Here is a 57,671-nt window from a genome sequence, read left to right as displayed (position 1 = left end):
CTCGCGGTCTTCGGGTGTCATATCAACCAGTACTGGGCGTTCCTGCACCTGCCCGGCAAGCTCCCGCAACTGTCCGCCCTGGCCGCGCACGGCGTCGACCTCTTCATCGTCATCTCCGGCTTCTGCCTGGCCCTGCCGATGACCCGGCACCGCCCGGCCGTCGATGCGATCCCCTTCTGGAAGCGCCGCGCGCTGCGGATCCTGCCGGCGTACTACGTCGCGCTGCTTGCGGCCTTCGCGCTCGCCGCCCTGCCGCCCACCTGGCCGCTGCTGGCGCAGTCACCCGCGGGCGGTGGTGACCTCGCGGCGTACGCCCTCTTCGTCCAAGCCTGGATCCCGAGCACGACCGGTGCGATCAACGGCTCGCTGTGGAGCGTGTCGTTGGAGGTGCACCTGTATCTGCTCTTTCCGCTGTTGGTGGCCTGGTGGCGGCGGTGGGGACTGTGGTCGCTGCTCGCGGCGAGTTTCCTACTGAGCGTGGCGTGGTCGGCCCTCGGTCCGTTGGCGCCGGGGACGGCGCTGGGCTACTCCTTCACGCTGCCGGATCGGCTCAGCCAGTTCGTTGCCGGGATGTGCTGCGCGTGGGTCTTCACCCACCGGCGGACCCTCCAGCGGCGCTGGCTGGTCGCGTTGCTGGCCGTCGGTCTGGTCATGGCCGCCGCTGTCGACACCGCACACATCCACCTGGGAGCGTCCGTGGTGTGGGCGATCCCTTGTGCCGCAGCGGTTCTACTCTTCACCGGCCCCGTCGGGGACTGGTTCGCGCACACGCCCATGGACGGCTTCGGACTGCGCTCCTACAGCTTCTACCTGGTCCATCAGCCCGTGATCCAACTGGCAGCGCCTCTGGTGGCCCTGCTGCCGTCCGCCTGGCCCGTCTACTGGCTGGTCGGCGGCGCCGTGGTGTTGCTGGTCACCACGCTGGTGGCCCGCGTGCTGTATCGCTGGGTTGAACTCCCGTCGCACCGACTCAGCCGCAAGGCCCGCACCGGTAGGGCCGGCGTGGAACCCGTGGGAGGATGACCGCCGTGACTGCGACGTTGATGGACGGCAAGGCGACGCTGAAGACGATCAAGGGCGAGTTGACACAGCGGGTGGCGGCGCTGCGCGAGAAAGGCATCGTGCCGGGCCTCGGCACCGTTCTCGTGGGAGATGACCCGGGCTCGCACTGGTACGTCGGGGCCAAGCACCGCGACTGCGCCCAGGTGGGCATCACCTCCATCCGTCGCGACCTGCCCGCCACAGCGACACAGGCCGAGGTCGAAGCCGTCATCGACGAGCTCAACGCCGACCCCGCATGCACCGGGTTCCTGGTCCAACAGCCCACGGGGCTGGACGAATTCGCGTTGCTGTCCCGGGTGGCTCCGGACAAGGACGTCGACGGGTTGCATCCGTACAACCTCGGCAAGCTGGTGCTGGGGGAGAGCGGTCCGTTGCCGTGCACGCCGATGGGCGTCATCGAGTTGCTGCGCCGGTACGACGTGCCGATCGCCGGTGCCGACGTCGCCGTGGTCGGGCGGGGACTGACCGTCGGTCGCCCGCTGGGGCTCCTGCTGACCCGGCGCTCGGAGAACGCGACCGTCACGTTGTGCCACACCGGCACGAGGGATCTGGCCCGGCACGTGCGCGAGGCCGACATCGTCGTCGCGGCCGCCGGTGTCCCCGGTCTGATCACCGCCGACATGGTCAAGCCGGGCGCAGCCCTGCTGGATGTCGGCGTGTCCCGGGTGGAGGGCAAGGTGGCCGGTGACATTGCGCCGGACGCGATCGAGGTGGCGGGCTACTTCTCACCCAATCCCGGCGGAGTCGGGCCGATGACCCGTGCACAACTGCTGGTCAACGTCGTCGAAGCGGCAGAACGAGCGCTGGGGTGAGCGCAGCCCGGCTGGGTTCGGCGTGGTGGGCGCTGGCCGTCCTGTGCGCCGCCGGGCTGGTGATGATCGTCACCGACTCGGTCCGTCTGGGCGGTTATGTCATCGGGTCGGCGCTGCTGGCTGCGGCGATCGTGCGCGCGGTCGTCCCGTCGGCGAAGACGCCCGGGCTGACCATCCGGCACCGGGTGATCGACGTCTGCCTGTACGCCGGCCTGGGCCTGGCGACGATCGTCATCTTCAGCGTCGTGGTGCTGTAGGGCCCACACCCACACGCAGCGAGAGGCGCCGGTCCGTGCGGACCGGCGCCTCTCGACGTACAGGATGGATCAGATCAGGCCGAGACCCTTGACCGCGTCGCGCTCCTCGGCCAGTTCGGCGACGGAGGCATCGATCTTGCCGCGGGAGAATTCGTTGATCTCCAGGCCCTGGACGATCTCCCACTCGCCGTCCTTGACGGTCACGGGGAAGGAGGAGATCAAGCCCTCGGCCACGCCGTACGAGCCATCGGACTTGACGGCCATGGAGACCCAGTCGTCGTCCGGCGTGCCCTGGGCCCAGGTGCGGGCGTGGTCAACGGTCGCCGAGGCCGCCGACGCGGCCGACGATGCGCCACGGGCGTCGATGATGGCCGCACCGCGCTTGGCGACGGTCGGGATGTAGGTGTTCTCCAGCCAGTCCTGGTCGTTGATCAGGTCGGCGGCGATCTGACCGCCCACCTCGGCGTGGAACAGGTCGGGGTACTGGGTGGCGGAGTGGTTGCCCCAGATCGTCATCTTCTTGATGTCGGTCACGGGCGCGCCGGTCTTGGCCGCCAGCTGGCTGATCGCCCGGTTGTGGTCCAGGCGGGTCAACGCCGAGAAGCGCGAGGCCGGGATGTCGGGGGCGTTGCTCTGCGCGATCAGGGCGTTGGTGTTGGCCGGGTTGCCGGTCACCACGACGCGGATGTCGTCGGCAGCAACGTCGTTCAGCGCCTTGCCCTGCGGGGCGAAGATGCCACCGTTGGCTTCGAGCAGGTCGCCGCGCTCCATGCCCGGGCCACGCGGCCGGGCGCCGACCAGCAGCGCGAAGTTCACACCGTCGAAGACCTTGGCCGGGTCATCGCCGATCTGGACACCGGCCAGCGTCGGGAAGGCGCAGTCGTCCAGCTCCATGACGACCCCTTCCAGGGCCTTCAGGGCGGGGGTGATCTCCAGCAGGCGCAATTCGACGGGAGTGTCCGGACCGAACAGCGAGCCGCTGGCGATGCGGAACAGGAGGCTGTAGCCGATCTGACCGGCTGCACCGGTCACGGCCACCTTGACAGGCGTGCTCATGGAAATCCCCTAGGGCGAAACGATGCTTACATCGCGACGCTAGCAGGGCTGTTGCCACCCCGAGCGGCTGGGCTCAGCTGGGCGCCAGATAGCCCGAGGCGGCGGCCGGGTTGTCCAGCGACCAGCACAGGACGAGCGGGCACGTGGAGGCTGTGCCCCCGAGCGGTGTGTACCGCACGTCCATGGTTGCGCAGAACGAGGCGATCCGTTTGCCGGATGTCGCGGTGACGGTTCCAGAGATGGTGCCGCCGACAAGCAGCCCGCCGCTGGTCGTTGCGCCAGTGAGGGTTTCGGTGCTGCCATCGCTGTAGGTCACCGCGTAGCTCACCGAGGGGTCCGTGGCGTTGGCTACCGAGAAGAACAGGCTGAGCAGCCCGCAGCCGGCGTTCACCACACGCATGCCGAAGCTGTAGTTGCTGCCGGTGAGGCTCCAGGTGGACCGTGCGCCAAAGACGGAATACCCGACCAGGCACTGACACGGGTTGGTTGGTCCGCTGGCGGCCTGGGCCGGCGTGACCGCACCCACCAACAGCACGGGTGTCGTCCACGCGGCACCCTTGGCCAGGGTGCGCCGGCTGATGCCGGTCGACCCCGATGCGGATCGTGGTTCGTCCTGTTGCGTCATGATCGGACCCCCTCCAGTCCCTCGGCCACCCCTCCGGCCACCCCTGGCTCCCTTCAACTGACCTTATCTGCCTTCCCGCGGGAATGGCCAGGTTGGCGAGCTGGGTGCCCTGGGAGGAACCTCGCGGTCGTTGCCGTTAGCCTGGTAGGGACGGTGTACCCACCAGGTAGGAGCGGCTTACATATGTCCGGATCGGACAAGATCAAGGTCAAGAACCCAGTCGTCGAACTCGACGGTGACGAGATGACGCGCATCATCTGGCAGTTCATCAAGGACCGACTGATCCACCCCTACCTGGACATCGACCTCAAGTATTACGACCTGGGGATTGAGTCGCGGGACGCCACCGACGACCAGATCACCATCGACTCCGCCAATGCGATCAAGAAGTACGGCGTCGGCGTCAAGTGCGCGACGATCACCCCGGACGAGGCCCGGGTGGAGGAGTTCGGCCTGAAGGAGATGTGGAAGAGCCCGAACGGGACCATCCGCAACATCCTCGGCGGCGTCATCTTCCGCGAGCCGATCATCATCTCCAACATTCCGCGCCTGGTCCCGGGCTGGACCAAGCCGATCATCATCGGCCGGCACGCGCACGGCGACCAGTACAAAGCGCAGAACTTCAAGGTGCCCGGCGCCGGCACGGTGACCATCACCTACAAGCCCGCCGACGGTGGCCCGGAGCAGAGCTACGAGGTCGCGCAGTACGGCGACGACGGTGGTGTCGCGATGGGTATGTACAACTTCAACGACTCGATCACCGACTTCGCGCGCGCTTCCTTCAACTACGGTCTGCAGCGCAAGGTCCCGGTCTACCTGTCGACCAAGAACACCATCCTCAAGGCCTACGACGGCCAGTTCAAGGACATCTTCCAGAAGGTGTTCGACGAGGAGTTCAAGGCGCAGTACGACGAGCTGGGCCTGACCTACGAACACCGCCTGATCGACGACATGGTGGCTTCGGCGCTGAAGTGGTCCGGCGGCTACCTGTGGGCGTGCAAGAACTATGACGGCGACGTCGAATCCGACATCGTGGCACAGGGATTCGGCTCTCTTGGCCTGATGACCTCGGTGCTGATGACCCCCGACGGCAAGACCGTGGAGGCCGAGGCCGCGCACGGCACCGTGACCCGGCACTACCGCCAGCACCAGCAGGGCAAGGCCACCTCCACCAACCCGATCGCCTCGATCTTCGCGTGGACCCAGGGCCTGGCGCACCGCGGCAAACTGGACGAGACGCCCGACGTGACCGCGTTCGCGGAGACCCTCGAGCGGGTCTGCATCGAGACGGTCGAAGAGGGCAAGATGACCAAGGACCTCGCGCTGCTCGTCGGGCCGGACCAGCCGTTCCTGACCACCGAGGAGTTCCTCGCCGCGATCGATGAGAACCTGCAGAAGGCGATGAGCGCCTAACCGCACACAGCTTCATCCAGAGCCAGGGCGAACTGTTCGCCCTGGCTCTGCCAGGTCGGCAGGTCATCTGCAACGTACGTCGACCGGTCGCCGGTCGTGAGCGCGTTGCGGACCGCTTCGGCGAAGTCCGGTCCGTGCGCGACGGTCACTTCTGCCCGGTCCCGGAAGCCCGCGATCGGCGTACTGACGATCGGGCGACCCGCTGCAAGGTACTCGTAGAGCTTGATCGGATCGAGTGAGTCGGTGAACTCATTGACCAGATGCGGCGCAATCGACACCGCCGCATGCTGCAGATAGCCCGGCAGGTCGGCGTAGGGGCGCGGCCCGAGGAGAACGACCCCGGCATCCAGAAGGGCCGAAGTCGACTGGGGCGTCAGCGCGTTCGGGCCGACGAAGGTGACGGTCGCCGAGTCGGCCAGCGCCGTGGCGGTCGCCACGACCAGCGGGATGTCCAGGCGGTCCTCGTGCAGTGTCCCCACGTAGAGCGCGGCACGCTCCGGCAGGTCGGCGGGCCGGTCACGCGGCGTACGCCAATGAGAAGGGTCAACACCGTTGGTGATCAAGGAGATCGGGCTGTCGCCGGTCTTGGTGGCCAGGATGCCGGGGGAGCAGACGGTCACCTGCGCCGAGTGGTTCAGCAGGTAGTCCTCGTCGGCGACCAGACGCGCGTGCTCGGCCGGCGTGCGTTGCGCCGCCAACCAGTCGTCGGTGATGTCGTAGAGAGTCGGCCACCCGGTCCGTTGCGCCACGGCCGCGCCGCGGGGGTCGTTGACCCACAGCACCGGACGGTCGAAACCCAGTCGGGCTGCGGCTCGCCCGACCTGCCCGGCCCAGCGCGCGTCGTACCCACGATCGAGTCGCCGCGGCAGGAATTTCGTGGCGCTCCAGCGCCACACCCGCTCGGCGAAGGTCGACTCGGCGGGCGAGAGATTCGCCAACCTCGCACCCATCCGGGGTCGCCGGTGGCGGGTCAGATCGTGCAGCGCATCGTGGTCCGGCTCCACGACGAGCAGCCGAAGGTGTGGATCTCGTTGCAGCGCAGTGGTGGCGAAGTGCTGGTTGCGTCGCCAGACGTCGTCCCACGGTTCGAGGGAGATGAGCACGACGTCACTCATCGCAGCACCCGCTCGTAGAGAGCAACGTGCCGGCGCGCGCACTCCTCGACAGTGAACCGGCTCAGATAGTCGGCACGCAGCGCTTCGCCCAGGTCGGCTCGACGGCGGCTGTCCTCGGCCAGATCGGCCAGAATGGTTGCCGCAGCCACCGAATCGCCCGGAGGGAAAAGGGTTTCGGGACTGACCGCGCCAGCCGTCTCCAGGTGACCGGCACGATTGGTGGCGACGACGGGGGTGCCCGCGGCCATTGCCTCCACGACGCTGATCCCGAAGTGCTCGGACGGCGAGGTGGCCAGGAAGATCGAGGCCTGGGCCAGCAGCTCGCGCACGTCGGTGCGGTAGCCAAGGATCTCGATGGCGTGGTCGGGGAGCGCTCGCAGCGCTGCTTCGTCGGCGCCTCCTCCCGCGATCAGCAGCCGCCACCCGCGGTCGGCCAACCCGGATCGAGTGAATGCCTCGATACCGGTGCGGGTGTCCTTCTCCAGTTCGAGACGCTGCGCGATCAGGACGGTCTTGGTGCGTTCGCGATCGGGCGGCGGTGCGGTGACGCCGGGGTGGATCACCGTGCTCGGGGTGTCGATGGCGGCCGCGACGGCGTGGCTGACCGACACCTGCGTGGCGGTGTGGTCCAGCAGCCGGTAGGCCCGCTCCCACCGGGTGCCTGCGCCACGCAGTTCTGCGAAGTGGCGCGTGCTCACCAGGGGGGCTCGCAGCACGGGACAGGCGCCGAGCACACCGCACTCGGCGGCCGTCATGTGTGCGTGGATCAGATCGGGTTTCCATCGGCGCAGACCCGCGGTCTGCCGGGTCACGTCCCGGACCGATGCGGCGGGGGAGTGCTGGATCCCAAAGGTGGACAGCGGTTGCGCCAGCCGCGCTGGATCGCCGCCGATGACGCGCACGTCGACGCCGAGAGCCACCAGCGCCGGTGCCAACGCGAGGATGTGCGCCTCGACCCCGGCGAACCCGTCCGAGCGCACGACATGGGCGATCTTCATCCGGTCGCCGCCGCCGGTTCGTCGGCTCGGGGCTCCGCGTGCAGTTCGGCTAGGAGCGCCAGGTAGCGATCGGCCACGATGTCCCAGTCGTGGGGCGTCGCTGCGGCGCGGGCGGCCCGACTCGCGGCGTCGGGGTCGAGCCGCCGGACGGCGTTGATCGCTGCGACGACGTCCGAGACGGTGCGGTCGATGAGGAATCCGTTGACGCCGGGTTCGATCAGGTCCATCGCCGCTCCCACCCTGGTGTGAATGGCGGGGATCCCACAGGACAGCGCCTCCAAGAGGATCAGGCTGAACGACTCGTAGCTGCTGGGCAGCGCCAGTACGTCGGACGCCCACAGCGTCGGGCGTGAGTCAGGTTGTGCTCCCACGAGAGTGACCCGATCCGCACTTCCCAGCGACCGGCTGAGTCGGCGAGCGTCGTCGATGTCCTCGGGGCGTCCACCCGCCACCAGCAGATGCACCTCGGGCGGGAGCGACGGCAACGCTTCGATGAGCAGTCGCAGGCCCTTGCGGCCGAACTCGTGTCCGGCAAACCCGACCACGAAGGCGTGCGGCGGCAGATCGAACGCCTCGCGCGCGCGGGTCCGTTCCTCGGCTGTCGGGATCCGGTAGAAGCTGGTGTCCACCCCGTTGCCGATGACGGCGGTCCGCAGCCGGGAGCGCGGATAGAGCCGGTGGAAACTGGTCTGCTCGGCGCTGCTCAGGTGGACCACGGCCCGGTGCGCCCGGGAGTAGGAGAACCGCCACCAATCACGGGTTTGGGTGAACACGTGCAGCGGGTTGCGCAGCAGCCGCAGGGTGGCGTGACCGCGCGACTGCATCGCCAGCCGCAGCAGCCCGTGATTGACGTAGATGTCGCCGGCCAGCAGGTCGTTGTGACAGATCGACCAACTCTGCGGATGCCGGCTCAGCACCCGCCGGGCGCGATAGGAGCCGACAGTGGAGAAGTAGATGACCTCCAGCGCATGGTTCAGGTGCCGGGTCCCCGCCCGCTGTGCCCGCAGCGGCCGGAATGAGGTGTCGGCCAGGGTGAACTCGGTGACCGTGACGCCGGCGCGCTGGAACGCGGCCGCGAGGCCGGCAGCGACCGCGCCGACACCGGTGCCTTCACCGATCCGGGGCGCCAGTTGCCGGATCGTGGTCATACGCCGACTTCGGCGGGGCGCCGCTGCGTGGTCGGTGCGGTGTCTTCCGGGTTCTCCCATCGCTGTGCCCCCAGGCAGATACCGATCAGCAGCCACGGTAACGACGCCACGACGGCCAGCCAGAACATGTCCAGTTGGCCCCGCAGCAGGTGGGCGACGAGCACGGCGATAGCCAGGGCGCTGTAGCGGCGGGGCACCTGTGCCAGGACCCAGAGCGCACCGCCGAAGAGCACGAGATAGGCGGCGACGCCGATGATCCCGGCACTGGTGAGCATCTCGGTCAGACCGTTCGGCGGAGCGATGATGCCGGGGAAGTCGGGGCGGTACCACCAGCGCAGACCCTGACCGAACCACGGATTCAACTGCCAGATGTCGATGGAGGTCTTCCACGAGGAGATGCGGATGTTCGCGGAGGAGAAGTCACTCGGATCGGCGAGCTGTTGCTGGGTGGCCCACCAGATGAAGCCCGCAACCGGGATCGCGAGCACCACGATCACCGTCGAGCGCCGTTGCTCCTTCGGGCGCAGCCACAGCAGCACCAGCATCCCGACCATGAGAGCCACGATGCCCTGTCGCGCCTGGGTGAAGAGCAGGGCGATCAACATCAGGCCGAAGGACAGTCGCAGGAGATTGGTCGGGACCCGCAGCCACAGCGGCCGGGCGTAGGCCAGCAGGGCGAGGAAGGCCAGGATCGTCCCGGCGAGGTTCTTGTGCATCGGGAACGGGCCGGCGAGATACACGGCGCTGTAGTCACCGTGGGCGAACTGCCACAGCCCCTGCCCGATCACGCCGAGGGCGATCAGGCCACCGCAGGTCAGCAGGACGTTGCAGGCGGCGTTGGCCCGACCCGAGGCCGCGAGTGTCCACCCGACGATCAGCGCTCCGGCTGCCAGCATCCACTCGTGGCCCCACTCGATGAAGTTCGCCCGGTAGGGGGTCGCGATCAGGGTGATGGTCAACGCGGCCTGGTACCCGACGCACAGCCACAGCAGGGATCGCATGGGTGGGGAGAACGGGCGGGGACCGGACACCAGCGCCGTCAGCGCGCACACCGTGATCGCCAGGTCGGAGATCGCCAGGTCGGTGCCGGCTACCGAAGTCCGCATGACCATCAGGAACGCCGGGCAACACACCAGCGCCAGCAGGCCCGGGTCGGACACCCCGATCAGGAACACCAGCAGGCCCGCCGTCAGACCCAGGACCAGGCCGGGCCGCTGGCCCACGTGCAGGCCAGCGAGTACGGCGACCGCGACGGCCAGCGCGGCCGCCACGAAGGCACCCCCACGGGTCCTTACGAACGTCGTCATCCTGCTCCCTGCGAAAGTGTCGTCTCCTGCGCCATCGGACCGCGCAGATAGCGTTGTGCCCGGGCCAGGTGAGCGGGCCGGCGGGCGGGTTGAAGCGCCCAGCGGCCTGCGGCGCCCACGATGACACCCGCTCGGGTCACTGTCCAACCCAGGGCACCGAAGTGTTTGCGGGAGAACCGTTCGTGTCCGGCGGCGAAGTGGGTTTCGCGCCGGGCCGGGTCACTGCTGGTGGCGGCCGCTTCGTGGGACCCGGACAGGTCGCGGGCAAGCAGATGGCGCCACCCCATCGACCGGGCGCGGTAGGCCCAGTCGGTCTCCTCGGCGTACAGGAAGAAGTCCTCATCGAAGCCGCCGACCTGGGCGATGGCTTCAGCCCGCAGCATCAGGATCGAGCCGATCCCGAACTGGGGTCGCGACCATCGGCCGAGGCCGAGGGCGGCTCGCCAACTCTCGGCCGGAGTCGGGAACGGCCACATCACCCGCGCGGACCGGCCGGCAGGGTCGGTCTGCGGCGCCGCGATGGTCGCCGCGTCCGGCACCGCCCGCAGTTGCTGCTGCATCCGGGCGATCGCGTCGTTGCTGATGGTGGCGTCGGGGTTGAGCAGCAGCACATCGGCGGGGGAGTCGAAGCTTAAAAGCGCGAGGTTCACCCCGGCGCCGAAACCGCCGTTGCGACCCGCGTCCAGGTACGTCGCGCCGCACCGTCGGGCGACGGCACGCACCTGCGGATCGGCGGAGTTGTCGACGACCGTGACCGGGTAGTGCAGGTCGGCGATCGCCGTCTCCAACAGGTCCGCCCGGTGGTAGGCGACCACCACGACCCGGACGGGCGGCGGCTCGGCGAGTGGCTCGTGGGTCGCGGCGCCGTACAACCGACGCAGTTGGGTGGCCACCTGGGTCCACGTCATGGAACCCGCCCGGGTCATCCCCGCGGCGGCCAATCGCTGCCGCCGCGCCTCGTCCGCGCCCAGGGCCGCCAACGCGGCTCCGAGCGCCAAGGCGTCGCCCGCGGGCACGATGACGCCGGCGTCGCCGACCACTTCGGGAAGCGCGCCGGAGTCCGTGGCGACGACGGGGACACCGCACGCCATCGCCTCCACGGCGACCCGGCAGAACTGTTCGATCCAGGAGGGGGTCGCCAGCGACGGCACCGCCAGAACGTCGAGCGAGCGGTAGAAGTCGGCCAGTGCTTCGCCGGATCGTGATCCGGCGAAGGTGACCCGGTCGGACAGTCCGCGCTCGGCGACCAGCTGCCGCAACTGCTGTTCCTGCGGCCCCGATCCGCACAGCGTCAACGACAGCTGCGGATACGGCTCGAGGGCCGCCACCAGCGTGGCGACACCCTTGTGCGGGGCCAGCCGCCCGGCGTACCCGATCCGCACCGTCGACCCCGGCGGTGGTTCGTCGCGGCTGGGAGCGGGGTGGAAAACGGCCGGGTCGAAGCCGAGCGGCACGACCTCGGCCGCACCGGGGAAGCCTTTGCGTCGCATGATCCGCCCGGCCGCCTGGTTGCAGGGGTAGGCCCCTGCGGCGTGCCGCAGGATCGTGCGCTCGAACCAGCGGAACGGGATCGGGTAGCGCTTGGTGATGTTCTGCGCCGAATAGATGACGTACGGCGCGTGGCAGCGACGCAGCCAGCGCAGCAGCAAGAACTCGGCGCTGGCCAGAGCGAACGGCTCTTCGTGCAGGTCGAGCACATCCCAGGCCGACTCACCCAGAGCGCGCCATAGGGGGCGGGGGTCGTAGACGAACAGCGCCGGGTGCGTGCCCCAGGTGCGGACCGCGCTGAGGTCCGCACCTGCGCGGTCGGCGGCCGATACGGTGACGGTCCGACCGCCCTCGTCCCAGCGTTCGGCGCAGACCAGGTGGACCACGTGCCCGGCCGCACGCAACGCCTCGTCCCGGCCCCGCCACGCGGCGACGACGCCACTGTGCGAGAGGCGCAGGATTCGCACGCGAGCTTCCTTGCTGGACTTTGGAGAATGGTGGTGGTTTGGGGTCCAATGAAACGGCCCGGGGACAACTCGAGGAACATTATCGCTGACCTGACTCGCAGAAGGGGTTGACCGATGACTTCGACGCGACGTCTGCGCGTGGCGATGGTCAGCCATAGCGCTCTGCCCAGCGGGGCCGAATTGGGCACGGCCCGTCTGGTCCGATCGCTCGGACCAGAGGTGGACCCGGTTTTCGTCTTCTTCCAACAGGGACCGCTGGTCGACACCCTCACCGCGGAGGGTTTCGAGGTGGTCGTGGTGCCGCTCGCGGCCTCGGTGCACGCCACGGGCCGGCACGACGCGCTGAGCCTGCGGTCGCTGCGTCGTCAGGTCGCGGCTGTCCCCTCGTTCCAGCGCCGGCTGCGCGCTGAATTGAAGCGACTGGATCTCGACCTGGTCCATTCCCACTCATTGAAGAGCCATGTCCTGGTGTCCGCTGCCGTCAAGTCGTTGCACCTGCCGCTGGTCTGGCACTTCCACGACCGGATCGCTGAGGACTATTTGCCGCGGGTGTGGGTGACCGCGTTGCGGGGCGCGGCACGCAGCGTCCCGGACGCCGTGGTCGCCAACTCCGACGCCACGGCCAGCACCCTGCCCGGGTCACCGGTGAGTGTGATTCCTCCCGCGCTGGAACCGTCGGCGCTCAGGCCGGCGCCGCACCGGCCCGATGCGGCCGCGCCGATCGTCGGCATGCTCGGCCGGCTCAGTGACACCAAGGGGCAGCACGTCCTGCTCGCGGCGGCGCCGCAGATCCTGCAGCGGTTCCCGGCTGCACGATTACGGATCGTCGGCGCGCCGATGTTCGGCCAGGACGCCTACGCGGCTGGCCTGCGGGAGCAGGTCGAGCGCCTCGGTTTGGGCGAGCACGTCGAGTTCGTCGGGCACGTCGAAGACCCGTACGCCGAGATGGACACCTGGTCGGTCTTCGTCCACGCATCGCCGGTCCCGGAGCCGTTCGGGCAGGTGATCACCGAGGCGATGGCCCGGCGAGTTCCGGTGGTGGCCACCGAGGGGGGCGGCGTGGCGGACATCGTCCGGCCCTCCCCGCACGAGGCGTACGGCGAGTTGGTGCCGGCCGGAGACCCGGCCGCGCTCGCGGACGCCGTCGTGACGCTGCTGGCCGACCCCACCCGCGCCGACCATCGGGCGCAGCGTGCCTACCGCTACGCCGCCGAGCGGTATGACATCGGGGAGTCGGCACGCCGGACCACTGCCTTGTGGAGCCGCCTGATCCCCGGGCGGGCACCGCGGCCCCGGCTGGCGCTGGCCCACGACTACCTGACGCAGCGCGGCGGCGCCGAGCGGGTCGTGCTCGCGATGTGTGACCTGTTCCCCGAAGCGGGTCTGAAGACGCTCATGTACGAGCCCGCCGCGACCTTTGCCGCGTTCGCCGAGGTCGACGTCGAAACCAGTTGGCTCAATGGTGTCGGCTGGTTGCGGCGGCACTACCGGGCCGCCATGCCGATCCTGGCCCTCGCGGCCTCGACCAGTTCGGTGAGCGGGGACGTCGTCCTGGTGTCCTCCAGCGGATGGGCGCACGGCATGCGGGTCAACGGTCGCAAGGTCGTCTACTGCCACTCTCCGGCGCGGTGGCTGTACAAAACCCGGGAGTACCTCGGCGAGAACTGGTGGCTGACCCCGAAAGGCGCGGCGCTCGCCGCGTTGCGTCCCGGGCTGCGTCGCTGGGACCGACGGGCCGCCCGCACCGCGGACACCTACATCGTCAACTCCTCGGCCGTCGCCCAGGTCGTGCGAGCGACGTACGGCATCGAGCCGTTGATCATTCATCCGCCGGTGACGCTGGATCCGGCCGGACTCCAGGAGCCCATCGGCGGCGTCGACCCGGGCTTCGCCCTGGTGGTCTGCCGCCTCCTGCCCTACAAGAACGTCGACATGGTGGTGCGGGCCTTCGCCGAACGGGGCGATCGGTTGCTCGTGATCGGGGCCGGGCCGCTGAAGCAGCAGATCGAGGCCAACCTGCCAGACAACGTGACCCTGCGCAGCGACGTACCCGAGGCGCAGTTGCGCTGGGCGTATGCGAACGCGCGGTGTTTGGTCGCCGCCAGCTTCGAGGACTTCGGGCTGACCCCGGTGGAGGCGGCCCAGTTCGGGACCCCGACGGTCGCCTTGCGCAGCGGCGGCTACCTGGACACCGTGCAGGACGGCATCAACGGCATCTTCTTCGAAGCACCCGAGGTGCCGGCACTGCTCGATGGCCTGGCCCGGTTCGACTCGTTGAGTTGGGATCGCGACAAGATCGTGCACAGCGCCCAGGCGTTCACCCCCGAGCAGTTCGCCCGGCAGTTAGGACGCGTGCTCGGCCCGGACCTCGTGGCACACTTGCCCGGACCACTGACCATGGAGGCTTGACGCGCGTGACCATCCGCGATTTTCTGCGCATCATGCGCCAACGCTGGCGCTGGCTGCTGGGCACGTTGCTCATCGTGCTCATCGCTGCCGCCGTCAGCACGATGCTGCAGCCGAAGACCTACGAAGCGAGCGCCCGGTTCTATCTCGCGGGTAGCAACGGGCAGGGCACGCCGGTGCAACGGGACGACCTCGCGACGTACGCACAAGTGGTGTCGGCCCCCGCGGTGCAGGAGGTCATCCGCAAGCAGGCCAAGGTCGGACCCACGGCGGCTGTGAACGTCAACGCCACGCTGTCCGATACCGCCAACATCATGACGGGCACCGCCAGCTCCGGAAGTGCGCAGGAGGCGGCCGCGATCGCGAACGCGACGGGGCCGGCGCTCGCGGCTGTGGCGCCACAGTTCTCGCAACTGCTCTCCGGTGCCGGATCGGTGACCAGCACCGCGGTGCAGCCGGCCACGGTGCCCTCGTCGCCAGCGTCTCCCGACATCAAGAGGACGCTGGAACTGGCCTTCGCCGTCGGGTTGCTGCTGGGCGTGGCGATGGCGCTGCTGCGGCACTTCATGGACAACCGGGTGCGCACGGTCGAAGACCTGGAAGCGCTGGTGCAGCGCCCGGTGCTGAGCATCGTGCCGCGCGTCGGCAGCGGTCAGCGGGTCGTGGACACCTCCGACAGCCCGTCCGGTGCCATGGTCGAGGCGATGCGCAGACTGCGCACCAACGTGAAGTTCGTCAACGTCACCAACGACGTGCCGGCGGTGGTGGTCACCTCCGCACGACCCGGCGACGGCAAGACGACCGTTGCGGCCAACCTTGCGTTGGCCATGTCGCGCGATGGTCATCGCACCCTGTTGGTCGATGGCGACCTACGTAAACCGGGCGTGGCGTCCGCGGTCGGCATCGACGGCTCGGTCGGACTCACCAATGTCCTGGTCCATGAACTCGCGCTCAAGGACGTGCTGGTCGAGCCCGAACCCTCGCTGCCGCTGTTCGTCCTGCCCGCCGGTCCGGTGCCGCCAAACGCCAGTGAACTGCTCGGGTCCGCCGCGATGCGCAACCTCTTCCAGGAATTGGTCGCCGAATTCGACTTCGTCGTCTTCGACAGTCCGCCGATGCTGCCGGTGGTCGATGCGTTGGAGCTGGAGAAGCTGGCCGGCAACCTGATCCTGGTGGCGCGCGGCGGACAGGTCTCCCGCCGTGAGTTGCAGGTCACGCTCAAGGCACTGGAGACGGTGGACGCGAACCTGTCCGGGACCGTCCTGAACTACGCCGACAGCTTCAGCGACGACTACGGCTACGGCCACAAGTACGGGTACGGCGAGCAGCCGCCCGCCGCTCGCGGCCAGTCCCGGCGCACCGGCAAACGCGGCTAGCGCCGCGACGCTGCGGCAGCTGTCCAGTGCGCCACCAGCTGGTCGCCCAGCCGTCGGGGGTCCAGGGTGTCCGCCACCCGTGTAGGGAAACCCGGTGACTGGATCTCGCGTTCGGACAGGGCGCTCAGCTGATCGATGAAGGTGGCCGGCGTGCCGTCCCAGACGACCGCGGCGCCATCCTTGACCAGGAGCTGCGCGCACCCCACCTGGGCGCTGAGGAGCACCGGGATGCCGCGGATCGCCGCCTCCGTCGCGGCCATCCCGAAGGGTTCGAACCGGCTGGGCATCGCCAGTACGTCGATCTGGCCCCAGAAGTCGGTCAGGTCCGTCGCCCAGCCGAGCGCGGTGAGCCGGTCAGCCAATCGGTCATCTGCGAATCCAGCACTTTTAGGACCGGCGATGACCAGCCGGGCATCGGGTACGCCGGCCACCGCGGGGATGAGGTCGCGCAGGCCCTTGCGCGGGTCGAGACCGCCGAGGAACCCGATCACCGGGGCACGGCTGGGCACCGGATGAGGTTGCGGCGCAAGGGCATCGACGTCCATCGCCGGGTCGTAGAGGATTGCCCCGCGTGCGGGCGCGCCGTACAACCGCAGATACTCCTCGCGGATGAATTCGCTGCACCACAACACCTGCGCGCCGGACCCGGTGCGCCGCAGGTAGGCGTCTTCCAGCCGTGCAACGATCCGGGCCTGAGCCCGACCCAGCCGGGCCCGCGGGCCGGGCTCGTCGCCCAGGGCGTCGTGGTCGAGGGCGGATCGGGACAGGTAGGACACGTGCCAGGTGTCGGCGAACCCGGTCAGCTGGGGTTGGTAGACGTGCAGAACGTCGTGCGTGCTGCCGGCCAGCGCCCGCCGCACGGTCGGCTCGGCCGCTGCCCACTGCACCGCGTGCAGGCGGGGCGGCACGTAGAGGCGCCGCCAGTCGACCTCTGCTCGTAGGTCCGGGTCCAGGTCGCGCGCGACGACCGTGACCCGCCAGCCGGCCTCGAGCCCGACCTGGACGGCCCACAGCGCCAACGTGCCGATGGCGGAGTTGCGGTCGACGTTGTTGTGCACGATCGCTACGTGCGGGGCACTCACCGGGTCGGCCCGATCAGGAGTCCGGCGGCCACGAGCGTTTCCAGCACCGACGCATCCGGGGGCTGCTGCGGGTCCACGTCCAGTGCGCTGAGGATGACCGCCCCGGCGACTCCCGGCGCCACCGTGATCTGCCCGGAGACCAGATTCGCCAGGTAGACGACCAGGTCCGGTTCACGGCGTACGACGATGCCGGTTGCGGTACCCAACCGGTAGCCGGCGCTCATCGGTGCCGCTCCGGTCGCCGGGCCGCCTTCGACAGCTCGCGGCCGGTTTCCCGGACGCGGCGCCATTGGGCGGCCAGCAGTTCGCGCCGACGCAGCGGTCGCCCCGCCAGGACCTCCAGGTGCTGGCGGTTGACCACGACGGCCCGCCCGATCAGGCGCAGTCGCCCGGCCAGCCCGTCGGCGGCGTACATCCGCGCGTACCACTCGGCGGTCCGAGAGGTCGGCTGGCTGACCGCACGCCACAGTCGATAGCTGCGGCGAGCACGGAACTGCTCGAGGGTTCCTTGGGTGACCGCGAACGCCGGTTCGGCACGGAACTGACCGATCCGAGCGCGGAGCTGCTGCTGCTGGGTGTGGGTCAGTTCGCGCCAGCTGCTGTCCAGATCCTGCGGCCGGGCGTGGCTGCCGGCGCGGGCGGCATTGAGCAACAGGATGACTCGTTGGTCGATGAGTGCGGGCACGGCCGCGGCGGCGCCGGCGAACTGCCGCGGGCGCCGTGCCGCCCACATCAGGTCGAACGCCTGCGCGGGGTCGATCTCGATGCCCGGCCACCACCGGTGAACGTCGAGATATCCCCAGACCGGATGGTGCCAGGTGGCGGCGTGTTCGAACGGCGAGCCGCTGACGAAGTCGGTTTCGATGACCCATCCGGCTTCGGCCAGGCGCTCGCACAGCGCGGACGTCCCCGCCGGGTCGACCAGGATGTCCACGTCGTTGCTGATCGGGTCCCGGCGCAGCGACGGGTCGAGAGCCAGGCCCTTGATGTGCAGGGTGCGAACCTCGGCCGCGGTGGCGAGGTGCTCGGCCGCCGCGTGCGCGAACTCGCGGGCCACATCGTCGGGAACCACGACCGACTCAGTCATCGTCGGGCCGATCCGTGCGGCCCAGCGCCGTCAGCAGGCGGGTCAGCGCCGGACCGGCCGGACCACGTCGTCGGGCAACGAACGCCGCGGCTCCGGTGAGCGAGACGAAGGTACGGCGGGCGGACTCGGCCGGCCCGGCCTCACGCCAGGTCCGCACTGCGGGCCGAAGGGAGCGCTGCGTGTACATCCGCAGCGCGGCACCCCGTTGCCACGTCGTCGCGTAGCGCAGCAGGTTGCGGGCGTAGTAGTAGCCGGTCAGGTAGCTGCCGTCTGCTGACGACGCCGACACCTCGTGGGTCAGGATCGCCCGATCATCGAGCAACAGCGGTACGCCGAGTCGCGCGGCCCGCTGTGACCAGTCCGAATCCTCGAAGTAGAGGAAGTAGTCGTCGTCGAAGTCGCCGACCGAGTCCCACACCTCGGTGGTGGCGCAGATGCAGCATCCGGTGAACAACGGCACCGCCACCAGGGCGTCGCGGCGACGGGGCAGAGCAGCAAACTCCTCAGCGCTCAGGTGCCGGGGCAGCAGATCGTCCGGGTCGACCGTGACCCCCAGGGACCACGGCTGGCCCGGGCGATCGGCGAAGTCGATGCGAGGGGCGATCGCGGCGCTCGGGTGCTCCCGAGCGTCCTGATCCAGTCGGGCGATCGCATCCGGCCCCACGGTGGTGTCGTCGTTGAGCACGGTGAGGACGCAGTAGCCGTGCGCTCGTCCCCACCGCAACCCTGCGTTCATCCCACCAGTGAAACCCAGATTCCGCGGCAGCAGCAGCAGGTCGGCGTGCGGGCAGGCCGCGGCGAACTGGGTCAGTGCAGGCGCTGGCGGTGCGCCCGCGGTCACCGGGTTCACGACCACCAGCAGATCGGCACCATCACCGGCCAGGCAGGACGCGGCGCAGCGCAGCGCGCGCTGCGGATCGCCGTAGCTGAGCACGATGACCAGGTGATTGCGACGGTCAGTCATGGCGCGCGGCGTACAACGATTCGTACTGGTCGGCGACGGACGCCAGGCTGAAGCGGTGCGCCCACTCGTGGGCCTCCCGGCTCAGTCGGTCGCGTCCTTCGTGATCGAGCAGGAGCGCGAGGATGGGCGTGCTGATGTCGCTCAACGCAGCCAGCCGGCCGTAGCGTCCGTCGTCGGTGACGAAGCGCGCACCCTCATTGGGGGTGGCGACGACGGCGGCACCGGCGGCCATCGCCTCGGCGTACGGGATCCCGAATCCCTCGTAATCAGAAGGCAATACGAAAACCCAGGCCCGTTGATACAGATCGGCCAGCTCGGTGTTGGGGATCCGACCGAAGGCAGTGACTCCCGGTGGCAGGTGTTCGGGGGCGTCGTCGCACACCAGCCACAGCTGGGCGTCCGGGACTTCGGTCCGGACCCGTTGGTGAAACGCGGCGACGAGGTCGGCGCCCCGCTTGCGCCCGTGCCAGGTCCCGACGAACAACGCGGTGGGCCGGTCCTCGCGTCGGGCGTGCAGGTCTGCATGCGGGGCGAACAGCTCGAAATCGACTCCGTTGGGGATGACCTGGTGCACCCACGGATACCAGCGCTGGGCCTCGGGCGCGACGGTCACGGTGTGGTCGGCAACCAGGGAGGCAAGCCACTCGCTGCCGCCCAGCGCGATCATCCGCGCCTTCTCCTTGAACCCGCTGATCGTGAGCGCCTCATCGAAGCAGGAGCCGTGCAACGTCCGCACGTGGGAGGGCACCCGACGGCGCCACATCCAATAGTCGTCGCCGTGCGCGTGCACCACGTCATAGCCGGTGAAGTCCTCGCGCCGCAGCCGGGTCGCGAACCGGAACGTACGCAACGAACCGGTCAACCGGATCTGCCGGTGGCCGTAGCTGGCGCCGGGAACGGGCGGACAGGGCGAGAAGACGTCCACGGTGTGTCCGCGGCGGGTGAGTTCGGTGGCCAGATAGTCGACCTGGTAGCCGATGCCCATCTTGCTGGTGCTCGGCAGGTAGTAGGAGATCATCGCGATCCGCATCACGGTGCCCCACGCGCCATGGCGACACCGTCGCGCAGCGCCTCGAGCCACCCGTGCCCGAATTCCAGGTCGGGCTCCAGGTAGTTGCCCTCGGCCCACTCGTTCCACGACTTGACCCAGAGCAGCCGCTCCGGTTCGGGTCGGTGGGCTGTGCCGGACGCAGCGGCGGCGACCAGGTCACGGAACTTGTCGGGGTGGCTGCCGGTGATCACCAGGCCGTCGCGGCCCGAGCGCGGCGTGTTGTCCCAGTTGGGGTAGACACACGGCATGAGGTCATCACGGCCGGCGGACAGGTAGGACCAGTCCGCGCTGTAGGGGTAGCTCTCGGGCCAGCGCAACACCCGGCGGGCGAAGCGGTTTCGCTGTTCAGCGGTCTTGGTCACCTGCGCCGGGAGACGGATGTGGACGCCGGCGTCGAAACCGTCGGCGGCGAAGTCGCAGTAGACGGGTTGGCGACCAAGCAGGTCGCTCACCTCGGCGACGAGATACAGCCCGGGCAGACCGTGCTCGACGGCCAGGTGCTGCCACAGCTCGATGAACAGCTGGCGGTCGGGCAGTTCCTCGGGGCGGAAGACGTAGAACACCGGCTTGCCGTCCACCCGCAGATAGCGTTCGTCGCGGAAGGCCGGCAACACCGCCGCGAAGTGTGCCCGGTAGTCCTCGGGGCCGCCGTACGTCTGCTCGATGAGCACCCGGCCGGGATCACCGTGCCAGACACCGGTCCACGACTGATTGGCCCACGCCAGGCAGAACTGCACCCTCGGCGAACCGGTGGCCAGGACTTCGGCGAGGGGACGTTCCAGGATGCGGCGACCCGCACCGAACCAGTAGTGCCAGTACGCGAACGCCGTCACGCCGTACTGTTGCGCCAGGTCGCTCTGTGCCTCCCGGGCGGCCGCCAGGCGCAGGTCGTAGAAACCGAGGTCGGCGGGCAGATGCGGCTGATGATGACCGGGGAAGAGAGGCCGCGCCTTGGCGGTGTTGGTCCACTCCGTGAAGCCGGTTCCCCAGAACTGGTCGTTCTCCGGGACCGGGTGAAACTGCGGTAGGTAGAACGCCACTGGTCGGACGCCGCTCACCCCGCCCGCCGTCACGGGGATAGGTTAGCGTGAGCCGGTGAGGCAACCCGATCGCTCGAGGGGCAAGGGCATGGGCAGCGTGCTGCGCGCGATCCGCTCCTTCACCGATCGTGGTTTCCGGGTCAAGCTGACCCTGGTTTCGTTGGGCAATTTTCTCGCGGCGATGATGGACATGCTGGCGATCGCCCTGGTGTATCCGATCGTGAACATCTCTTCTGGAGCCTTCTACGACGCCGGTGTGATGGGGGCCCTGAGCCACCTACTGGGTTCGCCGCAGCGGGCGACCTTCGTGGCCATCCTGGCCGCGTTCATGGTGGGGTTGTTCCTGCTCAAGGACTTGCTGCAGATCCTGTTCAACTGGTGGTCCACCGCACTCATCTACGACGAGCGCGCCAAGACCTCGGTGCGGCTGCTGTCCGGATTCCTGCACGCGCCGTACACCCAGATCGCCCAACGTCCGACCGCAGACCTCATCCAGGTCCTGCAGAACACGGTGACCCTGGCGTTCAACTACGCGCTGGCGGGGTCGGTGTCGGCCCTGACCAGCGTCGTGAGTCTGGTGGCGATGGCCGTCGTTCTGTTCGTGCTCGCGCCCCTGCCGACCGTGGGTTTCGCGGTGTACCTGGCCATCGCCGGTGTGCTGTTCGTGAAGGTTCTGCGACCGCGCACGGTGCGGGCCGGTCGCGGGGTCGCCGACTACGCGGGTCAGGAGATCTCCGAGTCGATGAAGGCCCTGGGCGCGAACAAAGAGATCCACCTGCGTAACGTCCAGGGCGTCTTCATCGACCGCTACGCCACGGCGAGCTATCGGCGCGCGTACGCCGATCGGATGGTCGGGTTCCTCAACTCACTGCCGCGCTACTACCTGGAGATCGTCTTCATCCTCGGTGTCGGTGTGCTGCTGGCGCTGTCGAGTTTGTCCCAGAGCCAGGGCAACCGTGGATCGGTGGGACTGTTGGCGGTGTTCGTGGCCGCCGGGTTCCGGACCATCCCCGCGGTCTCGGCGCTGCTCGGCAGTCTGAGCAACGTGCGCGTCGGCATGCCCGCGTTGGATGCGATGGTGCGGGACCTGGACCGCTACGACGCCTACGTGCCACGCGACGGTGTCACCGAACCGGCACCCGGGTCGTTGCAGGAGGGCACCCTGGCGTTGGAGCAGGTCACCTTCCGCTTCCCCGACGCGGCTACGGACGCGGTCCGCGGAGTCGACCTCACCTTCGAACCGGGTTCGTCCACCGCGTTCGTGGGCAGCAGCGGGGCTGGCAAGAGCACCCTGGTCGACCTCATCCTCGGGCTGCACACCCCGACCAGCGGACGGATCAGCCTGGACGGGGTGAATCTGGCCACCGCGCCGCAGCAGTGGCGCAACGCGATCGGATACGTCCCCCAGGACGTCTTCCTGTTCACCGGCACGCTGGCCGAGAACATCGCCTTCGACCAGGACCCGGCGCAGATCGACCGGACGCGGCTGGCGGCCGCGATCCGGGACGCCGAACTGAGCGACCTGGTGCAGGGGCTACCGAACGGCCTGGATTCGCAGGTCGGTGAGCGCGGGTCGCTGCTGTCCGGCGGTCAGCGGCAACGGGTCGGGATCGCCCGCGCGCTCTACCGCCAGCCGACGTTCCTGGTGCTGGACGAGGCGACCTCGGCGCTGGACAACGAAACCGAGCACCGGATCGCCCGCACGATCAACGATCTCGAGGGCTCGATGACGATCATCGTCGTTGCGCATCGCCTCTCGACGGTCCGCAACGTCGACCGGGTGGTCTATCTGGACAACGGTGAGGTGGCGGCGGTGGGGTCGTTCAACGCGGTGGTCGCCGCCAGTCCGGGATTCGCCCGGATGGTCCAACTGGGCGATCTGTCCCGCGCCGGCTAGTCGATCTCCGGCGTGCTCGGCAACCGCGCGAGCCGGGGCCACAGTGCCCGCGCGAACGGATGGAAGTTGCGCAGGAGTCGCCAGGTCACCGGCGCGGGCCACCACACCGCAGCGAAATAAACGACGCCTCGCAGGCCCGAGGCATGACCCCAGCCGGTGAGCTTGGACCAGACCTGCTCGGGGGATCGGGCCCAGCTGTTGTGGACGATCGCTGCTTGCGGCGTGACCAGGAACGAGCGATCCTCACCGCTGACCGCCGGCCGGGCCACCTGCAGGGATGCATCGTCCCCCTCGACCACCGGGCGCAGGAACGGTTCGTCGACCCGCCGGGCGCTGACCAGGCGGGTGTTGGGGCGCACGGCGATCGGTCCCGGATACTCATAACTGGGTTGCCCCGTGACCGTGGCGACCTGGAATACGGCGCTTCGCGTGCGTCGGTACAGAACCCGGGCGGGCCATTCAACGGCCCGCAGGTCGCGCTCCTCGGCGTACGCCAGCGCCTCCAGCAGCCGGTCGGGGTCCGGTAGGTACTCGTCGTTGTCGAGCTGCAGGATCCAGTCCACCTCCTCGCTCAGCGCATCGACGGCCGCCTGGCGCTGGGCGGTCTCCACGTCCAGCGGATGATCCCGGTCGGTCCACCGGCCGGGGACCAGCCGTAGCAGGCGGCGGTCGTCGACCGCCTCGACCTGGGACCGGACCTCGGCCAGCGGCAGCTCCTGGCCCCGCCAGCCCCGCCCGTCCTGCGGCCAGGGGATGACCAACGCGGACAACAGCGGGTAGTAGCTGCGCAACGACTTGGCCAGCCAACTGGTGTCCCCGGTGAGCACATAGGCGCCGATCCGTGGACTCATCGGCCATAGGCTAGCCCGGTGGTCGGGACACTGCGGGACACAGCCAAGCGGATCGCGCCGGCCCGTGCGGTGTCCGCGGTGCGCTGGCGTCGCGACGTGTGGAGCGATCTGCGGCTGCGGCTGCTGGCCGACCTGGGTTATCTGCCGTCGCACCGCGTGCGGTCGGGTTGTTACCGCCTGGCCGGTATGCAGTTGCCGAAAACCTCCAGCATCCATTGGCGGGCCGAGTTCTACGCGCCGGATCTGATCACGATCGGGCAGCACTGCACGATCGGGGACACCGCCTTCCTTGACGGTCGCAGTGGCTTGACCATCGGAGACAACGTCAACCTGGGCAGTCACGTCACGATCTACACCCGCCAGCACGACGTCGATTCGCCGGACTTCGCCGAGGTGGGGGCACCCGTGCGGATCGGCGACTACGCCTGGATCGCCAGCCACGCCATCGTGCTGCCCGGGGTCGTGATCGGCGAGGGCGCGGTGGTGGCCGCAGGATCGGTCGTGACCAAGGACGTGGCGCCGTACACCCTGGTGGGCGGCAACCCGGCCCGGTACATCCGCGACCGCACTCGTGATCTGCGCTACCAGCTCGGATACGCCAAGCGCTTCGTCTGAGCGACCAGGCAGACTGGGCGCGTGCGACTGATCAGTGCGAACGTCAACGGCATCCGCGCCGCCGCCCGCCGAGGCGGTCTGGACTGGCTGACCGGGCAGCAACCCGACGTCCTGACCCTGCAGGAGGTCCGGGCCGCGCCAGCCCAGTTGACCGCCCAACTGGCTGGATCGCCGTACGCCGAGTGGCACCTTGCGCACGCCCCCGCCAGTGCCGCCGGGCGCGCGGGGGTGGCTGTCCTCACGCCGTACGCCCTCACGGCGACGTCGACCGGTCTACCCGGCTTCGAGGATCAGGGTCGTTGGATCGAGGCGGTCATCGAAACGCCGATGGGCCCGGTCCGGGTGATCAGCGCGTACGTGCACACCGGCGAAGCGGGGACGCCGCGGCAGGATGAGAAGTACGCCTTCCTGGAGGCCATCACGACTCGGCTGCACCAGGTCAAACACGAGCAGGTCGTCCTGACCGGCGACCTGAACATCTGCCACACCCAGCAGGACTTGAAGAACTGGAAGGGCAACCGCGGCAAGGCGGGCTTCCTACCCGACGAACAGGCTTATCTGAGTAAGTGGTTCGCCGATGGGTGGGTCGATGTGACGCGACGCGCCGAGGGCGACATCGAGGGTCCGTACACCTGGTGGTCGTGGCGGGGCAAGGCCTTCGACAACGACGCCGGCTGGCGCATCGACTACGCCATTCACTCGCCGATGATCGCCGATCGGGTCAGCGCGGTCAGCGTGGGCAGGGCCGCCACCTACGCCGAGCGGTGGAGTGACCACGCAGCACTGATCATCGATCACAAGGCAGACTGAAACCATGACGGAACCCAAACCGGTCGATTGCTGGCTCACCGATATGGACGGTGTGCTCGTGCGTGAGCAGCACGCGATCCCGGGTGCGGCGGAGTTCCTGGCCGCGCTGCAACAAACGGACCGCCGCTATCTGGTGCTCACCAACAACTCGATCTTCACCCCGCGGGACCTGCAGGCCCGACTGCGCGCCAGCGGTATCGAACTGCCCGTTGAAGCGATCTGGACCTCGGCTCTGGCGACGGCGCAGTTCCTCGGCAACCAGCGATCGGACGGCACGGCCTACGTGATCGGCGAAGCGGGTCTGACCACCGCCGTCCACGAAATCGGTTACGTGATGTCTGATCGCGATCCCGATTACGTGGTCCTGGGGGAGACCCGGACCTATTCGTTCGAGGCGATCACCCGGGCAATTCGCTTGATCGAGAACGGTTCTCGCTTCATCGCGACCAACCCGGACGCGACCGGTCCCTCCACTGAGGGATCGATCCCGGCCACGGGTGCGATCGCTGCGCTGATCACCAAGGCGACCGGTGTCGAGCCGTACTACGTCGGCAAACCCAACCCGCTGATGATGCGCACCGCGCTCAACCGCATCGACGCGCACTCCGAGCACACCGTCATGATCGGGGACCGGATGGACACCGATGTCGTCAGTGGTCTCGAAGCGGGTCTGCGCACCATCCTGGTCCTGAGCGGATCCACGAACGCCGATGCGGTGCAACGGTTCCCGTACGTCCCGACCCGGGTCGTGGACAGCATCGCCGACGTGGTGCCGCTGGTGCACCAGTTTCTGAGTCCGGTGTGAGCGGGATTCTGGTGGTGTGCACCGGCAACGTGTGCCGGTCACCCTACGTCGAGCGACTGCTGGCCGCGGCGCTGCCGGGGGTATCGGTTTCCAGTGCGGGCACGATGGCCCTGGTCGGGGACGACATCGAGCCGCGGGTCAAAGCGCAGCTGCTCGAACGCGGCGTCAACGCAATGGGATTCGCATCACGGCAGCTGCAGCCCGCCCTGGCCGAGGGAGCGGACCTGGTCATCACGGCCTCGCGGGAGCACCAGCGCAAGGTGCTGCGGATGGCCCCCCGGGCGATGCGGCGCACCTTCACGTTGCGGGAGTTGGCTGATGCGCTCGCCGCTGACGCACCGGTGCATGCGGACGGCAGCGGGTTGGCCGGTGTGGTGGCGCGTGCGGTCGCGCTGCGCGGCCGCGGGCCCTCGCGGTCCGACGACGAATGCACCGTCCCTGACCCCTACGGCAGGCCGGGTGAGGTCGTCGCCGCCATGTCGGCGTACGTCGATGAAACCCTCCCGCCGATCATCCGGGCGATCGAGGTCGCCGGCACCGCGCCCTCCACCGGGCAGCAGTAACTCAGCGGGCCAGGCTGACCAGCGGGCTGTCGACGTCGTCGGTCTGCGCGATGATCAGATTGACTCCGTGCCGGGTGATTTCGCGGCGCGCTTCCTCATCGAGGTTGGCGTCGGTGACCAGGGTGTCGATGTCGTCCAGCGTCGCAATCGTGGACAGGCCGACCACGCCCCACTTGGTGTGATCGGCCACGACGATGACGTGTTTCGCCGATCGAATCAGGGCCCGATTGGTCTGTGCCTCTTGAAGATTCGGCGTCGTGAGCCCTGCGTTGAGGTCGATGCCGTGCACTCCGAGGATCAGCGAATCGACGTGGGTGGTCGCCAGCATGGCGTTCGCGACCGGGCCGGCGAGCGCATCGGACGGTGTCCGGACACCGCCGGTCAGGACCAGCAACTGGTCGTCCCGGGACGGGTCGTAGAGCGCCTGCTCCACTCGCGGTGAGTTGGTGACGACGGTCAACCGCTTGATCGGTCGCAGGGCCACCGCGACCGCGTAGGCCGTCGTGCCGGCGGACACCGCCACCGACGAGCCGGCCTTGATCAGACTCGCTGCCGTCCGGGCGATGTCGGACTTGTGGTCGGGGTTCATCTCCGAACGGATGTGAAACCCCGGTTCGTCGATCGTGCGTTCACCCACGGGGATCGCACCGCCGTGCACCTTGGCGACCAGGCCCCGCTCGGCCAGCGCTTCGATGTCCCGGCGGATGGTCATGTCGCTGACGCCGAGTTCGGCCACGATGTGCGAAACCCGCACTCCGCCGTCCTCGGCTATTTTGCGCAGGATGTGCTCCTGTCGCTGTCGAGCAAGCATGGTCAGCTCCTTCCTGGGTTCAGGATAGGGCGCCTGGGCTGCGAAGATGGTCGACATGCCTACTTCTGCATCGAGGCTGCCGGGACAGGACGCGCGACCGCGCATCCTGTCCGGAATGCAGCCAACTCACGACTCTTTGCACCTGGGGAACTATCTGGGAGCGCAGGTGAACTGGGTGGCCATGCAGGAAGAGTTCGACGCGTTCTTCTGCGTCGTCGATCAGCACGCGCTCACCGTGTCGCCGGACCCCGCGCAGATGCGCCAGCGCACCCGGGTCACCGCCGCGCAGTATCTCGCCGGCGGGATCGACCCCGAGAAGTCGACGGTGTTCGTGCAGTCGCACGTCCCCGAGCACTCCCAGTTGGCCTGGGTCCTGTCGTGCATCACCGGCTTCGGCGAGGCCGCGCGGATGACCCAGTTCAAGGACAAGTCCAGCAAACGAGGTTCGGAGGCCACCAACGTCGGCCTGTTCACCTACCCGATCCTGATGGCCGCCGACATCCTGCTCTACGACGCGACCGCCGTGCCGGTCGGCGAGGACCAGCGCCAGCACCTGGAGCTGACCCGGGACCTGGCCGGGCGGTTCAACACGCGGTACGGCGACACGTTCGTGATCCCCGAACCGCACATCCCCTCCGAGACGGCCAAGATCATGTCGCTGGCGGATCCGCTGGCCAAAATGAGCAAATCGGCGGACAACCAGTCGGGCAACCTGATGATGTTGGACGAGCCAAAAGCCAACATCAAGAAGATCAAGGCCGCCGTGACCGACACCGACAACGAAGTTCGTTGGGCTCCCGAGACCAAACCGGGTATCGCCAACCTGCTGCGGATCCATGCCGCGCTGTCCGGCGAGCCCGTGGCGGACATCGTCGCCCGGTTCGAGGGACCCAACCGGTACGGCGCGCTCAAGGGCGAGGTCGCGGACCTGGTCGTCGAGGTCCAAGCGCCGTTCAAAGCACGGGTGGAGGAATTGCTCGCCGACCCTGGCGAGTTGGACGCAATCTTGGCCAAGGGGGCTGACCGGGCGCGGGAGGTGGCAGGCGGAGTGCTCGCGCGGGCATACGACGCCGTCGGCTTCCTGCCGGCGCGATAGTCCGTGCGCACCATTGGCGTCGCACTGGCGATTCCGGAACCCGGCGGTCGGCTCATCGCCGATGCGCGGGCCCGCGCGGGCGATCCACTCGCGCACGCCATCCCGACCCACATCACCTTGTTGCCGCCGACCAATGTCGCCGGACTGGATCTGGTGCAGTTCGCCGGCCACCTGGCCCAGGTGGCGCGCGGCTCCCAGCCGTTCCGCGTCGTACTCGAAGGCACCGGTACGTTCCGGCCGATCTCTTCGGTGGTTTTCGTGCAGGTCAGTGAGGGCGTCGCCGAGTTGGCTCGGTTGCAGGCCGCGATCCGGCGGGGTCCGGTGGAGCGGCCCTTGGACTTCCCGTATCACCCGCACGTGACGCTCGCTCACGACGTGAGTGACGCCGCGCTGGATGAGGTGGCCGCGGAGTTCGGCGACTACCGGCAGAGTTTCGTGGCCAGCGAGTTCGACCTCTACGAGCAGGACGAGGGTGGCAGCTGGGAGTCGGTTCGCCCGTTTCCGTTGGGTTAGGACTGCCTGACCCGCGAAAGGGTTGCGCCGTCCGTAGAATCATGATTTGTGGCCACATCAACCGTTCCTGTGAAGCGCACGGGGAAGACCGGCAGCACGATCTTCCTGAAGACGGTTATGGCCGTCACCGGTGTGATCTTCGTTCTGTTCGTTCTGCTGCACATGTACGGCAACCTGAAGTTGTTCGCGGGTGAGACGGCGTACAACGAATACGCCGAACACCTGCGGACCATCGGTGAGCCGATGCTGCCGTACCACGGTCTGCTCTACGTGATCGAGGCCGTGCTTCTGGTTTCGGTGATCGCGCACGTCTACTGTGCGGCGCAACTCTGGAAGCGCTCGAATGCCGCCCGGCCGCAACGCTATTCGGTCAAGAAGCGGGTCGCTGCGTCGATCTCGAGCAAATGGATGCGCTGGGGTGGCATCTTCCTGCTGCTGTTCATCATCTGGCACCTGCTGGAGTTCACGATTCTCAAGCTGAACGTCGGCAGCGGCGGCCAGGCGGCCGGTATCACCCAAAACCCTTACCAGCTGGTCGTTTCCAGCTTCAACGTGTGGTGGCTGACGCTGATCTACCTGGCGGCCATGGTGGCGCTGGGCATGCACCTCAACCACGGCATCTGGAGCGCGTCGCAGACGCTCGGCTTCACACCGACACCCACGGCACGGCGGATCGCCAAGACCGCGGCCGCCGTACTCGGCCTGGTGATCTCGGTGGGATTCATCCTGCCGCCCCTGTTCATCCTGTTCGGCGTCATCGACTAAGGACTGCCCGCCATGACTGATACCTTCCCCGACATCTATTCGGTCGGTGATCCCATTGCCGACACCAAGTGTCCCGACGGCCCGATCGAACAGCGTTGGACCACAGCCAAATTCGAGAACAAGCTGGTCAACCCGGCGAACCGTCGCAAGCTGTCGGTCATCATTGTCGGCACCGGCCTGGCGGGCAGTGCGGCGGCGGCGACCTTGGGTGAAGCCGGCTACAACGTCAAGACCTTCTGCTACCAGGACAGTTCCCGGCGGGCGCACTCGATCGCTGCGCAGGGCGGCATCAACGCGGCGAAGAACTACAACGACGACGGTGACTCCACCTACCGCCTCTTCTACGACACGGTGAAGGGTGGCGACTACCGCTCCCGCGAGACCAACGTCTACCGGCTGGCCGAGGTCAGCACCAACATCATCGACCAGTGCGTCGCGCAGGGTGTGCCGTTCGCCCGCGACTACGGCGGCTTGCTGGACAACCGGTCCTTCGGTGGTGTCCAGGTCGCCCGTACGTTCTACGCCCGCGGTCAGACGGGCCAGCAGTTGCTGATCGGCGCCTACCAGGCGCAGGAGCGGCAGGTGGCCGCCGGCACGGTCACCGAGTTCACCCGGCACGAGATGCTCGAACTGATCGTCGTGGACGGCCGCGCTCGCGGGATCGTGGCTCGCGACATGGTCACCGGCGAGATCGAGACGCACCTGGCCGACGCCGTGGTGCTGGCATCCGGCGGCTACGGCAACGTCTACTTCCTGTCGACCAACGCGATGGGCTGCAACGTCACGGCCACCTGGCGGGCGCACCGCAAGGGCGCCTACTTCGGCAACCCGTGCTACACGCAGATCCACCCGACGTGCATCCCGGTCAGCGGCGACCACCAGTCCAAGCTGACCTTGATGAGTGAGTCGCTGCGCAACGACGGCCGGATCTGGGTGCCCAAGCGTCGCGAGGACTGCGACAAGGACCCACGCGACATCGCCGAAGAAGACCGCGACTACTACCTGGAGCGGATCTACCCCTCCTTCGGCAACCTGGTGCCGCGAGACATCGCCTCGCGCCAGGCGAAGTACATGTGCGACGAGGGCCGTGGGGTCGGACCGCTGGTCGGGGACTTCCGGCGCGGGGTCTACCTGGACTTCTCCGACGCGCTGTCCCGGATGAGCCGTGAGGCCATCGACGCGAAGTACGGCAACCTCTTCGACATGTACCAGCGGATCACCGGGGAGGACCCGCGTGAGGTGCCGATGCGCATCTACCCGGCGGTGCACTACACGATGGGCGGGCTGTGGGTCGACTACGACCTGGAGACCACGATCACCGGGCTCTATGCGACCGGTGAGGCGAACTTCTCCGATCACGGCGCGAACCGGCTGGGTGCGTCGTCACTGATGCAGTGCCTCGCGGACGGGTACTTCGTCCTGCCGAACACCATCCGCAACTACTTGGCGGAGGGTCCGTTCGAGCCGGTGGCCGAGGACGCCCCGGAGGTACTCGAAGCCGTCGCCCACGTCAAGGGCCGGATCGAGAAGCTGTTGTCGATCAACGGTGAGCGCACCGTCGACTCCTTCCACAAAGAACTCGGCCACATCATGTGGGAGTACTGCGGGATGGAGCGCAACGAAGAGGGCCTGCTCAAGGCCATCGATCTGATCCGCGGGTTGCGCGACGAGTTCTGGCGCAACGTCAAGGTCCTCGGCTCGGCCGAGACGCTCAACCAGTCGCTGGAGAAGGCCGGCCGCGTCGCCGACTTCCTGGAACTGGGTGAGCTGATGTGCATCGACGCCCTGCATCGTCGCGAGTCGTGTGGCGGTCACTTCCGGGCTGAGTCCCAGACCGAGGACGGCGAGGCGTTGCGGCACGACGATGAGTTCGCGTACGTCGCGGCGTGGCAGTGGGGTGGCGACGGCGGCAAGCCGGTGCTGCACAAGGAAGACCTGGTCTACAACTTCATCGAGCTGAAGCAGCGGAGCTACAAGTGAACCTCACCCTCAAGATCTGGCGTCAGGACGGTCCGCAGGACGCTGGCCGCTTCGAAACCCACCACGTCACCGACGTTTCCGAGGACATGTCGTTCCTGGAGATGCTGGATGTCCTCAACGAGGACCTGCAGGGCGATGCGAAGGAGCCGGTGGCTTTCGACTCCGACTGCCGCGAAGGCATCTGCGGCATGTGCTCGCTGATGATCAACGGCATGGCGCACGGGCCCGAGGTCACCACGACCTGCCAGTTGCACATGCGCTCCTTCAAGGACGGCGACGAGATCACCATCGAGCCGTGGCGGGCGGCGCCGTTCCCGGTGCTGCGCGATCTGGTCGTCGACCGCTCGTCGTTCGACCGGATCATCCAGTCCGGCGGTTACATCTCGGTCAACACCGGCGCTGCGACGGAGGCCAACAACCTCCCGGTCCGCAAGGAAGCCGCCGACCGGGCGTTCGACGCCGCGACCTGCATCGGCTGCGGCGCGTGCGTTGCCGCCTGTCCGAACGCCTCCGGCATGCTCTTCATGGGCGCCAAGGTCACCCACCTCGGTGAGCTGCCGCAGGGCCAGGCCGAGCGTGACGCGCGGGTGGTCAGCATGGTCAACCAGCACGACTTCGAAGGCTTCGGCGGCTGCACCAACATCGGTGAATGCGCGGCCGCGTGCCCGAAGGAGATCCCGCTGGACGTCATCTCCCAGCTGAACAAGGACTTCCGCAAGGCCAAGAAGCACGCCTGACCGGCCCACGTCGCGTCAGATCGGCGGAAATTCTCACAATCCCGGTTGCTTCAATCGAACGCGACCGCGGCAGTGAGGATTTCCGCTGTTGTGAGACGAGACGTTTATCCCCAGCGGCTGCTGCACGGCACTCGGGTAGCGGAGCAACCTGGGCGGATGCACGCTGACACGCTGAAGATCCGCGGATTGGTTCACCTCCCCGAGGTGGTCCCGGTCCGCGTACTCACCGCGGCCGGTCTGAGCCGGCACGCCATCAACCGCGCCATCGCTTCCGGCGACCTGGTCCGAGTCTGCCGGGGTTGGGTCGCTCGGCCCGGGGCCGACCCGCACCTGATGACCGCTGCCATCACCGGCACCGTGTTGTCCTGCGTGACACAGGCGGCGCGACTCGGCCTATGGGACTTCGGCGACCCGCTCCTGCACCTTGCCGCCCGGGAGGGTTCGGGTTCGGTGGTCCGCGATCGGGCCTTGGTCCACTGGGCGAGGCCGCCGGTGCCGCGACACCCGGACCAACTCGTCGACTCGATCGAGAATGTCCTGGCTGCGGTCGCGGACTGCCAACCTTTCGAGCGGGCCCTGGTGATCTGGGAGGCGGCCGCGAACAAACACCTGGTCAACAAGCCGGCGATGGCTCGGCTGCGGTTGCGACCGACCGCCCGCGCCCTGCTCGATGCGTTGACCCCGTTCTCGGATTCCGGCCTGGAAACGCTGGTCCGCTGGCGGCTCCGGTTCCTCCGACTGCCGATCATGGCCCAGGCCCACCTCGAAGGCCGCCCGGTGGACTTCCTGATCGGCGATCGACTTGTGCTCCAGATCGACGGCGGCCATCACGTCGGCGCCCAGCGCGACGCCGACATCGAGCACGACCGGCGGCTGATGCTGCTGGGCTATTACGTGATCCGGGTCAGCTACAAGCAGGTGACCGAGCAGTGGCTGGTCGTGCAGGAGCAGATCATGCATGCGGTGGCCCAGGGGCTGCACCTGGCCAGCTGAACTCGCATCACACCGGCGGAAATCCTCACTATCCCGGTCGCCTCGGCCGGTTGCGACCGCCGGAGTGGCGATTTCCGCCGGTATGAAAGGCGCGTCAGGCGGCGACCGCGAACCGGGGAGCCTGGACGTGCTCGTAGTAGGCCAGCAGTTGGTCGACGGTCCGCGACCAGCTGCGTCGCTCGGCCACCTGCCGCGCAGCGGATCCCAGCGCATCGCGATAGCTGGGATCACCGGCCAGGTCCATGACCACCCGTTGCAGATCATCCGGTGACCCCGGGTCGTAGAAGCAACCGGTGTGACCTGCCTGCAGTACGTCGAGTGGTCCACCCACGGCGGGGGCGACCACTGGCAGACCCGACGCCATCGCCTCCTGCAGCGTCTGCCCGAACGTCTCCTTGGTGCCGGTGTGCACGAAGACGTCCAGCGCGGCGTACGCCTGCGCCAGGTCCGCCCCGGTGCGGTAGCCCAGGAAATGCGCCTGGGGCAGCAACCGCTCCAACCGAGCCCGGCTGGGCCCGTCGCCGACGATGACCAGCGACACCGACGGGTCGGCAGCCAGCACCTCGAGGCGGTGCACTTCCTTCTCGGGAGCCAGCCGACCGACGTACCCGACGATGGTCTGGCCTTGCGGCGCAAGGCATTCCCGCAGGGCAACCACGTCCGGGTGGGAGCGAAGGGCAGGGTGGAACAGGTCGGAGTCGACCCCTCGTCCCCAGGCGGCCACCCGGGGTACGCCGCGTGACCGCAACTCCTCGATCGTCGCCGTGCTCGGGGCGAGGGTGAGATCGGCCAGCGAATGCAGGTGGCGCACCCACCGCCAGGACAGCGATGCCACCGGCCGGCCGCCGTACTGCGCGAGATAGCCAGGCATGTCGGTCTGGTAGATCGCCACAGTGGGGATACCGAGGTTGCGGGCTGCGCCGAGGCCACGAGCGCCCAACCCGAACGGGGACGCCGCATGCAGTACGTCGGGTGCGAAGGACTTCAGCACCGGCTCGAGCGAGGTCGGCGGGACACCGACCCGGAAGGACCGCAGCGTGACGCCGCGGACCTGATGGATCCGGTGGCCGCGATAGGCGGCGGGCGCGGGACGCGGAGCGATGACAACCGCTTGGTGACCCAGGCGGGAGAACTCGTCCAAGATCCGGCAAACGCTGGTCGTGACCCCGTTCAGGGTCGGTAGGAAGGATTCGGTGACGATCGCAACCTTCACGGCCTACAGGCTGCGCGATCCAGGTGGCCAGCAGGGGGTCAGCCACATGACGCGGTAGTGAGCGCCTCGTGAACGCTCTCGGCTACGGTTGGCCGCGTGAGCATCGATGGTTTTTGGGGGGTCATCCCTGCCGGTGGCTCTGGGACGCGGTTGTGGCCGTTGTCGCGCGAGGCGTCTCCGAAGTTCCTGCACGACCTGACCGGTTCGGGCCGCTCGATGTTGCAATCGACCTTCGACCGCCTCGGTCCGCTGTGTGACGACCGTTTCCTGGTCGTCACGGGCTGGCAGCACGTCGACGCAGTGCGCGAGCAACTGCCGGAGTTGGGCGAGGACGACGTCCTGGTCGAACCCTCTCGTCGTGAATCGATGCCGGCGATCGGCCTCGCCGCGGCGATCCTGGAGGCGCGTCACCCCGGCGCCATCATCGGGTCTTTCGCCGCCGACCAGGTGATCATCGACGAGGATGCGTTCCGGGCCTGCGTGACCGAAGCGGTCGCGGTGGCACGCACCGGCAAACTGGTCACCATCGGCATCGAGCCGACGCACGCCGCCACCCAGTTCGGCTACATCGAGACCGGCGAACCTCTCGACGTCGCTGGCGCGCCACGCGCCCACGGGGTCACGGCCTTCGTCGAGAAGCCGGATCCGTTGACCGCCGAGGAGTACTTCCGGTCCGGGCGCTTCCGTTGGAACGCCGGCATGTTCGTGGTGCAGGCCGCGACGTTGATGAGCATGCTGGAGCACTACCAGCCGCTGATGGCCAAGTATCTGCGGCAGATCGCGGAGAAACCGATCCGGATCAACGAGTTGTGGCCGCGCCTGACCAAGCTGGCCATCGACAACGCGATCGCCGAGCCCGCAGCCGTTGACGGTCAGGTTGCGGTGATTCCCGGCGACTTCTCCTGGGACGACGTGGGGGATTTCGCCTCTCTGGCGGGGTTGTTGGCCGACAACGCCGATGCGCCCGGGGTCAAGGTCCTCGGTCGCCGCGAGCTCGTCGTCATGCAGGACGCGACCGGTGTGGTCGCGCCACGATCGGGCCGCACGGTCGTCGCGATGGGCGTTGACGACATCGTGGTCGTCGACACTGACGACGCCGTCCTGGTGACCAGCCGGGCCCGGGCGCAGGACGTGAAGAAGATCGTCGAGCAGCTCGTCGAGACCGGCCGCGCCAATCTGACGTGAACCCCCGCCGCACCACCCTCGATCTCGGCTATCGCCACCTGCTGCGGCCTGCGCTGTTCCGGGTCGGCGGCGGCGATGCCGAGGTCGCCCACGAGCAGACACTGCACCGCCTGGCCACCCTGGGACCGCGGCGTCGCGCCGCTCTCGCCGCCGCGCTGAAGGTGCCGACCCAGTCGGTGACGGTGGCCGGGCTGAGCTTCCCGGGGCGGGTCGGACTCGCTGCCGGAGTGGACAAGAACGGCGTCGCAGCGCTCGCCTGGCCCGCACTCGGCTTCAGCCACGTCGAACTCGGCACCGTGACCGCACACCCACAACCGGGCAACGACAAACCACGGTTGTTCCGGCTTCGCGACAGCCAGGCCATCATCAATCGGATGGGCTTCAACAACCTGGGTGCCCAGGCGTTGGCTGATCGGTTGCGCGAAACGGGACCGGTCGGCGTACCGGTAGGGGTCAGCATCGGCAAGACCAAGGTGACGCCGGTGCAGGAGGCAGTCGGCGACTATCTGACCTCGGTGCGGGCGTTGGACGCGGTCGCGGACTACTTCGCGGTCAACGTGTCCAGCCCCAACACCCCGGGCCTGCGCTCGTTACAGGACAAAGAACCGTTAGCGGAGTTGCTGGCCGAGATCGTCACGGAGACAAAGCGGTTGGCGGCGGCCACGGGGGCCCGCCCGACCCCGGTCTTCGTGAAGATCGCCCCCGATCTGACCGACAGCGCGATCGACGACGTTCTGGAGGTGGCCGCGAACGCGGACGTCAGCGGAATCATCGCGACCAACACCACGATCGCCCGCGACGGCCTGGCCGATCCTGACCTGCCGCTGGCCAAAGAGACCGGTGGGCTGTCCGGCGCGCCACTGACCCGGCGCTCGCGGGCGGTGGTCGAGTACGTCGCGCGGCATGCCGCGACCCCGATCATCGGGGTGGGCGGGATCGGCAGCGCCGACGACGCATTGGCCATGGTGGACGCAGGCGCCGATCTGGTGCAGGTCTACACCGGTTACATCTACCGCGGGCCGGCTCTGGTGATGGAGCTCAACCAGGCGCTGGGCTGACTAGGCTGAAAGCATGGCTGAGACTGAATCCGGACTGCCCATCCAGGCGGTGTACGACGACCTACCGGCCGGCTTCGACGCCGCGTCACTGGGGGAGCCGGGTCAGTACCCCTTCACCCGCGGGGTCTACCCCACGATGTACACCGGCCGCCCGTGGACGATGCGGCAGTACGCCGGGTTCGGAACCGCCGCCGAATCCAACGCTCGCTACAAGGAACTCGTGGCCAATGGCACGGGTGGCCTCTCGGTGGCCTTCGACCTGCCGACCCAGATGGGCTACGACTCCGACGCGCCGTTGGCTCACGGCGAGGTCGGCAAGGTCGGTGTCGCGATCGACTCCCTTGACGACATGCAGGTGCTCTTCGACGGTCTGCCGCTGGACCAGGTCAGCACCTCGATGACCATCAACGCGCCGGCCTCGACGCTGCTGCTGCTCTACCAGTTGACCGCGCAGGCGCAGGGCATCGCCGCCGACAAGCTGACCGGAACGATCCAGAACGACGTACTCAAGGAGTACATCGCGCGCGGGACCTACATCTACCCGCCGGCCCAGTCGTTGCGGCTGATCAGCGACATCTTCGCCTACTGTCACAAGGAGATTCCGCGCTGGAACACGATCTCCATCAGCGGCTACCACATGGCCGAGGCTGGTGCGACACCCGTGCAGGAGGTCGCCTTCACCCTCGCCAACGCCATCGCCTACGTGCGAGCCGCGCAGACGGCGGGTCTGCACGTCGACGACTTCGCGCCGCGACTGTCCTTCTTCTTCGTCGCCCGCACGACGCTGCTCGAGGAAGTGGCCAAGTTCCGTGCGGCCCGGCGGATCTGGGCCCGCATCATGCGCGACGACTTCGGCGCCAAGAACCCCAAGTCGCAGATGCTGCGCTTCCACACCCAGACCGCGGGTGTGCAGCTGACCGCTCAGCAGCCTGAGGTCAACCTGGTGCGGGTGGCGCTGCAGGGGTTGGGCGCTGTGTTCGGGGGGACCCAGTCGTTGCACACCAACTCCTACGACGAGGCGATCGCGCTGCCGACGGCCAAGGCGGCTCGGCTCGCGCTGCGGACCCAGCAGGTCATCGCCTACGAGACCGATGTGACCAAGACGGTCGACCCGTTCGCCGGTTCGTACGTTGTCGAGGCCCTCACCGACGATCTCGAAGAAGCGGTGCTCGACCTGATGAAGCAGGTCGAAGACCGCGGGGGAGCGGTCCCGGCGATCGAGGAAGGCTTCCAGAAGTCCGAGATCGAGAAGACCGCGTATGACACTGCGTTGCAGATCGATTCGGGCGAGCGGGTCGTCGTCGGCCAGAACAAGTTCACGATCGACACCGAAGAGCCCTACGAGCCGCTGCGGGTCGACCCGGCGATCGAGGCAGAGCAGGGCAAGCGGCTCGAGCAGCTGCGGGAGTCCAGGGACAACGCCCTGGTGCAGCAGCACCTCGCCGCCCTGCAGAAGGCCGCGACCGGTGCGGACAACGTGCTGCTGCCGATGCGCGATGCGCTCGCCGCGCGGGCAACCGGTGGCGAAGTGGCGGACGCCTTGCGCGAGGTGTGGGGCGCCTACGTGCCCCGCGACAGCTTCTAGTGCGCCGCGTGTTGGCGTTCGTCGCGAACCACTACGTGCTGGTGGTCGTGTGCTTTCTCGCGGTGGTCCTGCTGATCGTGCTGGCAGCCGGTCGGGGAGCGGTCTGAGTGGCTGACTACGCTGGACCGCGCTGTGGATACCGCTCTGACTGATCTCATCAACGCCCGCGTGGACGCACTCGAACCCGAGTTGATCGCCCTGCGGCGTGATGTGCACGCCCATCCCGAGATCGGTTACCAGGAGCACCGCACCACCGAGGTGGTCCGCCAGCGGCTCGAAGCCAGCGACGTACGGACCCGGCGCCTGGACGGCACCGGACTGATCGCCGAACTCGGCGCCCCGCAGCCCCGGATCCGGATCGGCCTGCGGGCGGACCTGGACGCGTTGCCGGTGCAGGAGCAGACCGGCCTGCCCTTCGCGTCGGTCGAACCGGGCATGTGCCACGCGTGCGGACACGACGTGCACACCGCGGGTGTGCTCGGTGCGACTCTCGCCCTTGCCGCGGTCGAGCCGCAGCTGGTCGAGGCGGGCGTCGCGGTGCGGGTTATTTTCCAGCCCGCCGAGGAGGTGCTCCCCGGTGGCGCCGAGTCCGTCGTCGCGCAGGGCGAACTCGTCGACGTCGACCGTATCTTCGCGGTGCACTGCGACCCCAGCATCGACGTGGGCACCGTCGGTCTTGCGGCCGGTCCGATCACCGCCGCCTGCGACGACGTCACGGTGACGGTGAGTGGCCGTGGCGGGCACACCTCCCGCCCGCACCTGACCGGCGACCTCACCTACGCCCTGGCCAAAGTCATCACCGACGTACCCGCCGTCGTGTCCCGTCGCCTCGACCCGCGCGCCGGCGCGGCGTTGGTCTGGGGCGCGGTGCACGCGGGCAGCGCACCGAACGTCATTCCTTCTTCCGGTACGGCGCGTGGCACCTTGCGCATGCTCGACGCTCAAGCGTGGCTCAAGGCTGAAGGTCTGGTCGAGCAAATCGTGCACGAGGTCGTTGCGCCCTACCAGGTGCATGCCGAGGTGCATCACGAGCGCGGTGTGCCTCCGGTGGTCAATGACGAGACCTGCATCGAGGCGTTGCGCGCGAGCGCAGAAGCATTGGTCGGATCGGAGGCACCCGTCGGCACCCCGCAGTCGCTGGGCGGGGAGGATTTCTCCTGGATGCTGCAGAAGACTCCCGGCGCGCTGGCCAGGCTGGGTACCCGCACACCCGGCGGTTCGACGTACGAACTGCACCAGGGCAACCTGGTCGTCGACGAACGGGCTATCGCGATCGCCGCCAAGGTGCTGGCCGGCGCCGTCCTGCTGACCGGTGGCCTGAATTTCGATTTACCTACTGGCCCTCGATAATCTGGGCGACGTGACCGACCGCCGCCTGCCCGCGTGGACCGTGTCGGTTCCGCAAGTCGACCGCCGCACGATCGTCCGCACGGCCGCCTGGAGTGCCCCGGTGCTGCTGGTGGGTGCGACTGCCCTTCCGGCCGCCGCGTCACCGTTGTCCGACCCGAACATCGTCAACGTCACCGGCTTCGGAACGGTTGTCCGATGCAGTACCGTCCCGGCCGGGACGGTGACGTTCACGGCGTACATCGGTCCGAATCCTGCCCCGGTCGGCTCGGTCGTCACGATCACGTTGCCGGCTGGGTTGTCGTTCGTCAGTGGCGCAGCCCAGACCCAGACGGTGACCGTCGGTGCGAACGGTTTGGTGAGCGTCCCGGCGTTCAAGGTGACGGGCGCATCGGGCGCCTACTCGATCACCGCGACGTTCCAGGGTGTCTCCGACACGGGTGTCGGTGTGGTCACCGCGAACGCTGGCCCGGTCTACGAGCTGTACCGCAGCGTCGGTGGAACCAATGACCCCGCGACCATCACCTCCGCGGTCACCGGCGTGACCAACGGACAGGCGGGCGCTATCTCCGGTGACCAGGGATCGACCACGTCCGGACCGTCCAACGGGTCCAACGTCGCCATCCTGACCCAGACCGGAACCGTGTCCTATTGGGGACGCAGTCTCGGCGGGACCGCGGCGGCACCCCTGACCTTGCAGTTCGCAGGAGCGAACGTGACCGGTGTGAAGTCGGTCAGCACCTGGACCAGCGTGAACTCCAGCAATGACACCGCGGGAGGCGTCGCCTCTGACGGCACGTCGGTCTACCAGATGTTCAGCTCCGCTGTCGGCGGTCCGACGTCGGTGACGAAGGTCGCTGGTATCAGCGGCACCGTGCTGGATGTCCAGGGCACCGATGGGTACGGCTACGCGCTCACCACCAACGGGCTGTACTACTGGACCGACAACGTGGCCGGCACACCCACCGCAACGTTGATGCCCGGCTCCGCCGGCGCCACGTCGTTCAGCGCCTACAGCACCCGCGCCGGATCCGGCACCTCAGGTGCGCTCACCTACGGCGGTTCGTTGCTGATTGGCGGCACGGTCCGCAGCTGGTCGCAGGGATTCAGCCTCTCGACAGCCACGAACGCGCCGACCAGTGTGACCAGACTGATCGCCGAGCCCACGGTCACCTGGGCGTTGACCGGTAGCGGCGACCTCTACGGGATCGGGTCTGCGGTAGGCAACACCACCGCGTGGAAGAACTTCGCCAGCAACGTCAAGACCTTCGACAGCTGGGGCTACAACGGCTACACCGGCGGGGTCTGGGTCACCCAGGACGGCAAGGCCATCCAGTTCTTCAGCCATGGCAGTACGACGCTCAGCACGCTGGACTACACCCAGTACTTCGGCGGTAAGAACGTCGTGCAGGTCTTCGCGTCCGACGGCGGCTACCTGGCGCTGACCGCCGACAAGCAGGTCTACGCCTGGACGGGCAACAACGACAACAGCGGCCGGACGACCCCTGCCGCGACCGGGATCAACAACGCCACGGATCTCGAGGTGTGGGGTCTGCACTCCGGCAACTACTGGGGTGGCGGGTTCATCATCGCGGGAACGGACTGCGCATAGGGCTCGTGGGCGCATGAGCGAGAATGTGCCGAATTCTTGTACGCTGCTCCCACTTGTCGGGTAGTGCGAACGCGCACGAGTAATTCACCAGGGGAATCGTGACCGATCGTCGGATGCCTCAGTGGACCGTGCCGGTGCCCGAGGTTGACCGGCGCACCCTGGTCCGCGGCGCAGCGTGGAGCGCCCCGGTGCTCCTGGTGGGTGCAACCGCCCTGCCGGCGTCAGCTTCGCCGTTGTCCGACCCGCAAATCGTCGCCACGACCTGCTTTGGAACGGTGACCCGCTGCGCGACGGTGCCGGCCGGCACCGTGACCTTCACCGCCTATGTGGGTCCGAACGTCGCTCCGGCCGGCTCGAGCGTCACGATCACCTTGCCGGATGGTCTGTCCTTCATCAGCGGTTCCAGCCCGCAAACGGTCGCGGTCGGCGCGAACGGCGTGGTCAGTGTCCCCGCGTTCAAAGCCGCCGGCGCAGCAGGCGCGTACTCGATCCAGGCATCCTTCACCAACGCGGGCACGACGGTCACCGCGGCCTGCACCGGCACGGTCACTGCCGCACCCGGCGGCGTCGTCGGGATCACCCGGTCAGTGGGCGGCAGTACGGCGGTCCCGACCATCAGTACCACCCCCGTGCCCTCGATCACGACCGGAGCCACCGGTGCTACCTCCGGTGACAACAACGGCCGCAACACCGCCATCGTCACCTCCGATGGCAGCGTCAAGTACTGGGGCGAGAACCTGACGGGGACGACCACAGCGCCGAACACGTTGGGTGTCGTCACGGGCGCTACAGAGGTGAGCGTCTGGACCAGCACGAGCAGCACAGCTGCTGGTGGCGCCGTCCGGACGAGCGGCAATAGCGTGTACCAGTTCTACACCTCCGGCGGGACCGCACCCACCGTTCTGGCGGTCAACGGGATCACTGGAACCGTGCTCGATGTCCAGGCCACCCAGGGATACGGGTACGCGCTGACGACGAACGGGCTGTATTACTGGACGACCGCGACCGGTACGACGGCCCCGACCGCGAGCCTGATGGCTGGAACCGCGGGCAACACGATCACCCGGTTCAGTGCGTTCGGCGCGGGCGGCGCGCTGGTCAAGGCTGGTCAGGTCTGCACCTGGACCGCGCCCGCCGCGACCGGCACACCGCTGACGTGCGGCACCGGTAACCCCTCCGCAGTGACGCAGATCCAAGCTTTCGCTGGCAACAGCACCCAGGGCGCTATTTTGCTGGCGCTCACCGCCACGGGTGACTTGTACGCGCGCGGCCCGGCGGTCAACTCCACCGCCTGGGTCCTCTACGCCTCCAATGTGGCGACCTTCGACGGCTGGGGTGTCGGCGGCTCGGGCACCAGCTACACCGGTGGCGTCTATGTGACCACCAGTGGTGCGACGTACCAGTTCATGTCGATCAACGGCAACAAACAGGGTGGTCCCTCGTTGCTCACCACGCTGGCTGGCAAGTCCATCACGCAGGTGTTCGCCTCAGACGGCACCTACCTGGCGCTGGCCTCGAACGGCACCGTCTATGCCTGGGGCGGCAACCTCGACACCGGCCGTGGTGATCCGACCCTGCAGTCCGCGGTGACCAACGCGGCGGATCTGGAGGTCTGGGGATACCACGTGGGCGGCGGCAACTTCTACGGCGGCGGCTACGTGATCACCGGTCAGCCCTGCTGATTTCTGCGCCTCCGCGGTAACGGTTCGGTTCCAGTGCTGTGCTGAACGTCTCGATCGGCTGTGTCCGGGCTGAACTGCCCGTTAGGGTAAGTCCGATCATGTTGCTGCCCTGACGGAGGAGATCTTGTGCAGACCCTGAAGAAAATCGCGACAACTTCCGCTGTCGCTGCCCTCGCGATCGGCATGGCCGCGTGTGGCTCCAACTCCACCAGTGGCTCGTCGCCGTCGGGCACCGCCACCGGCACGGGGACCGGCACCGCCGGTGCCAGCAGCCTGAAGGTGGGGATGGCCTACGACGTGGGTGGTCGTGGTGACCACTCCTTCAACGACTCCGCCGCGGCGGGTCTTGACGAGGCCGAGAAGAAATTCGGTATCACCCCGACCGAAGTGACCGCCAACTCCACCGACAACGACGCCACGCGGGTGCAGCGCCTGCAGCAGCTGGCGCAGAACGGTAACAAGGCCATCGTCGCGGTCGGCTTCAGCTACGCCGCCGCGGTCGGCAAGGTCGCCAAGCAGTTCCCGAACGTCGACTTCGCGATCATCGACGACGCCTCGGACGCTTCCAAGGGCGACAACATCGACCAGATCACCTTCACCGAGCAGGAAGGCTCCTTCCTCGCCGGTGTCGCGGCCGCCAGCACCTCCAAGTCCGGTCACATCGGCTTCGTCGGTGGTGTCCAGAACGCGCTGATCCAGAAGTTCCAGGCCGGCTACCAGGCGGGCGCCAAGTACGTGAACCCGAACGTCAAGATCGACGTCACCTACCTGACCCAGCCGCCGGACTTCAGCGGATTCGCCGACCCGGCCAAGGGCAAGACGGCCGCCACCGGCATGTTCCAGAACGGCGCCGACGTGGTGTACGCCGCAGCCGGTAAGTCCGGTGACGGTGTGTTCCAGGCCGCCAAGGCCGCCGGTGCGGGTCACTGGGCGATCGGTGTGGACTCCGACCAGGCACTGACCGCCGACGCGTCGGTGCGCGATGTCATCCTGACGTCCATGGTCAAGGGCGTGAACGTCGGTGTGTTCAACTTCCTGACCCGGGTGCACGACGGCACGTTCAAGGGTGGCAACACGGTCTACGGCCTCAAGGACAAGGGTGTCTACCTGTCCACGACCGGTGGTCACATTGATGGCCTGAAGGACAAGTTGGCCGAGGTCGAAGCCAAGATCACCTCTGGTGAGATCAAGGTGCCCAGCACTGTCTGATCAACGCTGAGGGGACCCGGTCGCGCGATAGTGTGCGACCGGGTCCCATGTTGTGCGACCCCCGAGGAGACCCCCATGAGTTCCGCAGAAGCCCCACCCGCGGTCGAGTTGCGTGGCATCACCAAGCGATTCCCCGGTGTCGTCGCCAACAAGGACATCGACATCACCGTCAAGGCCGGCACGATCCACGCCATCGTCGGGGAGAACGGCGCCGGTAAGTCGACGCTGATGAAGATCCTGTACGGCGTGCAGAAGCCGGACGAGGGCACCATCGCCGTCAACGGTGAGCAGGTGGAGTTCGCCAGCCCCGCCGACGCGATCGCGCACGGCATCGGCATGGTGTTCCAGCACTTCAAGCTGGCTGACAACTTCACCGTCACCGAGAACGTCGTCCTCGGCGCGGAGAAACTGCACGGCATCGGCACTGGTGCGCGTGACGAGATCCAACGGATCTCCACGGCGTACGGGCTGCACGTCAATCCGGACGTGATGGTCGACCGGCTCGGCGTCGGTGCGCGTCAGCGGGTCGAGATCCTCAAGGTGCTCTACCGCGGCGCCAAGATCATCATCCTGGACGAGCCGACCGCGGTCCTGGTGCCACAGGAAGTCGACGAACTCTTCGCCAACCTCGGCCAGCTCAAGGCCCAGGGCTTCACCATCATCTTCATCTCCCACAAACTCGACGAGGTCCGCCAGGTCGCCGACACGATCACGGTCATCCGGCGCGGCACCACCGTGGCAACGGTCGACCCGACGTCGGTCACCTCACGCGAACTCGCGGAGTTGATGGTCGGTTCGGCCCTGCCGACCCCGCAGACGGAGGAGTCGACCGTCACCGACGAGGTGGTGCTGTCCGTCGCCGGTCTGAATCTTCCCTCGGCAGAGGGCGGTTCGCCGCTGCTGACCGATGTCGACCTGGTCATCCACGCCGGTGAGGTGCTCGGCATCGCCGGCGTCGAGGGCAACGGCCAGGCAGAGTTGGTCGAGACGATCATGGGCATCCATGTGCCGTCCTCCGGCAGCGTGACGCTGCTGGGCAAGGACCTGGCCGGCTGGTCCACGCGGGCGATCCGTGAGGCCGGGGTGGGTTACATCCCCGAGGACCGGCACCGGCACGGCCTGCTGCTGGAAAGCCCGCTGTGGGAGAACCGCATCCTCGGTCACCAGACCGAGGCTCCGATGGCCAAGGGCTGGCTGATCGATGCGGGTGCCGCCCGTGCCGACACCGAGCGCATCGTGACCGAGTACGACGTGCGCACCCCCTCGATCGACGTCACCGCCGAGTCGCTGTCCGGCGGTAACCAGCAGAAGCTCATCATCGGCCGGGAGATGGCGCATTCGCCCAAGGTGTTGATCGCCGCCCATCCGACCCGTGGCGTCGATGTCGGCGCGCAGGCCGCGATCTGGGACCACATCAAACAAGCTCGCCGCGAGGGTCTGGCGGTGCTGCTGATCTCGGCCGACCTCGATGAGTTGATGGGCCTGTCCGACACGATCCGGGTGATCCTGCGCGGCCGGCTATCCGGCACGTTCGACCCCGCTACGGTCACCCCCCAGGATCTGGGTGCGGCCATGACCGGTGCTGATTCCAGCAAGGGAGCTGCCTGATGAACCGTTGGCGCCGTCTGGGCCTGAACCTCGCCGCACCGCTGCTGGCGATCATCGTCGCCGTGATCGTCACCTCGATCATCCTGGTGTTGTCCGGTGACCCGGTCGGCCCGGTCTGGAAGGTGTTCCTGTCCAGTCCCGTCGAAGGAGCCTGGGCGCGGATGCTCAACGACACGGCGGCCTTCTACCTCTCGGGTATCGCGGTGGCCATCGGCTTCCGGATGAATCTGTTCAACATCGGTGTCGACGGGCAGTACCGCGTGGCGGCGTTCGCGGCCGCGGTGCTGGCCGGTCAGGCCTGGCTGCCCGGCTGGCTCAACGTCATCGCGGCGATCCTGCTGGCGATGCTGGTCGGCGCCCTGTGGGCCGGCATCGCCGCGGTGCTCAAAACCGCCCGCGGCGTCTCGGAAGTCATCTCCACGATCATGCTGAACGCCATCGCCACCGGTCTGGTGGCGTGGCTGCTGACCAAGGTGCAGGCCGACAACGCGGGCAGCAACTCCACCGGGACCAAACCGATCCCGGAGAGTTCGCACGTGCCGGCGCTGCCCTTCCTGCAGACCAACATCAGCAACATCTACGGTCTGTCCCTGCTCGCCGTACTCATCGGACTCGCCTACTGGTTCGTGGTCTCGCGCACTCGCTTCGGCTTCGACCTGCGCGCCGCCGGACAGTCTGACGACGCGGCCCGGGCCAGCGGTATCGACGTCAAGCGCACGGCGATCATCGCGATGTTGCTGTCGGGTGCGGTCGCCGGATTGGTCGGTCTGCCAGCGCTGTTCGGCAACGACTACCAGTACGGCACCACCAGCCAGGCAGGTCTGGGCTTCACCGGAATCGCGGTGGCCCTGATCGGGCGCAACCACCCCGTCGGGGTCGCGTTCGGTGCGTTCCTCTGGGCGTATCTGGCCAACCAGGCCGACAGCCTGCAGATCAACGCCGGGGTCAGCGTGGCCCTGGTCAACATCATCCAAGGAATCATGGTGCTGGCGGTCGTCATCGCCTACGAGTTGGTGCGCCGACTCGGGGTGCGGATGGAGCAACGACAAGTCGCGGCTGACCTGGCCGCACCGAGCGAACCGGTGGGGGCCCAGGCATGAGCATCGACACCGCGCCCGCGCCCACCTCACCGCCGGTCTCGAGCCAGGCCCGCGCCCTGTGGTCCAACCGGTGGGTCTCGATCCCACTGGTCATCCTCGGCGGAGTCTTCATCATGTCCGTTCTGCGGGTGGTCACCGGCGCCAACGACATGAACTCCTCGGGTGCCATCGGCGCGGCTCTGGGCCTCGCCGTACCCATCGCCATGGCCGGTCTGGGCGGTCTGTGGTCGGAGCGCGCCGGCATCGTCAACATCGGCCTCGAAGGCATGATGATCATGGGCACCTGGAGCGCGGCGTACTTCGCGTTGAACTGGGGTGCCTGGGCCGGTGTGCTCGGCGCCATCATCGGTGGCGCGATCGGTGGTGCCCTGCACGCTTTGGCCACCGTCGTCTTCACCGTCGACCAGATCGTCTCCGGTGTCGCGATCAACATCATCGGTCTCGGCGTGACCAAGTATCTGGCCGACCGCGTCTTCGGCCGGATGGAAGGTGGTGGCCCGACGCAGTCCCCGGGACTGCCCGACCTACCGACCGTGACGCTGCCCGGGTCGAACTTCCTGGCGACGGTCGAGAAGCACCACTGGTTCTTCATCTCCGACCTGGCCGGCATGATCGGCGGATTGATCACCAACCTGTCGGTGCTCACCATCATCGCCATCGTGCTGGTCGTCGCGTCGGTCTTCCTGCTGTGGCGCACGCGGTTCGGTCTTCGACTGCGCTCCTGCGGTGAAAACCCCTGGGCGGCAGAGACCCTGGGCGTCAAGGTGAATCTCTACAAGTTCATCGCGGTGCTCATCTCCGGTGGTCTGGCCGGACTCGGTGGCGGCTTCCTGGCCATGGTCGCTTCCAGCAACTACATCGAAGGACAGACCGGCGGCCGCGGATACATCGGTCTGGCCGCGATGATCTTCGGTAACTGGAACCCGCTCGGAATGGCCGCCGGCGCCTTGCTGTTCGGCTACACCGATGCCATCCAGTTGCGTGGTGGTGGCACCACGGTGCACGCGCTGTTGTTGCTGCTGGCCGTCATCGTCCTGCTGGTCGGTGTGTGGCAGATCGTGCGCCGGCACCGGTACTGGCGCGGGGTGATCGCTGTGGTCATCGGTGCGGCGTTGCTCGCGATCTACTTCACCACGGACACCATCCCGACCCAGTTGACCTCGACCACGCCGTACGTCACCACCTTGTTGGTGATGGCGCTGGCCTCGCAACGATTGCGAATGCCCAAGGCCGACGGGCAGATCTACCACAAGGGAGAAGCCGGATGACCGCGGTCGACTGGGACGCGCTCACCGCCAGAGCCGTCGAAGCGATGCGGACCGCCTACGCGCCGTACTCCCAATTCCCTGTCGGGGTGGCTGGTCTGGTCGACGACGGCCGGATCGTGAGCGGCTGCAACGTGGAGAACGCGTCGTACGGCGTGGGGCTGTGTGCCGAGTGCGGCATGGTCTCCTCGTTGATCGCCACCGGCGGCGGACGCTTGGTGGCCGTGTCCTGCGTGGACGCTCGCGGGGTGTCGTTGATGCCGTGCGGCCGGTGCCGCCAACTGTTGTGGGAGCACGGCGGCGCATCCTGCTTGCTGCTCACGCCCGAAGGTGTGCTGCCGATGTCCGATGTGTTGCCGCAGGCCTTCGGTGGCGAGGACCTGGCGGCCGTGCGCGGGGAATCAACTCATGGCTGAGGGATTCGACGCGGTTGACGTCATCCGCACCAAACGCGACGGCGGGACGCTGTCGGACGGGCAGATCGACTGGGTGATCGACGCCTACACCCGTGGTGTGGTGGCCGACGAGCAGATGTCGGCGCTGGCCATGGCGATCCTGTTGCGGGGGATGACCCGTGCCGAGATCGCGCGGTGGACCGCCGCGATGATCGCGACCGGTGAGCGGATGTCCTTCGCGCAGTTGGGCAAACCGACCGCCGACAAACACTCCACGGGTGGCGTGGGTGACAAGATCACGCTGCCCCTGGCGCCGCTGGTGGCAGCCTTCGGAGTGGCCGTTCCGCAGTTGTCCGGCCGCGGCCTGGGGCACACCGGGGGCACGCTGGACAAGCTGGAATCCATTGCGGGCTGGCGTGCTTCGCTGTCCAACGAGGAGATGATGGCCCAACTGGCCGACGTGGGCGCGGTCATCTGTGCCGCAGGCTCCGGCCTCGCACCGGCCGACAAGAAGCTCTACGCACTGCGGGACGTCACCGGCACGGTCGAGTCGATCCCGCTGATTGCTTCGTCGATCATGAGCAAGAAGATCGCCGAGGGCACGGGTGCGCTGGTGCTGGACGTCAAGGTCGGGTCCGGTGCCTTCATGAAGACCCAGACCGACGCGGCCGAGCTGGCGCAGACGATGGTCGCCCTCGGTACGGACGCCGGCGTGAAAACCGTTGCGCTCCTGACCGACATGTCGACTCCCTTGGGTCTGACCGCCGGCAACGCACTGGAGGTCGCCGAGTCGGTGGAGGTGCTGGCCGGGGGAGGACCGGCCGACGTGGTCGAGCTGACCGTTGCGTTGGCCCGGGAGATGTTGCAGGCGGCCGGTGTCGATGAGGATCCGGCGCCTGCCCTGGTTGACGGTCGGGCGATGGACGTCTGGCGCAGGATGATTGCGGCACAGGGCGGCTCGCCGGACGCGCCGTTGCCGGTCGCTCGGGAGTCGCACGTCGTCACCGCGCCGAGTTCGGGCACGCTGACCCGCCTGGATGCGCTGGCGGTCGGTGTGGCCGCCTGGCGACTGGGTGCCGGCCGGGCACGCAAGGAGGACGTGGTCCAAGCCGGAGCCGGTGTCGTGATCCACGCCAAGCCGGGCGACCCGGTGACGTCGGGCCAACCGCTCCTGACCTTGTACACGGACGAACCCGACCGATTCGCAAGGGCATTGGAAGCGTTGGACGGATCCTTCGACATCTCCGCAGACTCTGCTTTCACACCACCACCCCTGATCCTGGAGCGTTATGCCTGAGTTGTACCCCTCGCCCGTCCGCATCCCGGCGCCAGGCGGCAAGGTCATCGAAGAACACATCGGTGCGGCCAGCAACGCCGAGAGCCGCGTCTCCGTGGCGCACATGACCGCCCCCGCCGGCTGGAGCGAACCGTTCCAGACCCCGGAGTTCGACGAATTCACGATCGTCCTGTCGGGCACAGTGCTGATCGACCACGACGGCGGACAACTGGCCGTCGGGGCGGGACAGTCGGTGAAAACTGCGGCAGGAGAGCGCATCCGATACTCCTGCGGTCCGGACGGTGCGTCGTACATCGCCGTCTGCCTGCCGGCCTTCACTCCGGAAACGGTGAACCGTGACGCTTGACACCGCCCCACTGCCGAAAGTCCTGCTGCACGACCATCTCGACGGCGGTGTCCGGCCGGCTACTGTGCTGGAACTGGCGCGGGAGACCGGCTACACCGAACTGCCCGCCGACGATCCGGTAGCACTGGGCGAATGGTTCCGTGCCGCAGCCGATTCCGGGTCGCTGGTGCGCTATCTGGAGACGTTTGCGCACACCGTCGGCGTCATGCAGACCGCCGACGCCCTGCATCGGGTGGCCTACGAATGTGTCCGTGACCTGTCCGATGATGGCGTCGTCTACGCCGAGGTCCGGTATGCCCCCGAGCAACACCTCGAGCAGGGACTGAGCCTGGAAGAGGTCGTCGAAGCGGTCAACGCCGGCTTCCGCGACGGTGAACGGGACGCTGCAGTGGCGGGCCGGCCGATCGTCGTACGCGCGCTGCTGACGGCGATGCGGCACGCGGCCAAGAGCCGGGAGATCGCCGAACTGGCCGTGCGCTACCGCGATGACGGCGTCGGTGGTTTCGACATCGCGGGCGCGGAGGCGGGCTACCCACCCACGCGGCACCTGGATGCGTTCGAATACCTGCGCCGCGAGAACGCACACTTCACGATCCACGCCGGGGAGGCGTTCGGGCTGCCCAGCATCTGGGAGGCGATCCAGTGGTGCGGGGCCGAGCGGCTCGGTCACGGGGTGCGGATCGTGGATGACATCCAGCAGGATGTCGATGGTCGACCACACCTGGGCCGGTTGGCGGCGTTCGTGCGCGACCGGCGGATCCCGTTGGAGATGTGCCCGTCCTCCAACGTGCAGACCGGCGCGGCCGAATCCATTGCAGCGCACCCGATTACCTTCCTGAAGGACCTCACGTTCCGGGTGACGTTGAACACCGACAACCGGTTGATGAGCAACACCTCCATGAGCAAGGAGATGCAACTGCTCGTCGACGAGGCGGGCTGGAGCAAGACCGACCTGCTGTGGGTGACGTTGAACGCGATGAAGTCGGCCTTCCTGCCCTTCGATCAGCGTCTGCGGTTGATCGAGGACGTCATCAAACCTGGGTACCGCTGAGCCGAGAACGTACGGCGTCCTCCCGGGCCAACCGCTGCTCATCACGACGGCGCCGCTCGGCCAGGATCGCTGCCAGCACCGCCTCGTCCGGTGCACCGGCCGGTGGCGGCGGTGCGACGTAGGGCTGCACCTGGGCGATCAGATTGGCGGCGGTCGAGGCGCGCGCTGCGGGCAGCAAGGTGTGGGCGCGCAGCAGGAACTGGCGGATCGCCAATGCCAGCCCATCGGGCAGCGGCCGGATGTCGGTACCGCTGGCCCACGGTTGTAGTGCGACCGGCTCCAACGGCGGTGGGGTGAGCTTGATCGACGTTTCTTCGCGCACGACGTACGTCCCAGCAGCCATGTCTCCCAGGCGCTTTCCGCGGGTCGACAGCGCGGCGGAGATCAGTGCGGGCAGCCCCCAGAAGGAGAAGATCTCGATCAGTGCCACCAGCCCGCGCACGAGCGAATGCCGGAAGGTGATCGGGCCGCCGTCGTCGCGGACCACCCGAAGTTTGAACAACAGTTTGCCGAGCGAACGTCCGTGCGTGGCGACCTCGATCCCGACTGGGATGAAGAGCACGACCGAGGCGTACATCAGCAGCAGCACCGTCGCGGCGTTGGCGTCCAGGCCGCCGACGATCCGGCCGAGACCGAACAGCAACGCCAAGAGGATCGCGAAGTAGATCACTTGATCAAGCAGGCGGGCCACAACCCGACCGGGGAGCCCGGCCGGCGGGATGTCCAACCGGACTGCGTCGCCGCTGACCAGCGATCCCGCGTCCGCGCCGCGTAGCCCCTGCTCCATGACCGGAACGCTACCGTTACGCGCATGGATCTGGACGCCTACGTTGCGGCGCACCACGCCGAGTGGACGCGTCTGGGCGAACTGGTCAAGCGCCGGCGGCTGTCGGGCGCGGAGGCCGATGAGTTGCTCGATCTCTACCAGCGGGTCGGCAGCCACCTGTCTGTCATCCGCACCAGCGCTCCCGACCCTTCCGTCGTGCAGTACCTGTCAACGTTGCTCACCCGGGCCCGGACCCGCGCGCTGGGGGCACGAACGTCCAGTTGGTCGGACTTCGCGCGGTTCTTCGTGGTCAGCCTGCCGCTGGTTCTCTATCGCCTGCGCTGGTGGTGGCTGGGCATCATGGCGCTCAGCTTCGCGGCAGCCGCGGTCATCGCGATCTGGATCATCCGCGACCCGGCCGTCAGCGCTCAGATCGCGACGCCGGAGGAGATCAAGCAACTGGTCGATCACGACTTCGCCGACTATTACAGCCAGTACGCCGCCCGCGACTTCGCCTTCCGGGTCTGGACCAACAACGTGTGGGTGGCTGCAGCGTGCATCGGCGGCGGCATCCTGGGCTTCCCAGTGATTCTCATGCTGTGGCAGAACACGGTGAACCTCGGTGTCATGGCCGGATTGATGATCGCCAACGGTAAGGCCAACGTCTTCTTCGGGCTGATCCTGCCGCACGGCTTGCTCGAACTCACCGCTGTCTTCGTCGCTGCTGGTGCCGGGCTGCGGATTTTCTGGTCGTGGGTTGCGCCCGGTGGGCAATCGCGCTCGGCTTCGCTGGGTCAGACCGCCCGCAGCATGATGGTCGTTGTCCTCGGCCTGGTGATCGTGCTCGGCGTGTCCGGAGTGATCGAAGCGTTCGTCACCCCCAGTGGTCTGCCGACCTGGGCGCGTGTCGGGATCGGGCTGATCGCCGAGGTCGCCTTCCTGGCCTACGTCTTCACGCTCGGTCGGCGCGCTGATCATGCTGGAGAAAGCGCCGACCTCACCGCCGAGGACCTCAGTGCGGAGGCACCCGTCGCGGGCTAGGTAAGGTAATCCTTATGCCGCGAACCCGTCGGGAATGGAAGACCTATCCGATCAACGTGCGCGAGTTGCGCGTTCTGGAAGTCAGCGACGTCACACCCCGCATGCGCCGCATCGTGATCGGTGGTGACCAACTGGGTGCGTTCACGACACAGGAGGGCATTGCGGTACCCGCGTTGCGCAACGAGGGATTCGATGACCACCTCAAGGTCATCGTGCCCGACGCCGGCCAGCCGCACGCCGTACCCCCGCGTCAGGTCGAAGGACACCTGGACTGGTCGATGGCGTCGGCAGCCAAGGATTACACGCCCCGCGAATGGGATCCGGACACCGGTCGTCTGACTCTGGACTTCGTGAAACACGATGGCGGCCTGGCCTCGGCGTGGTCGCTGAACGCGAAGGTCGGGGACCTGGTGCACGTCGCCGGCCCGAAGAACTCCGCGCTGCTGCCAACCGGGATCGATTGGTTGCTGGTGGGTGGCGACGAAACGGCTCTGCCGGCGATCGGCCGGCTGCTGCACGAGTGGCCGGCCGGTGTCGGTGGCCAGGTCTTCGTGGAGGTCGCCGACGCGGCCGAGGAGCAGGATCTGCCGGTGCCGGACGGGGTGACGCTCACGTGGCTGCACCGTCGGGGCGTCGCCGCGGGCCACAGCACCGCGCTGGCAGATGCCGTCACTGCGATGCCGTGGCGGGAGGGATCGGTCTACTGCTGGTTCGCCGGAGAAGCGATCAGCCTCAAGCCGATCCGCCGGTACCTCAAGGAGCGTGGCGTGCCGGCCGACTGCCTGGAAGTCAGTGGCTACTGGCGTCGGACTGAGGAGAGCCCCGAGACGGCTCGGCTGGTGCGGTTGTTGTCGCTGACGCCGCAGATCGCACTGCGGGTTGCGATCCGCGAGGGCCTGATCGGGCGCCTGGAGAAGGCGCCGGCCGACCCGGCCACCCTCGCTGCGGACCTGGGCCTGAACGAGACGGCCGTGCGAGCGCTCGCGCGGGCCCTGGTCGCCGAGGAGGTCCTCGCCGCCGACGGGGCGGACCCTGCTGTCAACGCCGGGGGAGTGCTGTCGCTGGGTCCCGTGGGTCAGGTGCTGACCGAGGAGTACGCCGAGGTGGCCGACCCGCGGGCGCAGTACCTCGATCTGTCAGTGGCATCCGTGACTGCCGCGCTGCATGGTCAGCACGGCCCCCGTCCCGAGGTGCCCCAGGACCTGCTCACCCAGGACGCGGCGTGGGCGGCGCCGTCGCTGGTGCAGCATCACGACTGGGACTATCCGGCGGCCACCGTCCTCGGATCCGCCGCCCAGGCGGTCGCGGCGCAGCTGCACAGCGACGTCCCCGCGCTGCCGGTCAGCACCAGTGGTCGCCCGACGCCCGGCGCGGTCGTCGTGGCGTGCTGGTGGCTCGAGCAGTTCACCGACGAGCAGGCGCTGTCAGCGCTCGCCGAGTTGGCGGAACAGTGCCACTCGGTCGGCGCCGCCGCGATCGTCGCCGAGCGGTTGCGAGACACCGATGAGCAGGTGCACGACCATGACGCCGAACTCGACCTGCAGTTGCTGGCGGCCTACGGTTCCGGGCTGCGCTCGGCTGAGGAGGTCGAATCCCTCATCACCCGTGCTGGATTCACGATCCGCACGCGGCAGGACCTGGGCTGGGACATGCGCTCCTGGGAACTCACCACAGGCCAGCCCGTTTGAGCTGTAGGTAGTGATCGACCAACGCCACCGGCAGGACGCCGGGTGGCTCATCCAGCACGGTGGCGCCGGCTCGCTGCAGGGACTCGGCCGTCGCCCGGCGCAACTGCCGGGTGCGCTCGGCGGCCGCCGCGTCGTACACCGCCTTGGCGTCGCCACGTTCGTCGGCCATCGCCGCCACCGCCGGGTCGCTCACCGACGCAACGATCACCCGGTGGTGCGCGGTCAGCACCGGGAGGACAGGTAGCAGGCTCTCGCGCACGACCGCCGGTTCGAGCGCAGTCAGCAGTACGACGAGTGCCCGGGTGCGCGACAACTGCTGGACCGCACCCGCCAGACGGCTCCAATTCGCCTCGACCAGAGCGGGTTCGATCCCGGCCATCGTCGTCACGGTCTCGTGCATCAGCGCGGCGCGGTCGGTGACGCCGGTGATCCGGGCCCGGACCTGCTGGTCGCCCATGGCGATCGAGATGCGGTCGCCGGCCCGAGACGCCAACGCGGTCAGTAGGAGCGCGGCGTCCATGCTGTGGTCCAGGCGAGGGGTGTCGAGCACGCGCGACGCGCTGGTGCGCGAGGTGTCCACCAGGACTACGACGCGTCGATCGCGTTCGGGCCGCCACGTGCGGACGACCGGGTGTTGGCGACGGGCTGTGGCCCGCCAGTCGATGCTGCGCACGTCGTCACCGTCGACGTAGTCGCGCAGCGAGTCGAACTCGGTACCCTGGCCGCGGATCTGCACCGCGGAGTTGCCGTCGATCTCGCGCAGTTGGCGAAGTTTGCTGGGCAGTACCCGGCGGCTCGGAAAGGCTGGCAGGCAGCGCACGGTCAGACCGGTCGGCACGGATCGTTGCCGGGCGGCCAGCCCCAGTGGACCGCGAATCCGACTGGCGCAGTGGTCTGCTCGACGATCACCACGGCGCGTCGGCGTCAGGGTCACGGTGAATCGGTCACCCTCGCCGGGCGGCAGGTCGAAGGTGTGCCGCTCACCGGTGGCGCCCGCGGAGGGCTGCCATGCCTCGCGCAACAACCCACGGGCCCGCCGGCCGGAGACGTTACGCACGGTCACGACGTACGTGCCGGATTCGCCCAACCGGATCTGGGGCGGATCGGTCCGGGAGACATCGACCCGCGCCCGGGCGAGCAGCAGGTCGAGCAGGACCAGCAGCGCGACCGCGAGCAGCCACCAACCCACCGTGGCGAAGGACGGCCACAGCAGGACAGCGACCACGCCCAGCAGGACGAGGCCGACCGTGCGCCCGGTGATCGCCATCGGGTCAGCGGGGGACGGCGACCGAGTTGATCGCCGAGGCGAGGATCGCCGACACACCCACGCCCTCGAGCTCCGACTCCGGACGCAATGAAAGCCGGTGCGCCAGAGTCGAATACGACATCGTCTTCACATCGTCAGGGGTCACGAAGTCGCGGCCCTGCAACCATGCCCAGCAACGTGACGTCAGCAGCAGCGCCGTGGCACCACGTGGGCTCACGCCGAGCGACAGGGACGGTGAGGTGCGCGTCGCACGGGCGATGTCCACGATGTAAGCGGCGATCTCCGGGGCGACGTGCACGGTGCGGACGGCCACGGAGCCCGCCGCAAGGTCTTCGGCGGTGGCCACGGGTTGGATGGCGCTCAGGTCGCGCGGGTCGAAACCCTCGGCGTGCCGCATCAGTACCGTGACCTCCTGATCGCGCGGCGGCAGATCGACCACAACTTTCATCAGGAATCGGTCCAGTTGCGCCTCGGGCAACGGGTAGGTGCCCTCGTACTCGACCGGGTTCTGCGTCGCGCACACCAGGAACGGATCCGGCAACGCGTGCGGCTCACCATCGACCGTCACCTGCCGCTCCTCCATGGCCTCCAGCAACGCCGACTGGGTCTTGGGTGGCGTGCGGTTGATCTCGTCGGCCAGCAGTAGATTGGTGAAGACCGGACCGGGCCGGAAGGCGAATTGTGAACGGCCGGCGTCGAATACCAGGGATCCGGTGATGTCGCCGGGCATCAGGTCGGGGGTGAACTGCACGCGTTTGGTGTCCAGATCGATCGCCGCGGCGATGGATCGCACCAGCAGGGTCTTGGCCACGCCCGGGACACCCTCGAGCAGCACGTGCCCCTTGGCGAGCAGCGCGATGATCAGGCTGGTGACGACGGACTCCTGCCCGACGACGGCCTGCCCGACCTGTGCGCGGACGGCCAACAGTGCCTCTCGTGCCCGGTCTTGGTTCATTGCGGTCGGACCTGCCTTTCCAGGGTGGTGAGTTCGTTTGCGAGTTGGACCAGTTCGGTCTCGTCGGTGACCGGCCCGTCGAGCAACAGGGTCGCGATGTCCTGCTCCGACCGACCGGTCTGGGACGCCGCCGCACGGACGACGTCCGGGGTGCCGAGATAGGACGACACGCGGGTACGGGTGGCTTCCCGCAACGCACTCGCGGCGCGGTCGGTGTCCTTGGCCTTGCGGTAGAGCCGCCCGCGTGCGTTCGTCGTCTCCTGTGCAGGTACGACGACCGGTAACGGCTCGCGGACCAGGCGCCCCAGCCGACGGCCGCGCCAGAGCATGAGGGCGACGGTCGCTGCGGCGAGCACGGCGATCATCGGACGCCACCAGTCCGGCCACGGCAGTCCACCGTGTCCGGTGGCGCTTCCAGCGTCTCCGCTGAACCACACCAGGTGCTTGGAGCCGCCGAGCGCGCGAAGACCGATGGCAGCGTTATCCGCCTTGAGCACGCTGTCGTTGGCGATCGCCCCGGTGGCACCCAGCAGTAGCACGTTGCCGTCCAGTTGCACTGCGGCGTAGCCCTGCTCACGACCCAGGCACGCGTGACCGGTCGTGTCCTCGTAGGTGACGTCGGTGTCGCGGGCCGCAGATTGAAGCCCTTGGAGCCAGTCGATGGTGCAGCCGCTGCCTCTGCCGGTGGGGATGGGCTGGTCGCCGGGTGCCAGCAACACGATCCGGTACGCCGAGGCGAACCTGTCCTCGATGTCTTGTAGCTGGTCAGGGTCGAGCAGGTCCGGGTCGCTGATCAGGATCGTGTCCTGGG

At 68.0% G+C, this 57,671-nt stretch carries 52 protein-coding genes and 1 pseudogene (2 of these 53 running past the window's edge); 33 read left to right on the top strand and 20 right to left on the bottom strand.

Annotated features, from left to right (window positions below; genetic code table 11):
• The 3 genes in view from DR843_RS11345 to DR843_RS11335 are tightly spaced (at most 5 nt apart) and all read left to right on the top strand, a layout consistent with a single transcriptional unit that may run on beyond the window.
• Positions 1–1,023 carry the 3' portion of an acyltransferase family protein gene (locus DR843_RS11345; protein ID WP_109685914.1) on the top strand. The gene continues 45 nt to the left of window position 1, outside the view, so 1,023 of the gene's 1,068 nt are visible here — the last part of the coding sequence; the start codon falls outside the window, past its left edge; its stop codon occupies positions 1,021–1,023.
• A gap of 5 nt (positions 1,024–1,028) precedes the next feature.
• On the top strand, positions 1,029–1,874 hold the full coding sequence (locus DR843_RS11340; protein ID WP_109688866.1) for a bifunctional methylenetetrahydrofolate dehydrogenase/methenyltetrahydrofolate cyclohydrolase: 846 nt from the start codon (positions 1,029–1,031) through the stop codon (positions 1,872–1,874).
• On the top strand, positions 1,871–2,131 hold the full coding sequence (locus DR843_RS11335; protein WP_109685913.1) for a DUF3017 domain-containing protein: 261 nt from the start codon (positions 1,871–1,873) through the stop codon (positions 2,129–2,131). Before DR843_RS11340 ends, DR843_RS11335 begins: the two co-directional genes overlap by 4 nt.
• Before the next feature lie 69 nt (positions 2,132–2,200).
• Here the strand turns inward: DR843_RS11335 and DR843_RS11330 are convergent, their stop codons facing one another.
• Both DR843_RS11330 and DR843_RS11325 read right to left on the bottom strand, forming a co-directional pair.
• Positions 2,201–3,187 carry a malate dehydrogenase gene (locus tag DR843_RS11330; RefSeq protein ID WP_109685911.1) on the bottom strand — a complete coding sequence of 329 codons (987 nt, stop codon included), beginning with the start codon at positions 3,185–3,187 and terminating at the stop codon, positions 2,201–2,203.
• A 73-nt stretch (positions 3,188–3,260) separates the two neighbouring features.
• Positions 3,261–3,812, bottom strand: coding sequence for a hypothetical protein (locus DR843_RS11325; RefSeq protein WP_109685909.1), 552 nt, complete (start codon positions 3,810–3,812; stop codon positions 3,261–3,263).
• Between the two features lie 183 nt (positions 3,813–3,995).
• On the opposite strand from DR843_RS11325, the gene DR843_RS11320 reads away from it, so the two are divergent.
• On the top strand, positions 3,996–5,225 hold the full coding sequence (locus DR843_RS11320) for an NADP-dependent isocitrate dehydrogenase (protein ID WP_109685907.1): 1,230 nt from the start codon (positions 3,996–3,998) through the stop codon (positions 5,223–5,225).
• On the opposite strand, the gene DR843_RS11315 is transcribed toward DR843_RS11320, so the two are convergent.
• Genes DR843_RS11315 through DR843_RS11295 form a run of 5 tightly spaced genes read right to left on the bottom strand, consistent with a single transcriptional unit; the run spans position 5,222 to position 11,748 of the window.
• A complete protein-coding gene (locus DR843_RS11315; RefSeq protein WP_109685905.1) occupies positions 5,222–6,340 on the bottom strand; it encodes a glycosyltransferase in 1,119 nt (372 codons plus the stop codon). The genes DR843_RS11320 and DR843_RS11315 overlap by 4 nt on opposite strands.
• On the bottom strand, positions 6,337–7,338 hold the full coding sequence (locus DR843_RS11310; RefSeq protein ID WP_109685903.1) for a glycosyltransferase family 4 protein: 1,002 nt from the start codon (positions 7,336–7,338) through the stop codon (positions 6,337–6,339). The genes DR843_RS11315 and DR843_RS11310 overlap by 4 nt, the downstream gene beginning before the upstream one ends.
• Positions 7,335–8,486 carry a glycosyltransferase family 4 protein gene (locus DR843_RS11305; RefSeq protein ID WP_109685901.1) on the bottom strand — a complete coding sequence of 384 codons (1,152 nt, stop codon included), beginning with the start codon at positions 8,484–8,486 and terminating at the stop codon, positions 7,335–7,337. Before DR843_RS11305 ends, DR843_RS11310 begins: the two co-directional genes overlap by 4 nt.
• Positions 8,483–9,793: an O-antigen ligase family protein gene (locus DR843_RS11300; protein ID WP_109685899.1), complete on the bottom strand. Its 1,311-nt coding sequence runs from the start codon at positions 9,791–9,793 to the stop codon at positions 8,483–8,485. Before DR843_RS11300 ends, DR843_RS11305 begins: the two co-directional genes overlap by 4 nt.
• On the bottom strand, positions 9,790–11,748 hold the full coding sequence (locus tag DR843_RS11295; protein ID WP_245934096.1) for a glycosyltransferase: 1,959 nt from the start codon (positions 11,746–11,748) through the stop codon (positions 9,790–9,792). Before DR843_RS11295 ends, DR843_RS11300 begins: the two co-directional genes overlap by 4 nt.
• Positions 11,749–11,862: 114 nt before the next feature.
• On the opposite strand from DR843_RS11295, the gene DR843_RS11290 reads away from it, so the two are divergent.
• Both DR843_RS11290 and DR843_RS11285 read left to right on the top strand, forming a co-directional pair.
• On the top strand, positions 11,863–14,157 hold the full coding sequence (locus DR843_RS11290) for a glycosyltransferase family 4 protein (protein ID WP_109685895.1): 2,295 nt from the start codon (positions 11,863–11,865) through the stop codon (positions 14,155–14,157).
• A gap of 5 nt (positions 14,158–14,162) precedes the next feature.
• Positions 14,163–15,530, top strand: coding sequence for a tyrosine-protein kinase domain-containing protein (locus DR843_RS11285; protein ID WP_109685893.1), 1,368 nt, complete (start codon positions 14,163–14,165; stop codon positions 15,528–15,530).
• Here DR843_RS11285 and DR843_RS11280 read toward each other — a convergent pair.
• Genes DR843_RS11280 through DR843_RS11255 form a run of 6 tightly spaced genes read right to left on the bottom strand, consistent with a single transcriptional unit; the run spans position 15,527 to position 20,787 of the window.
• On the bottom strand, positions 15,527–16,612 hold the full coding sequence (locus DR843_RS11280; protein WP_109685891.1) for a glycosyltransferase family 4 protein: 1,086 nt from the start codon (positions 16,610–16,612) through the stop codon (positions 15,527–15,529). The two genes, DR843_RS11285 and DR843_RS11280, sit on opposite strands and share 4 nt — an antisense overlap.
• Complete coding sequence (locus tag DR843_RS11275) at positions 16,609–16,836, bottom strand: hypothetical protein (RefSeq protein ID WP_109685889.1); 228 nt, start codon at positions 16,834–16,836, stop codon at positions 16,609–16,611. The genes DR843_RS11280 and DR843_RS11275 overlap by 4 nt, the downstream gene beginning before the upstream one ends.
• Complete coding sequence (locus DR843_RS11270) at positions 16,833–17,699, bottom strand: nucleotidyltransferase family protein (RefSeq protein ID WP_109685886.1); 867 nt, start codon at positions 17,697–17,699, stop codon at positions 16,833–16,835. Before DR843_RS11270 ends, DR843_RS11275 begins: the two co-directional genes overlap by 4 nt.
• Positions 17,692–18,663, bottom strand: a complete 972-nt coding sequence (locus DR843_RS11265) for a glycosyltransferase family 2 protein (RefSeq protein ID WP_109685884.1) — start codon at positions 18,661–18,663, stop codon at positions 17,692–17,694. Before DR843_RS11265 ends, DR843_RS11270 begins: the two co-directional genes overlap by 8 nt.
• Positions 18,656–19,693 carry a glycosyltransferase family 4 protein gene (locus tag DR843_RS11260; protein WP_109685882.1) on the bottom strand — a complete coding sequence of 346 codons (1,038 nt, stop codon included), beginning with the start codon at positions 19,691–19,693 and terminating at the stop codon, positions 18,656–18,658. The genes DR843_RS11265 and DR843_RS11260 overlap by 8 nt, the downstream gene beginning before the upstream one ends.
• Positions 19,693–20,787: a glycosyltransferase WbsX family protein gene (locus tag DR843_RS11255; RefSeq protein WP_211310228.1), complete on the bottom strand. Its 1,095-nt coding sequence runs from the start codon at positions 20,785–20,787 to the stop codon at positions 19,693–19,695. The genes DR843_RS11260 and DR843_RS11255 overlap by 1 nt, the downstream gene beginning before the upstream one ends.
• 55 nt (positions 20,788–20,842) lie before the next feature.
• Here DR843_RS11255 and DR843_RS11250 point away from each other — a divergent pair, with 55 nt between their 5' ends.
• Positions 20,843–22,651 carry an ABC transporter ATP-binding protein gene (locus DR843_RS11250; RefSeq protein ID WP_109685879.1) on the top strand — a complete coding sequence of 603 codons (1,809 nt, stop codon included), beginning with the start codon at positions 20,843–20,845 and terminating at the stop codon, positions 22,649–22,651.
• Here DR843_RS11250 and DR843_RS11245 read toward each other — a convergent pair.
• Entirely contained in the window at positions 22,648–23,502 is an 855-nt protein-coding gene (locus tag DR843_RS11245) for a hypothetical protein (RefSeq protein WP_146202557.1), read from the bottom strand. The genes DR843_RS11250 and DR843_RS11245 overlap by 4 nt on opposite strands.
• 402 nt (positions 23,503–23,904) lie before the next feature.
• Between DR843_RS11245 and DR843_RS20930 the strand changes: the two are divergent.
• The 4 genes and pseudogenes from DR843_RS20930 to DR843_RS11225 all read left to right on the top strand — a co-directional run.
• A pseudogene (locus tag DR843_RS20930) lies at positions 23,905–24,117 on the top strand (acyltransferase); the annotation flags it as partial.
• Between the two features lie 21 nt (positions 24,118–24,138).
• On the top strand, positions 24,139–24,927 hold the full coding sequence (locus tag DR843_RS11235; RefSeq protein ID WP_109685876.1) for an exodeoxyribonuclease III: 789 nt from the start codon (positions 24,139–24,141) through the stop codon (positions 24,925–24,927).
• 4 nt (positions 24,928–24,931) lie between these two features.
• Complete coding sequence (locus DR843_RS11230; protein WP_109685874.1) at positions 24,932–25,732, top strand: HAD-IIA family hydrolase; 801 nt, start codon at positions 24,932–24,934, stop codon at positions 25,730–25,732.
• Positions 25,729–26,295 (top strand): arsenate reductase/protein-tyrosine-phosphatase family protein, encoded by a 567-nt coding sequence (locus tag DR843_RS11225; protein ID WP_170119843.1) that lies wholly within the window; start codon positions 25,729–25,731, stop codon positions 26,293–26,295. Before DR843_RS11230 ends, DR843_RS11225 begins: the two co-directional genes overlap by 4 nt.
• Position 26,296: 1 nt before the next feature.
• On the opposite strand, the gene DR843_RS11220 is transcribed toward DR843_RS11225, so the two are convergent.
• On the bottom strand, positions 26,297–27,106 hold the full coding sequence (locus DR843_RS11220) for a DeoR/GlpR family DNA-binding transcription regulator (protein ID WP_109685871.1): 810 nt from the start codon (positions 27,104–27,106) through the stop codon (positions 26,297–26,299).
• A gap of 55 nt (positions 27,107–27,161) precedes the next feature.
• Here DR843_RS11220 and trpS point away from each other — a divergent pair, with 55 nt between their 5' ends.
• The 6 genes from trpS to DR843_RS11190 all read left to right on the top strand — a co-directional run bounded on the left by trpS (position 27,162) and on the right by DR843_RS11190 (position 33,190).
• The gene (gene trpS, locus DR843_RS11215; protein ID WP_109688862.1) at positions 27,162–28,202 is read left to right on the top strand and encodes a tryptophan--tRNA ligase; all 1,041 of its coding nucleotides are present in this window, start codon (positions 27,162–27,164) and stop codon (positions 28,200–28,202) included.
• Positions 28,203–28,205: 3 nt separating this feature from the next.
• Positions 28,206–28,715 (top strand): 2'-5' RNA ligase family protein, encoded by a 510-nt coding sequence (locus DR843_RS11210; RefSeq protein WP_109685869.1) that lies wholly within the window; start codon positions 28,206–28,208, stop codon positions 28,713–28,715.
• 48 nt (positions 28,716–28,763) lie between these two features.
• The gene (locus DR843_RS11205) at positions 28,764–29,480 is read left to right on the top strand and encodes a succinate dehydrogenase cytochrome b subunit (RefSeq protein WP_109685867.1); all 717 of its coding nucleotides are present in this window, start codon (positions 28,764–28,766) and stop codon (positions 29,478–29,480) included.
• A gap of 12 nt (positions 29,481–29,492) precedes the next feature.
• Positions 29,493–31,460 (top strand): fumarate reductase/succinate dehydrogenase flavoprotein subunit, encoded by a 1,968-nt coding sequence (locus tag DR843_RS11200; protein WP_109685865.1) that lies wholly within the window; start codon positions 29,493–29,495, stop codon positions 31,458–31,460.
• Positions 31,457–32,197 (top strand): succinate dehydrogenase/fumarate reductase iron-sulfur subunit, encoded by a 741-nt coding sequence (locus tag DR843_RS11195; protein WP_109685863.1) that lies wholly within the window; start codon positions 31,457–31,459, stop codon positions 32,195–32,197. Before DR843_RS11200 ends, DR843_RS11195 begins: the two co-directional genes overlap by 4 nt.
• Positions 32,198–32,353: 156 nt before the next feature.
• Entirely contained in the window at positions 32,354–33,190 is an 837-nt protein-coding gene (locus tag DR843_RS11190) for a type IV toxin-antitoxin system AbiEi family antitoxin domain-containing protein (protein ID WP_109685862.1), read from the top strand.
• A 94-nt stretch (positions 33,191–33,284) separates the two neighbouring features.
• On the opposite strand, the gene DR843_RS11185 is transcribed toward DR843_RS11190, so the two are convergent.
• Entirely contained in the window at positions 33,285–34,403 is a 1,119-nt protein-coding gene (locus tag DR843_RS11185; RefSeq protein WP_109685859.1) for a glycosyltransferase family 4 protein, read from the bottom strand.
• A 96-nt stretch (positions 34,404–34,499) separates the two neighbouring features.
• On the opposite strand from DR843_RS11185, the gene DR843_RS11180 reads away from it, so the two are divergent.
• The 14 genes from DR843_RS11180 to DR843_RS11115 all read left to right on the top strand — a co-directional run bounded on the left by DR843_RS11180 (position 34,500) and on the right by DR843_RS11115 (position 51,143).
• Complete coding sequence (locus DR843_RS11180) at positions 34,500–35,588, top strand: mannose-1-phosphate guanylyltransferase (RefSeq protein WP_109685857.1); 1,089 nt, start codon at positions 34,500–34,502, stop codon at positions 35,586–35,588.
• The gene (locus DR843_RS11175) at positions 35,585–36,646 is read left to right on the top strand and encodes a quinone-dependent dihydroorotate dehydrogenase (RefSeq protein ID WP_109685855.1); all 1,062 of its coding nucleotides are present in this window, start codon (positions 35,585–35,587) and stop codon (positions 36,644–36,646) included. Before DR843_RS11180 ends, DR843_RS11175 begins: the two co-directional genes overlap by 4 nt.
• A gap of 13 nt (positions 36,647–36,659) precedes the next feature.
• Entirely contained in the window at positions 36,660–38,231 is a 1,572-nt protein-coding gene (locus DR843_RS11170) for an acyl-CoA mutase large subunit family protein (protein WP_109685853.1), read from the top strand.
• A 132-nt stretch (positions 38,232–38,363) separates the two neighbouring features.
• Entirely contained in the window at positions 38,364–39,581 is a 1,218-nt protein-coding gene (locus DR843_RS11165) for an amidohydrolase (protein WP_109685851.1), read from the top strand.
• A gap of 10 nt (positions 39,582–39,591) precedes the next feature.
• Entirely contained in the window at positions 39,592–41,190 is a 1,599-nt protein-coding gene (locus DR843_RS11160) for a hypothetical protein (protein WP_109685849.1), read from the top strand.
• Positions 41,191–41,303: 113 nt separating this feature from the next.
• A complete protein-coding gene (locus DR843_RS11155) occupies positions 41,304–42,872 on the top strand; it encodes an RCC1 domain-containing protein (RefSeq protein ID WP_109685847.1) in 1,569 nt (522 codons plus the stop codon).
• Between the two features lie 126 nt (positions 42,873–42,998).
• Complete coding sequence (locus DR843_RS11150; protein ID WP_245934095.1) at positions 42,999–44,081, top strand: BMP family lipoprotein; 1,083 nt, start codon at positions 42,999–43,001, stop codon at positions 44,079–44,081.
• 75 nt (positions 44,082–44,156) lie between these two features.
• Complete coding sequence (locus tag DR843_RS11145) at positions 44,157–45,689, top strand: ABC transporter ATP-binding protein (RefSeq protein ID WP_109685846.1); 1,533 nt, start codon at positions 44,157–44,159, stop codon at positions 45,687–45,689.
• Positions 45,689–46,789 (top strand): ABC transporter permease, encoded by a 1,101-nt coding sequence (locus tag DR843_RS11140; RefSeq protein ID WP_170119842.1) that lies wholly within the window; start codon positions 45,689–45,691, stop codon positions 46,787–46,789. Before DR843_RS11145 ends, DR843_RS11140 begins: the two co-directional genes overlap by 1 nt.
• The gene (locus DR843_RS11135) at positions 46,786–48,057 is read left to right on the top strand and encodes an ABC transporter permease (protein WP_109685842.1); all 1,272 of its coding nucleotides are present in this window, start codon (positions 46,786–46,788) and stop codon (positions 48,055–48,057) included. The genes DR843_RS11140 and DR843_RS11135 overlap by 4 nt, the downstream gene beginning before the upstream one ends.
• Positions 48,054–48,470, top strand: a complete 417-nt coding sequence (locus DR843_RS11130) for a cytidine deaminase (protein WP_109685840.1) — start codon at positions 48,054–48,056, stop codon at positions 48,468–48,470. Before DR843_RS11135 ends, DR843_RS11130 begins: the two co-directional genes overlap by 4 nt.
• Positions 48,463–49,746, top strand: coding sequence for a thymidine phosphorylase (locus DR843_RS11125; protein WP_109685837.1), 1,284 nt, complete (start codon positions 48,463–48,465; stop codon positions 49,744–49,746). Before DR843_RS11130 ends, DR843_RS11125 begins: the two co-directional genes overlap by 8 nt.
• Positions 49,739–50,092, top strand: coding sequence for a cupin domain-containing protein (locus tag DR843_RS11120; RefSeq protein ID WP_109685836.1), 354 nt, complete (start codon positions 49,739–49,741; stop codon positions 50,090–50,092). The genes DR843_RS11125 and DR843_RS11120 overlap by 8 nt, the downstream gene beginning before the upstream one ends.
• The gene (locus DR843_RS11115; protein WP_109685834.1) at positions 50,082–51,143 is read left to right on the top strand and encodes an adenosine deaminase; all 1,062 of its coding nucleotides are present in this window, start codon (positions 50,082–50,084) and stop codon (positions 51,141–51,143) included. The genes DR843_RS11120 and DR843_RS11115 overlap by 11 nt, the downstream gene beginning before the upstream one ends.
• Here the strand turns inward: DR843_RS11115 and DR843_RS11110 are convergent.
• Positions 51,124–51,930: an RDD family protein gene (locus DR843_RS11110; RefSeq protein WP_109685832.1), complete on the bottom strand. Its 807-nt coding sequence runs from the start codon at positions 51,928–51,930 to the stop codon at positions 51,124–51,126. The two genes, DR843_RS11115 and DR843_RS11110, sit on opposite strands and share 20 nt — an antisense overlap.
• A 24-nt stretch (positions 51,931–51,954) precedes the next feature.
• On the opposite strand from DR843_RS11110, the gene DR843_RS11105 reads away from it, so the two are divergent.
• The gene (locus tag DR843_RS11105) at positions 51,955–52,950 is read left to right on the top strand and encodes a stage II sporulation protein M (RefSeq protein WP_109685830.1); all 996 of its coding nucleotides are present in this window, start codon (positions 51,955–51,957) and stop codon (positions 52,948–52,950) included.
• A gap of 14 nt (positions 52,951–52,964) precedes the next feature.
• Complete coding sequence (locus DR843_RS11100; protein WP_109685829.1) at positions 52,965–54,638, top strand: siderophore-interacting protein; 1,674 nt, start codon at positions 52,965–52,967, stop codon at positions 54,636–54,638.
• Here DR843_RS11100 and DR843_RS11095 read toward each other — a convergent pair.
• The 3 genes in view from DR843_RS11095 to DR843_RS11085 are tightly spaced (at most 4 nt apart) and all read right to left on the bottom strand, a layout consistent with a single transcriptional unit that may run on beyond the window.
• Complete coding sequence (locus DR843_RS11095; protein ID WP_109685827.1) at positions 54,616–55,905, bottom strand: DUF58 domain-containing protein; 1,290 nt, start codon at positions 55,903–55,905, stop codon at positions 54,616–54,618. The genes DR843_RS11100 and DR843_RS11095 overlap by 23 nt on opposite strands.
• A gap of 4 nt (positions 55,906–55,909) precedes the next feature.
• Positions 55,910–56,860 carry an AAA family ATPase gene (locus DR843_RS11090; RefSeq protein ID WP_109685825.1) on the bottom strand — a complete coding sequence of 317 codons (951 nt, stop codon included), beginning with the start codon at positions 56,858–56,860 and terminating at the stop codon, positions 55,910–55,912.
• Positions 56,857–57,671: the 3' portion of a DUF4350 domain-containing protein gene (locus DR843_RS11085; protein ID WP_109685823.1), read on the bottom strand. Its footprint extends 220 nt past the window's final position; 815 of the gene's 1,035 nt are visible here — the last part of the coding sequence; its start codon lies beyond the right edge, outside the window; the stop codon is at positions 56,857–56,859. Before DR843_RS11085 ends, DR843_RS11090 begins: the two co-directional genes overlap by 4 nt.

The organism is Branchiibius hedensis (assembly GCF_900108585.1).
Lineage (GTDB): Bacteria > Actinomycetota > Actinomycetes > Actinomycetales > Dermatophilaceae > Branchiibius > Branchiibius hedensis.
The sequence above is the reverse complement of the archived record's forward strand: the minus strand, read 5'-3'. Positions and strand labels throughout refer to the sequence as shown.

Bases quoted from the DNA above. Each gene is read 5' to 3' on its own strand.
- DR843_RS11125 (WP_109685837.1), top strand. From the start codon at position 48,463: ATGGCTGAGGGATTCGACGCGGTTGACGTCATCCGCACCAAACGCGAC.
- DR843_RS11100 (WP_109685829.1), top strand. From the start codon at position 52,965: ATGCCGCGAACCCGTCGGGAATGGAAGACCTATCCGATCAACGTGCGC.
- DR843_RS11320 (WP_109685907.1), top strand. From the start codon at position 3,996: ATGTCCGGATCGGACAAGATCAAGGTCAAGAACCCAGTCGTCGAACTC.
- DR843_RS11170 (WP_109685853.1), top strand. From the start codon at position 36,660: ATGGCTGAGACTGAATCCGGACTGCCCATCCAGGCGGTGTACGACGAC.
- DR843_RS11130 (WP_109685840.1), top strand. From the start codon at position 48,054: ATGACCGCGGTCGACTGGGACGCGCTCACCGCCAGAGCCGTCGAAGCG.
- DR843_RS11105 (WP_109685830.1), top strand. From the start codon at position 51,955: ATGGATCTGGACGCCTACGTTGCGGCGCACCACGCCGAGTGGACGCGT.
- DR843_RS11330 (WP_109685911.1), bottom strand. From the start codon at position 3,187: ATGAGCACGCCTGTCAAGGTGGCCGTGACCGGTGCAGCCGGTCAGATC.
- DR843_RS11245 (WP_146202557.1), bottom strand. From the start codon at position 23,502: ATGAGTCCACGGATCGGCGCCTATGTGCTCACCGGGGACACCAGTTGG.
- DR843_RS11095 (WP_109685827.1), bottom strand. From the start codon at position 55,905: ATGGCGATCACCGGGCGCACGGTCGGCCTCGTCCTGCTGGGCGTGGTC.
- DR843_RS11200 (WP_109685865.1), top strand. From the start codon at position 29,493: ATGACTGATACCTTCCCCGACATCTATTCGGTCGGTGATCCCATTGCC.
- DR843_RS11260 (WP_109685882.1), bottom strand. From the start codon at position 19,693: ATGCGGATCGCGATGATCTCCTACTACCTGCCGAGCACCAGCAAGATG.
- DR843_RS11315 (WP_109685905.1), bottom strand. From the start codon at position 6,340: ATGAGTGACGTCGTGCTCATCTCCCTCGAACCGTGGGACGACGTCTGG.
- DR843_RS11145 (WP_109685846.1), top strand. From the start codon at position 44,157: ATGAGTTCCGCAGAAGCCCCACCCGCGGTCGAGTTGCGTGGCATCACC.
- DR843_RS11310 (WP_109685903.1), bottom strand. From the start codon at position 7,338: ATGAAGATCGCCCATGTCGTGCGCTCGGACGGGTTCGCCGGGGTCGAG.
- DR843_RS11155 (WP_109685847.1), top strand. From the start codon at position 41,304: ATGCCTCAGTGGACCGTGCCGGTGCCCGAGGTTGACCGGCGCACCCTG.
- DR843_RS11325 (WP_109685909.1), bottom strand. From the start codon at position 3,812: ATGACGCAACAGGACGAACCACGATCCGCATCGGGGTCGACCGGCATC.
- DR843_RS11230 (WP_109685874.1), top strand. From the start codon at position 24,932: ATGACGGAACCCAAACCGGTCGATTGCTGGCTCACCGATATGGACGGT.
- DR843_RS11300 (WP_109685899.1), bottom strand. From the start codon at position 9,793: ATGACGACGTTCGTAAGGACCCGTGGGGGTGCCTTCGTGGCGGCCGCG.
- DR843_RS11290 (WP_109685895.1), top strand. From the start codon at position 11,863: ATGACTTCGACGCGACGTCTGCGCGTGGCGATGGTCAGCCATAGCGCT.
- DR843_RS11190 (WP_109685862.1), top strand. From the start codon at position 32,354: ATGCACGCTGACACGCTGAAGATCCGCGGATTGGTTCACCTCCCCGAG.
- DR843_RS11275 (WP_109685889.1), bottom strand. From the start codon at position 16,836: ATGAGCGCCGGCTACCGGTTGGGTACCGCAACCGGCATCGTCGTACGC.
- DR843_RS11270 (WP_109685886.1), bottom strand. From the start codon at position 17,699: ATGACTGAGTCGGTCGTGGTTCCCGACGATGTGGCCCGCGAGTTCGCG.
- DR843_RS11220 (WP_109685871.1), bottom strand. From the start codon at position 27,106: ATGCTTGCTCGACAGCGACAGGAGCACATCCTGCGCAAAATAGCCGAG.
- DR843_RS11305 (WP_109685901.1), bottom strand. From the start codon at position 8,486: ATGACCACGATCCGGCAACTGGCGCCCCGGATCGGTGAAGGCACCGGT.
- DR843_RS11135 (WP_109685842.1), top strand. From the start codon at position 46,786: ATGAGCATCGACACCGCGCCCGCGCCCACCTCACCGCCGGTCTCGAGC.
- DR843_RS11140 (WP_170119842.1), top strand. From the start codon at position 45,689: ATGAACCGTTGGCGCCGTCTGGGCCTGAACCTCGCCGCACCGCTGCTG.
- DR843_RS11250 (WP_109685879.1), top strand. From the start codon at position 20,843: ATGGGCAGCGTGCTGCGCGCGATCCGCTCCTTCACCGATCGTGGTTTC.
- DR843_RS11120 (WP_109685836.1), top strand. From the start codon at position 49,739: ATGCCTGAGTTGTACCCCTCGCCCGTCCGCATCCCGGCGCCAGGCGGC.
- DR843_RS11090 (WP_109685825.1), bottom strand. From the start codon at position 56,860: ATGAACCAAGACCGGGCACGAGAGGCACTGTTGGCCGTCCGCGCACAG.
- DR843_RS11110 (WP_109685832.1), bottom strand. From the start codon at position 51,930: ATGGAGCAGGGGCTACGCGGCGCGGACGCGGGATCGCTGGTCAGCGGC.
- trpS (WP_109688862.1), top strand. From the start codon at position 27,162: ATGCCTACTTCTGCATCGAGGCTGCCGGGACAGGACGCGCGACCGCGC.
- DR843_RS11265 (WP_109685884.1), bottom strand. From the start codon at position 18,663: ATGACTGACCGTCGCAATCACCTGGTCATCGTGCTCAGCTACGGCGAT.